The 57396-nt window shown below is 47.4% G+C and carries 61 protein-coding genes, 1 other RNA gene and 1 other annotated feature (1 of these 63 running past the window's edge); of the genes, 11 read left to right on the top strand and 51 right to left on the bottom strand.

Features of this window, described 5'->3' with window-relative positions; translation table 11 throughout:
• Positions 1–470: the 5' portion of a class I SAM-dependent methyltransferase gene (locus MHB78_RS08495; RefSeq protein WP_046131499.1), read on the bottom strand. It extends 133 nt beyond the left edge of the window; the window shows 470 of its 603 coding nt (coding positions 1–470); its start codon is at positions 468–470; the stop codon falls past the left edge of the window.
• Between the two features lie 325 nt (positions 471–795).
• Here MHB78_RS08495 and MHB78_RS08490 point away from each other — a divergent pair, with 325 nt between their 5' ends.
• Positions 796–978: a YjcZ family sporulation protein gene (locus MHB78_RS08490; RefSeq protein WP_099047066.1), complete on the top strand. Its 183-nt coding sequence runs from the start codon at positions 796–798 to the stop codon at positions 976–978.
• A gap of 91 nt (positions 979–1069) precedes the next feature.
• Here MHB78_RS08490 and MHB78_RS08485 read toward each other — a convergent pair whose 3' ends face one another.
• The 7 genes from MHB78_RS08485 to MHB78_RS08455 form a co-directional block, all read right to left on the bottom strand.
• On the bottom strand, positions 1070–1222 hold the full coding sequence (locus tag MHB78_RS08485; protein ID WP_164918165.1) for a hypothetical protein: 153 nt from the start codon (positions 1220–1222) through the stop codon (positions 1070–1072).
• Positions 1223–1386: 164 nt separating this feature from the next.
• Positions 1387–1536 carry a YrzI family small protein gene (locus MHB78_RS08480; RefSeq protein ID WP_065894598.1) on the bottom strand — a complete coding sequence of 50 codons (150 nt, stop codon included), beginning with the start codon at positions 1534–1536 and terminating at the stop codon, positions 1387–1389.
• Between the two features lie 396 nt (positions 1537–1932).
• A complete protein-coding gene (locus tag MHB78_RS08475) occupies positions 1933–2166 on the bottom strand; it encodes a YrhC family protein (RefSeq protein ID WP_046131498.1) in 234 nt (77 codons plus the stop codon).
• A gap of 88 nt (positions 2167–2254) precedes the next feature.
• The gene (locus MHB78_RS08470) at positions 2255–3397 is read right to left on the bottom strand and encodes a bifunctional cystathionine gamma-lyase/homocysteine desulfhydrase (RefSeq protein ID WP_340033859.1); all 1143 of its coding nucleotides are present in this window, start codon (positions 3395–3397) and stop codon (positions 2255–2257) included.
• Position 3398: 1 nt separating this feature from the next.
• Complete coding sequence (locus MHB78_RS08465; RefSeq protein ID WP_046131496.1) at positions 3399–4322, bottom strand: cysteine synthase family protein; 924 nt, start codon at positions 4320–4322, stop codon at positions 3399–3401.
• A 51-nt stretch (positions 4323–4373) separates the two neighbouring features.
• The gene (gene mtnN / locus MHB78_RS08460; RefSeq protein WP_046131495.1) at positions 4374–5069 is read right to left on the bottom strand and encodes a 5'-methylthioadenosine/S-adenosylhomocysteine nucleosidase; all 696 of its coding nucleotides are present in this window, start codon (positions 5067–5069) and stop codon (positions 4374–4376) included.
• A gap of 20 nt (positions 5070–5089) precedes the next feature.
• Positions 5090–5731 (bottom strand): class I SAM-dependent methyltransferase, encoded by a 642-nt coding sequence (locus MHB78_RS08455; RefSeq protein WP_046131494.1) that lies wholly within the window; start codon positions 5729–5731, stop codon positions 5090–5092.
• 188 nt (positions 5732–5919) lie between these two features.
• On the opposite strand from MHB78_RS08455, the gene MHB78_RS08450 reads away from it, so the two are divergent.
• Positions 5920–6120: a YrzA family protein gene (locus tag MHB78_RS08450; protein WP_046131493.1), complete on the top strand. Its 201-nt coding sequence runs from the start codon at positions 5920–5922 to the stop codon at positions 6118–6120.
• 41 nt (positions 6121–6161) lie between these two features.
• Here MHB78_RS08450 and MHB78_RS08445 read toward each other — a convergent pair whose 3' ends face one another.
• From MHB78_RS08445 to mltG, 8 genes are all read right to left on the bottom strand, one after another.
• Complete coding sequence (locus MHB78_RS08445) at positions 6162–6839, bottom strand: DUF1510 family protein (protein WP_046131492.1); 678 nt, start codon at positions 6837–6839, stop codon at positions 6162–6164.
• Between the two features lie 58 nt (positions 6840–6897).
• A complete protein-coding gene (locus MHB78_RS08440; RefSeq protein WP_046131491.1) occupies positions 6898–8652 on the bottom strand; it encodes a penicillin-binding protein 2 in 1755 nt (584 codons plus the stop codon).
• A 54-nt stretch (positions 8653–8706) separates the two neighbouring features.
• On the bottom strand, positions 8707–9183 hold the full coding sequence (gene greA / locus MHB78_RS08435) for a transcription elongation factor GreA (protein WP_046131490.1): 477 nt from the start codon (positions 9181–9183) through the stop codon (positions 8707–8709).
• 244 nt (positions 9184–9427) lie between these two features.
• The gene (udk, locus tag MHB78_RS08430; protein ID WP_046131489.1) at positions 9428–10063 is read right to left on the bottom strand and encodes a uridine kinase; all 636 of its coding nucleotides are present in this window, start codon (positions 10061–10063) and stop codon (positions 9428–9430) included.
• A gap of 5 nt (positions 10064–10068) precedes the next feature.
• A complete protein-coding gene (locus MHB78_RS08425) occupies positions 10069–11337 on the bottom strand; it encodes a U32 family peptidase (RefSeq protein WP_046131488.1) in 1269 nt (422 codons plus the stop codon).
• Between the two features lie 11 nt (positions 11338–11348).
• Positions 11349–12278 (bottom strand): peptidase U32 family protein, encoded by a 930-nt coding sequence (locus tag MHB78_RS08420; RefSeq protein ID WP_046131487.1) that lies wholly within the window; start codon positions 12276–12278, stop codon positions 11349–11351.
• Positions 12275–12937, bottom strand: coding sequence for an O-methyltransferase (locus MHB78_RS08415; RefSeq protein ID WP_046131486.1), 663 nt, complete (start codon positions 12935–12937; stop codon positions 12275–12277). The genes MHB78_RS08420 and MHB78_RS08415 overlap by 4 nt, the downstream gene beginning before the upstream one ends.
• A 160-nt stretch (positions 12938–13097) precedes the next feature.
• On the bottom strand, positions 13098–14195 hold the full coding sequence (mltG, locus tag MHB78_RS08410; RefSeq protein WP_046131485.1) for an endolytic transglycosylase MltG: 1098 nt from the start codon (positions 14193–14195) through the stop codon (positions 13098–13100).
• 149 nt (positions 14196–14344) lie between these two features.
• On the opposite strand from mltG, the gene MHB78_RS08405 reads away from it, so the two are divergent.
• Positions 14345–15705, top strand: a protein-coding gene (locus tag MHB78_RS08405) for an IS3 family transposase (RefSeq protein WP_099047013.1) whose coding sequence is annotated in 2 segments (ribosomal slippage) — positions 14345–14816 and positions 14816–15705 — 1362 coding nt in all. Because the reading frame shifts where the segments join, the coding sequence is not laid out codon by codon here.
• A 51-nt stretch (positions 15706–15756) separates the two neighbouring features.
• On the opposite strand, the gene MHB78_RS08400 is transcribed toward MHB78_RS08405, so the two are convergent.
• The 5 genes from MHB78_RS08400 to MHB78_RS08380 form a co-directional block, all read right to left on the bottom strand.
• Entirely contained in the window at positions 15757–16041 is a 285-nt protein-coding gene (locus tag MHB78_RS08400) for a DUF1292 domain-containing protein (RefSeq protein ID WP_065894599.1), read from the bottom strand.
• A gap of 9 nt (positions 16042–16050) precedes the next feature.
• A complete protein-coding gene (gene ruvX, locus MHB78_RS08395; protein WP_065894601.1) occupies positions 16051–16470 on the bottom strand; it encodes a Holliday junction resolvase RuvX in 420 nt (139 codons plus the stop codon).
• Between the two features lie 6 nt (positions 16471–16476).
• Positions 16477–16743: an IreB family regulatory phosphoprotein gene (locus MHB78_RS08390; RefSeq protein ID WP_046132126.1), complete on the bottom strand. Its 267-nt coding sequence runs from the start codon at positions 16741–16743 to the stop codon at positions 16477–16479.
• Between the two features lie 74 nt (positions 16744–16817).
• On the bottom strand, positions 16818–19454 hold the full coding sequence (gene alaS / locus MHB78_RS08385; RefSeq protein ID WP_046132125.1) for an alanine--tRNA ligase: 2637 nt from the start codon (positions 19452–19454) through the stop codon (positions 16818–16820).
• 341 nt (positions 19455–19795) lie between these two features.
• Positions 19796–20854, bottom strand: a complete 1059-nt coding sequence (locus MHB78_RS08380; protein WP_046132124.1) for an AI-2E family transporter — start codon at positions 20852–20854, stop codon at positions 19796–19798.
• Between the two features lie 237 nt (positions 20855–21091).
• Here MHB78_RS08380 and MHB78_RS08375 point away from each other — a divergent pair, with 237 nt between their 5' ends.
• From MHB78_RS08375 to MHB78_RS08360, 4 genes are read left to right on the top strand one after another with little or no spacing between them, the layout of a single operon-like run.
• Entirely contained in the window at positions 21092–21820 is a 729-nt protein-coding gene (locus MHB78_RS08375) for an amino acid ABC transporter ATP-binding protein (RefSeq protein ID WP_046132123.1), read from the top strand.
• 29 nt (positions 21821–21849) lie between these two features.
• The gene (locus MHB78_RS08370) at positions 21850–22656 is read left to right on the top strand and encodes a transporter substrate-binding domain-containing protein (protein ID WP_099047115.1); all 807 of its coding nucleotides are present in this window, start codon (positions 21850–21852) and stop codon (positions 22654–22656) included.
• Between the two features lie 39 nt (positions 22657–22695).
• The gene (locus tag MHB78_RS08365; RefSeq protein WP_046132121.1) at positions 22696–23346 is read left to right on the top strand and encodes an amino acid ABC transporter permease; all 651 of its coding nucleotides are present in this window, start codon (positions 22696–22698) and stop codon (positions 23344–23346) included.
• A 21-nt stretch (positions 23347–23367) separates the two neighbouring features.
• Positions 23368–24018 (top strand): amino acid ABC transporter permease, encoded by a 651-nt coding sequence (locus tag MHB78_RS08360; RefSeq protein WP_046132120.1) that lies wholly within the window; start codon positions 23368–23370, stop codon positions 24016–24018.
• Between the two features lie 33 nt (positions 24019–24051).
• Here the strand turns inward: MHB78_RS08360 and MHB78_RS08355 are convergent, their stop codons facing one another.
• The 8 genes from MHB78_RS08355 to MHB78_RS08320 form a co-directional block, all read right to left on the bottom strand.
• Positions 24052–24183 carry a YrzQ family protein gene (locus tag MHB78_RS08355; protein WP_065894754.1) on the bottom strand — a complete coding sequence of 44 codons (132 nt, stop codon included), beginning with the start codon at positions 24181–24183 and terminating at the stop codon, positions 24052–24054.
• A gap of 15 nt (positions 24184–24198) precedes the next feature.
• Positions 24199–24390, bottom strand: coding sequence for a hypothetical protein (locus MHB78_RS08350; RefSeq protein ID WP_046132119.1), 192 nt, complete (start codon positions 24388–24390; stop codon positions 24199–24201).
• A 19-nt stretch (positions 24391–24409) separates the two neighbouring features.
• Positions 24410–24871 carry a PRC-barrel domain-containing protein gene (locus MHB78_RS08345; RefSeq protein WP_046132118.1) on the bottom strand — a complete coding sequence of 154 codons (462 nt, stop codon included), beginning with the start codon at positions 24869–24871 and terminating at the stop codon, positions 24410–24412.
• Positions 24872–24959: 88 nt separating this feature from the next.
• On the bottom strand, positions 24960–27332 hold the full coding sequence (locus MHB78_RS08340; RefSeq protein ID WP_046132153.1) for an ATP-dependent RecD-like DNA helicase: 2373 nt from the start codon (positions 27330–27332) through the stop codon (positions 24960–24962).
• Positions 27333–27389: 57 nt separating this feature from the next.
• The gene (locus tag MHB78_RS08335) at positions 27390–28040 is read right to left on the bottom strand and encodes a tetratricopeptide repeat protein (RefSeq protein ID WP_046132117.1); all 651 of its coding nucleotides are present in this window, start codon (positions 28038–28040) and stop codon (positions 27390–27392) included.
• Between the two features lie 87 nt (positions 28041–28127).
• Positions 28128–29246 carry a tRNA 2-thiouridine(34) synthase MnmA gene (mnmA, locus tag MHB78_RS08330; protein WP_046132116.1) on the bottom strand — a complete coding sequence of 373 codons (1119 nt, stop codon included), beginning with the start codon at positions 29244–29246 and terminating at the stop codon, positions 28128–28130.
• Positions 29247–29330: 84 nt separating this feature from the next.
• On the bottom strand, positions 29331–30470 hold the full coding sequence (locus MHB78_RS08325) for a cysteine desulfurase family protein (protein ID WP_046132115.1): 1140 nt from the start codon (positions 30468–30470) through the stop codon (positions 29331–29333).
• A 19-nt stretch (positions 30471–30489) separates the two neighbouring features.
• Positions 30490–30906 (bottom strand): Rrf2 family transcriptional regulator, encoded by a 417-nt coding sequence (locus MHB78_RS08320; RefSeq protein ID WP_046132114.1) that lies wholly within the window; start codon positions 30904–30906, stop codon positions 30490–30492.
• Between the two features lie 407 nt (positions 30907–31313).
• Between MHB78_RS08320 and MHB78_RS08315 the strand changes: the two genes are divergently transcribed.
• A complete protein-coding gene (locus tag MHB78_RS08315) occupies positions 31314–32579 on the top strand; it encodes a replication-associated recombination protein A (protein WP_046132113.1) in 1266 nt (421 codons plus the stop codon).
• Positions 32580–32597: 18 nt separating this feature from the next.
• On the opposite strand, the gene MHB78_RS08310 is transcribed toward MHB78_RS08315, so the two are convergent.
• The 6 genes from MHB78_RS08310 to MHB78_RS08285 all read right to left on the bottom strand — a co-directional run bounded on the left by MHB78_RS08310 (position 32598) and on the right by MHB78_RS08285 (position 37956).
• The gene (locus MHB78_RS08310) at positions 32598–32990 is read right to left on the bottom strand and encodes a hypothetical protein (RefSeq protein ID WP_052948550.1); all 393 of its coding nucleotides are present in this window, start codon (positions 32988–32990) and stop codon (positions 32598–32600) included.
• Between the two features lie 189 nt (positions 32991–33179).
• The gene (locus MHB78_RS08305; RefSeq protein WP_046132112.1) at positions 33180–33944 is read right to left on the bottom strand and encodes a tRNA threonylcarbamoyladenosine dehydratase; all 765 of its coding nucleotides are present in this window, start codon (positions 33942–33944) and stop codon (positions 33180–33182) included.
• 146 nt (positions 33945–34090) lie between these two features.
• Positions 34091–34284, bottom strand: a non-coding RNA gene (ssrS, locus tag MHB78_RS08300) — 6S RNA.
• Positions 34285–34352: 68 nt separating this feature from the next.
• On the bottom strand, positions 34353–36131 hold the full coding sequence (aspS, locus tag MHB78_RS08295) for an aspartate--tRNA ligase (protein WP_046132111.1): 1779 nt from the start codon (positions 36129–36131) through the stop codon (positions 34353–34355).
• A gap of 14 nt (positions 36132–36145) precedes the next feature.
• Complete coding sequence (gene hisS / locus MHB78_RS08290) at positions 36146–37420, bottom strand: histidine--tRNA ligase (protein ID WP_046132110.1); 1275 nt, start codon at positions 37418–37420, stop codon at positions 36146–36148.
• Positions 37421–37499: 79 nt separating this feature from the next.
• Positions 37500–37736: a binding site (T-box leader), on the bottom strand.
• A 55-nt stretch (positions 37737–37791) separates the two neighbouring features.
• Complete coding sequence (locus MHB78_RS08285) at positions 37792–37956, bottom strand: YrzK family protein (RefSeq protein ID WP_340033847.1); 165 nt, start codon at positions 37954–37956, stop codon at positions 37792–37794.
• A 143-nt stretch (positions 37957–38099) separates the two neighbouring features.
• Here MHB78_RS08285 and MHB78_RS08280 point away from each other — a divergent pair, with 143 nt between their 5' ends.
• Positions 38100–39677 (top strand): SH3 domain-containing protein, encoded by a 1578-nt coding sequence (locus MHB78_RS08280; RefSeq protein ID WP_046132109.1) that lies wholly within the window; start codon positions 38100–38102, stop codon positions 39675–39677.
• 156 nt (positions 39678–39833) lie between these two features.
• Here the strand turns inward: MHB78_RS08280 and dtd are convergent, their stop codons facing one another.
• The 8 genes from dtd to MHB78_RS08240 form a co-directional block, all read right to left on the bottom strand.
• Positions 39834–40277, bottom strand: coding sequence for a D-aminoacyl-tRNA deacylase (gene dtd / locus MHB78_RS08275; protein WP_046132108.1), 444 nt, complete (start codon positions 40275–40277; stop codon positions 39834–39836).
• A 12-nt stretch (positions 40278–40289) separates the two neighbouring features.
• On the bottom strand, positions 40290–42491 hold the full coding sequence (locus MHB78_RS08270; RefSeq protein ID WP_046132107.1) for a bifunctional (p)ppGpp synthetase/guanosine-3',5'-bis(diphosphate) 3'-pyrophosphohydrolase: 2202 nt from the start codon (positions 42489–42491) through the stop codon (positions 40290–40292).
• 167 nt (positions 42492–42658) lie between these two features.
• Complete coding sequence (locus MHB78_RS08265; protein WP_046132106.1) at positions 42659–43171, bottom strand: adenine phosphoribosyltransferase; 513 nt, start codon at positions 43169–43171, stop codon at positions 42659–42661.
• A 17-nt stretch (positions 43172–43188) separates the two neighbouring features.
• Entirely contained in the window at positions 43189–45537 is a 2349-nt protein-coding gene (recJ, locus tag MHB78_RS08260; protein ID WP_046132105.1) for a single-stranded-DNA-specific exonuclease RecJ, read from the bottom strand.
• A 68-nt stretch (positions 45538–45605) separates the two neighbouring features.
• A complete protein-coding gene (locus MHB78_RS08255) occupies positions 45606–45899 on the bottom strand; it encodes a lipopolysaccharide assembly protein LapA domain-containing protein (protein ID WP_046132104.1) in 294 nt (97 codons plus the stop codon).
• Between the two features lie 86 nt (positions 45900–45985).
• Positions 45986–46480 carry a cation:proton antiporter regulatory subunit gene (locus MHB78_RS08250; RefSeq protein WP_046132103.1) on the bottom strand — a complete coding sequence of 165 codons (495 nt, stop codon included), beginning with the start codon at positions 46478–46480 and terminating at the stop codon, positions 45986–45988.
• A 140-nt stretch (positions 46481–46620) separates the two neighbouring features.
• Positions 46621–48846 carry a protein translocase subunit SecDF gene (gene secDF, locus MHB78_RS08245; RefSeq protein ID WP_046132102.1) on the bottom strand — a complete coding sequence of 742 codons (2226 nt, stop codon included), beginning with the start codon at positions 48844–48846 and terminating at the stop codon, positions 46621–46623.
• A 39-nt stretch (positions 48847–48885) separates the two neighbouring features.
• Entirely contained in the window at positions 48886–49182 is a 297-nt protein-coding gene (locus MHB78_RS08240; RefSeq protein WP_046132101.1) for a post-transcriptional regulator, read from the bottom strand.
• A 115-nt stretch (positions 49183–49297) separates the two neighbouring features.
• Here MHB78_RS08240 and spoVB point away from each other — a divergent pair, with 115 nt between their 5' ends.
• On the top strand, positions 49298–50851 hold the full coding sequence (gene spoVB / locus MHB78_RS08235) for a stage V sporulation protein B (protein ID WP_046132100.1): 1554 nt from the start codon (positions 49298–49300) through the stop codon (positions 50849–50851).
• A gap of 5 nt (positions 50852–50856) precedes the next feature.
• On the opposite strand, the gene MHB78_RS08230 is transcribed toward spoVB, so the two are convergent.
• A complete protein-coding gene (locus MHB78_RS08230; RefSeq protein ID WP_046132099.1) occupies positions 50857–51507 on the bottom strand; it encodes a DUF421 domain-containing protein in 651 nt (216 codons plus the stop codon).
• 155 nt (positions 51508–51662) lie between these two features.
• Between MHB78_RS08230 and MHB78_RS08225 the strand changes: the two genes are divergently transcribed.
• Positions 51663–52046, top strand: coding sequence for a TIGR04086 family membrane protein (locus MHB78_RS08225; protein ID WP_046132098.1), 384 nt, complete (start codon positions 51663–51665; stop codon positions 52044–52046).
• Between the two features lie 79 nt (positions 52047–52125).
• Here MHB78_RS08225 and yajC read toward each other — a convergent pair whose 3' ends face one another.
• The 7 genes from yajC to MHB78_RS08190 all read right to left on the bottom strand — a co-directional run bounded on the left by yajC (position 52126) and on the right by MHB78_RS08190 (position 57156).
• Positions 52126–52389 carry a preprotein translocase subunit YajC gene (gene yajC / locus MHB78_RS08220; RefSeq protein WP_099047116.1) on the bottom strand — a complete coding sequence of 88 codons (264 nt, stop codon included), beginning with the start codon at positions 52387–52389 and terminating at the stop codon, positions 52126–52128.
• A gap of 48 nt (positions 52390–52437) precedes the next feature.
• A complete protein-coding gene (gene tgt, locus MHB78_RS08215; protein WP_046132096.1) occupies positions 52438–53583 on the bottom strand; it encodes a tRNA guanosine(34) transglycosylase Tgt in 1146 nt (381 codons plus the stop codon).
• 27 nt (positions 53584–53610) lie between these two features.
• Positions 53611–54639: a tRNA preQ1(34) S-adenosylmethionine ribosyltransferase-isomerase QueA gene (queA, locus tag MHB78_RS08210; protein ID WP_046132095.1), complete on the bottom strand. Its 1029-nt coding sequence runs from the start codon at positions 54637–54639 to the stop codon at positions 53611–53613.
• 32 nt (positions 54640–54671) lie between these two features.
• Positions 54672–54872 (bottom strand): DUF2905 domain-containing protein, encoded by a 201-nt coding sequence (locus MHB78_RS08205; RefSeq protein ID WP_046132094.1) that lies wholly within the window; start codon positions 54870–54872, stop codon positions 54672–54674.
• Positions 54869–55870: a Holliday junction branch migration DNA helicase RuvB gene (gene ruvB, locus MHB78_RS08200; RefSeq protein ID WP_046132093.1), complete on the bottom strand. Its 1002-nt coding sequence runs from the start codon at positions 55868–55870 to the stop codon at positions 54869–54871. The genes MHB78_RS08205 and ruvB overlap by 4 nt, the downstream gene beginning before the upstream one ends.
• Positions 55871–55880: 10 nt before the next feature.
• Positions 55881–56486, bottom strand: coding sequence for a Holliday junction branch migration protein RuvA (gene ruvA / locus MHB78_RS08195; RefSeq protein ID WP_046132092.1), 606 nt, complete (start codon positions 56484–56486; stop codon positions 55881–55883).
• Positions 56487–56619: 133 nt separating this feature from the next.
• Entirely contained in the window at positions 56620–57156 is a 537-nt protein-coding gene (locus MHB78_RS08190; RefSeq protein ID WP_046132091.1) for a BofC C-terminal domain-containing protein, read from the bottom strand.
• Between the last annotated feature and the right edge of the window lie 240 nt (positions 57157–57396).

The following is a 57396-nucleotide window of genomic DNA, read 5'->3' as shown; positions in this document are numbered from 1 at the left end:
TTCATTTGTTCTTTGAGATGGACGGCGAGAAGCAGCGTCCCGTCGATTTGCAGCACGCGGTAAATTTCTTTTAGCGCCTGATCGGCATCCGTCCAATCATACAGCGAATGCACTGAAAATACTTTATGAAAGACGCGGTCTGCAAACGGAATGTTTTCGGCATATCCGTGCTTGATCTCCGCTTTCCCCTCTTCTTTTAAATACCTGGTCCGGCGCAGACTTCGCTTTACCATGCTTTTGGATGAATCGATTCCGCAAGCCTTTCCGGTTTCAAGCTTTTCCGCGATCCGGCTGAGAGCAGCTCCGCCTCCCGTTCCGATTTCAAGGATTCGGTCATAGGGCTGGACATCCAATAACTGAATCGACCATTCGTTTATATCATGATTTCCGGTTTCCATATAAGAAGCAATCCATTTTGATAAAATGCCTCTCGGACTCCGCAATTGTTTTCCAAGCCATTGTTCAAACACGTCAAAACACCTGCTTTAATTCTTATTTGGCCATTTTTTATTCCTGCATCAAAGGACAAAGCCGGAGACAAAACGGGCTCTTTCCCCAATCATATCGGCCGCCCAGAAATGAAAAGAAAACCCGCGAAAATGCTGAATCTTTTCCTTCATTCCATAACTAGACGGATTCATCTTTGAAAATGTTTCTCCTAAAACGCAGGAACAAATCGAATCAAAGAGGCATAATGTTTAAAAAGCTCTTGATGAAATGATCTATCCGCCCTTTCAATTTCTCATATAAATGCATAGGATGTATGGAACTTTCACTAAAAGGTGGTGCTAAATGATGGGCTTTGGATACGGTTTTGGCGGTTTTGGCGGTTTCGGCCGTTGTTGCGGGTCTTGCGGGTCTTGCGGCTCTTGCTACGGCGGCTACGGCTACGGCGGTTACGGATACGGTGCCGGCTTTGCGCTTATTGTCGTGCTTTTCATTCTCTTGATTATCGTAGGCACTAGCTTCATTTACTAGAACAGCTGGAGGGAGGGCATTTTAAGCCCTCCTTTCCTATTTTGGGTATCCATCTATTTAAAAAAAGCAGAAAACGAGCCGTTTTCTGCTTCTAATAATACCAGTAAGGCGGCCAATAGCCGAACCGGCGCGCTCTTTCTTCCATTCTTCGGCGCCGGTACGGATTGCCGTAGCCATGCTTAAAAGAATGAGGCATTGATGTATAGCCATGACCGATAAAAGGCATTCTTCCATCTTTGTGCATATTCATCACCTGCAATTACATTTGCTTTATTCTATGCAGGCAATCTGCGATGCGGACCCAAAAAAGTCCGGCTAAACCTGGTCCTTCTCCATTGTATAATGTGCCAACAATTCCCTTCTGTACATCATTATCATCTCCTCCTTTTATTTGATTGTCCGCTTTGATTAGCGCTGGCTGTTCGTATAGAGATACTTTAGCTGGCGGTCTCTCATTTCGTTGTACAGCTGTTCGATCTCGTATTCTCGTTCGTATTCTTCAGGCGTCTTAAATCGTTTTTGAATGGTCAATGTTAAGAAGAATAAATTAATCGTCATGTCGCTCACCTCCTTTCAAGTTCGCTTTTTTCAAAAATAAGCCCGCAGATCATTTGACAAACCTGCGGGCGCAAACAAAAACCGCCAGATAAAAACGAACGCGTCTTTATCTTGCGGGAGGAGCAGCGTATTGTTTTTCCTTCCTAACGTCAGTGTGCCGAAAAAGCATCGGTTAAGGAAGAGCACAATTTCTCCCACAGGTTGAATGAATCATGGTATTCACAGAGTCTAGTGTATGTAGTCATCGCGTTTTTCATGTTCATCAACCTCCTTTGCTTTTTGTTTACTTTGTAAGTATATCCATCAAATTCCTGTTTGTAAACTGTTTTTCGAAAAAATGGATGCCTTTTTTCGCTCCATGAAAAAAACAGAGAACCGTGCGTCCCGGTTCTCTGTTTACGATTCTTCCATTTCATCCAGTTGTTTTTTATATTTGAGCGAGCGCTTCACACAAAAGAAGGCTCCTGCTAAAAATGCGCCTGTCGCGAGCATCATCACCGTTTTTTGGCCCGTTCCGAGACCCGGATTCGGGATGACGGAGCCGATATATAAAAATGTGCTGACACTGAGCAGTGTAAAAGCAAATTGTTTATAGTCAACCATTAAAGATTTGACTTTTTTCTTATGCATGTTTTTTGGTCACCTGCCTAGATTCATAATCAATATGAATTAGAGTAACATAGATTGACAGTTGACCAGACATGTAAATTCAGCCAATTTAAGCGAGCGGTTCAAGCGCTTGTTTCAAATCATCCAATAGATCGTCAATATCCTCGATTCCGACGGAAATCCGGATCAATCCATCTGTAATGCCCAGCTCGAGTCTGCGGTCGCGCGGAATCGATGCGTGGGTCATCCGGGCAGGCACTGAAATGAGGCTTTCGACAGCCCCCAGGCTTTCAGCGATGGTAAACAGCTTCAGCCTTCCCAACACAAGGTCGACATTTTCCTCGTCTCCGATATCAAAGGAGATCATCCCGCCGAATCCCGTGCTTTGCCGCTTGGCAAGCTCATGGCCGGGGTGGGATGCAGAGCCCGGATAATACACTTTTTTAACGGCATGATGGTTTTCCAAAAACTGAGCGATTCTTCTGGCGTTTTGCTCATGGGCTTCCATTCTCAGGCCGAGCGTTTTCATGCCTCTCATCAATAGCCAGGAGTCCTGCGGACCGAGGATACCTCCTGTGGAATTTTGAATGAAGTGAAGCTCCTCACCGAGTTCTTTCGTCGCAGTCACGACAAGGCCGCCGACGACATCGCTGTGTCCTCCCAAATACTTTGTCGCGCTGTGGAGCACAATATCCGCTCCGAATGAAAGCGGATTTTGGAAATACGGCGTATAAAATGTGTTATCCACGATCAGTAACAGGCCGTGCTTTTTCGCAGTCTCAGCGACCTTTTTCAAATCGGTGATTTTTAAAAGCGGATTTGTCGGGGTTTCGACGTAAATCGCTTTCGTATTCGGCTTGATGGCTTTTTCAATGTTGTCCGTGCTGCTCGTATCGACGAAAGCGGCATCAATGCCGATGCGGTTCAGCACCTTTGTCATCACACGGTACGTGCCGCCGTACACATCATCCGTCAAAATGATATGGTCGCCGCTTTTAAACAGCATCATAACCGCGGTGATGGCCGCCATCCCTGAACCGAAGGCATAGCCTGCCGCTCCTCCTTCAAGATCGGCGATCAAGGCTTCAAGAGCCGTTCTCGTCGGGTTGGCCGTTCGTGAATATTCGTATCCCGTATGCTGTCCCGCCCGCGGCTGCTTGTACGTGCTCACCTGGTAAATCGGAACTGAGACTGCGCCTGTTTTTTCGTCACCTGTAATACCGCAGTGGATCATTTTCGTTTTTTGCTTCATATTATATTCCTCCTTCGTATATGTTTTTGCTGACATAACGGTCGCTCCCGTCAGGAAAAACGGTCACAATATTTGCGCCTTCCCCGGCTTTCTCAGCTTCTTTCAATGCGGCGAACAAAGCGGCCCCGGATGAGCTTCCGATCAAAAGGCCTTCCTTTTCCGCAGCTTCTTTTACGAGCCGGAATGCATCATCATCCAGCACGGTGTAGATCTCATCGAAATGGCTTTGGTCCATGTATTCGGGGATGAATTCCATTCCGATTCCCTCGGTTTTATGGGCGTGTGCTTCTCCCCCGTTTAAAATGGAGCCTTCCGGTTCAACAATGACCGTTTTGATAGACGGATTTTTTTCCTTCAAAAACCGGGCAGTCCCTGCAAAGGTGCCTCCTGATCCGGCCCCGGCGACAAACACGTCAACCTGTCCGTCAAGATCGCTCCAAATTTCCGGACCAAGCGTTTTGTAGTAAACCAATGGATTTACTCGGTTTTCAAACTGCAAAACGCAATAAGATCCGTCGATCTCCTTCTCCAGTTCACGCGCTTTTTGGATCGCACCTTTCATTCCCTTACTTCTCGGCGTGTGGACAATTTTTGCGCCAAGCGCCTTCATAATCGCCTGTTTTTCCATGCTGAAGTGCTCCGGCACGCAAAAAACAGCGGTGATGCCGTGTTTTCTCGCACTAAGCGCGAGGCCGATTCCCGTATTGCCTGCCGTCGCTTCGATCACCGTACCTCCGGGTTTCAGCTTTCCGGAGCTGAGCGCTTCGTCAATCAGCATTTCTCCAAGCCGGTCTTTAATGCTCCCGCCCGGATTCATCATTTCAAGCTTCGCGTATATGTTAACCCCTTTAGGCGTTTGAAACTTCTGCAGCTTCAAAAGAGGCGTTTTTCCGATTAACTGTGTGATATCCGTAATCACATTCACGTTTTCCTTCCTCCTTTAAGAGGTATAAAACAGAGGGGGCACCCCCCTGTTTTATTTGATTTGTTTGATCATGCGGAGGACAAGCTCTGTCGAATGTTTCGCAGCCTGCTCCAAAAACTTGTCAAAAGATACTTCAGATTCTTTTCCCGCGATATCCGAAAGCGCTCTGATGACAACGAAAGGAACATCAAACTGATAGCAAACCTGGGCGACGGCTGCCGCTTCCATTTCAACCGCATAAAGATCTTTAAATTTGCCGCGGATGAATGCCACCCGTTCAGGGTCGCTCATAAAGGAATCTCCGGTCGCTATCGTTCCTTTGACTACCTGAAAAGACCCGAGTTCAGACGCTTCATCTTCCGCCGTCTTCACCAATGCGCTGTCGGCAGGATAAGCGGCAGGAAGGTTTGGAACCTGTCCATACTCATAATCGAAAGCCGTGACATCGACATCATGGTGGCGGACTTCGGTGGAAATGACGATGTCGCCGACATTGAGGGAATGATGGAAGCCCCCGGCTGAACCGGTGTTGATCACCACATCAGGCTTAAAGCGGTCAAGCAGGATCGTCGTGCTCATGGCCGCATTCACTTTACCGATGCCGGATTTTAAAAGCACAACCTCTTTCCCTTCGTAGATTCCGCTTGTAAATTCACAGTTTGCGATGATTTCCTGTTTCGTCTGTTCCAATTTGCTGCGCAGGATTGTGACTTCTTCTTCCATTGCTCCGATAATTGCTATCTTCATATGATAACTTCCCTTCACATTTACAATTTTGCCGCTTCCATTACCCAGACAAAATCATTATGCTTTTGAAAGGCGATACTGAAATGTTCTGAGGTAAAGATCGTTTCCATCTCGGAAATCGTCGGATAATGTTCCGTTTCAAGATCTTCCGCCAACTGGTAAAATCCTCTGTTTTTTGCGTCTTGAATGGCGGAAATGTACGAATCGCGGTCCTTGAATACGGTGTCAGCAAACACTATTTTACCATGCTTCGCAAGCATTTTTCCATATCGCCTTACCGCCTCGCGTTTTTCATCGTTCGTCAAATGGTGAAAGGCATATGAGCTGACGATTGTATCTGGCGAAAACGGCGGAGCCGGAAAATCGAGAAAATCCCCGTCAGAGACCAAAGCCCCTTTAGGCAGCTTGCTTACGGCGATGTCTCTCATCGATTTTGAAGGCTCAATGCCGTACACGTTTTTTCCGGCGGCGATCAGTTTTGCGGTCAGGTTGCCCGTGCCGACGCCAAACTCGATCACCTTGCTACCTGAACGCTTCACAACATCCTCCAAAATGCCGTCATAGTTTCGGAATACTTCTTTATATTGAAGGTCATGCCCGACTACTGTATCATCATAAGAATTCGCCCAATTCTCAAATATCGAAATGAACTCTCTCCCCATTTATTGTCACACTCCATTTATTTTTACAATCCCTATCAGTATAGTATGATTTCAATACCTGATTAGTTCTTATCCTAACATAATTTCGCAGGTTTGGGTACAAAAACAGCTTGGTGATATTTCCCTTGTCATGATGCGGCTTCTCTGCTTTAATAATGATTGACTCTGAACGAATGGAGGATTTGTCTATGAAATTCGAGCTTGATCTTATCAAGGATAAAATCGAGTTTTTTGAAGCCCTGACCTTGGAGGAGCTTGAAAAGAAAATCAATCAGCAGATCGAAAACAATCAGGCTCTTATGCTCAGGGTCGGATCGGTGTCCCATCAGACTGCGGTTATCGACGGGCGGATCATGTACAGCGCCGTCGTTCATTTTAAAGCCGAATGATAAAAAAAGCGGCCGGTTTCATTCACCGCCGCTTTTTCTTTTTATTTTAGCTTTTCAACTTTTGTCGGTTTCCAGCCTTTTCCGTCCACCCACGTAATGGCGACCGAATATTTATCTCCGCTGTCCTTTGCCCGAATCGTTCCTTTTGCATCTTGAGGGCTGCCGTTGTTTCCGAGCCAGACGACCGTCATGTTGTCTTCGGAAACGCCTGTTGCGTAAGAGATGGCTTCAAGCATTTCCGCCCAGTCTTGGGATGAAGAGTCGTACGTTGCTGTATGCTCTCCGCTTTGCTTTGTGCCGACAGGCTTCCAATTCGGATTGACGATCGTTTTTTCGACGTTTGCGCTGGAGCCTCCTTCCGTTACTTTCGCTCCTTTAAACGGATCGTCTGTCGATTTCTCCTCGTCAGAAGCTGTATCTTTGTCTTTCTCCGAATCTGAATCGCTCGTATCTTTTTTGTCTGAATCGGCTTTTTCTTTGTCCTTTACATCCTCGTCAGACGTCTGCTTTTTATTATCGGAAGCAGGAGCTTCTGTCGTTTTATCGTTTTTGGAGACGTCCTGCTGTGTTTGCTCCTTCGGGCTGTTCATCATCAGACTGCTGGCAACCACAACGATTAAAACCAATACAATCCCTATTAAAATGTTAAGCACAAGATTCGCTTTCCTGCGCTTATCACGGTTTTCAAATCGAGATTCCCTTGTTTTGCTCAAATTCATTGCACTCCTTTTTCCCTCTTGCCTCGCATCCTATTTTATCATCACGTAAGGCATTCTTCTATGTCTGGTTCTTTTCAATTTCATATACTTTTTTAACAATATCATAAAATGCGGCATTTGTCGCAGCCTGATCTTCCGGTGTGTCCATATGAACGACGGCGAGCGCGTATTTTGGCTTGTCTGCCGGAAAATAGCCGGCAAACCATTTATGATAGAGGGTTTTTTTGTCTTTTGTCAGCCGGCCCGTCTGCGCCGTTCCCGATTTCCCCGATACGTCGTACGGAAGGTCGCGGAAGCGCCTGCCTGTCCCTTTTTCAGATGTGACGACGTTTCTGAGCAGTTTTTGCAGCTTTTGCGCGGTATAATGATCGATCGTATCCCCCGACAGCTCATGGTCTTTAAACGAAGCCATCAATGTGCCGTTTTTGTATTCGATCCCGCTTGCGATTTTGACTTGCTTTTTCTCGCCGCCTCTCGCTATGGTCGCCATCATATTGGCGATTTCAAGCGGAGTCAGCTTGACGTTTTTTTGGCCTATCGCGGTTTGTGCAACCGCTTTTTTCACTTTTTTATCCCGCTCGTCCCCCCAGACCGAACCCGAACCCTCATGGTAAAACTGCCTGAAATCCCGCTCGCGGTATAGGCGGCCTTCCCAGCCGACCCGTCCGGTAAGCCCGAGCTTTTTCGCAGTATCTTCGATGACCGAGCCGTTTTTTTTGATCAGCTCATCCGCGAGGCTCGTAAATGTATAATTGCAGCTTTGGGCAAAGCCTTCTTCCATGTTCAGCCTCCCCTTGTCATCGCCCGGTTTTCCGTAAAGATTCAAGTTGCAGTTGAACGTTTTCGTCGGATGATCCAAGCCGTTTTCTATCGCCGCCGCCGCGATCACCGTTTTAAAAACAGAGCCCGGATACATGGGGGTGAGCATATAGTTTTGCCTCGTTTTTTGGGAAGCCGTGTTTACGTCAGGCTTGCTGGCAATCGCAAGCACACTGCTGTTTTCGATGTCGAGGAGAACCGCCCCGCCTTTTTTCACATGATGGTCATCCAAAATGTCTTCAAGCTTCTGCTGCATCGTCTTATCGATCGTTGTTTTGACCTGCAGCGGATAGAACGGGTTCGCATCTGCCGTATACTTGACGTCAATGCCGAACAAAGGGTTTCCCAGTCCGTCCACATGGTATAACAATTTTGTATCTTGTTCGGGAAGCAGGAATTCGTCAAATGTCCGCTCCAGGCCGAAGGTGCCGATTTTCATGCTGATCGACAGGCCGTCTTTGTGCGGGTATTTTTTGCGAAGCAGCTCCGGGTCCTGATTTGTCATGCCGATGGTGTGTGAGGCCAGCCTGTTTTTTTCTGTTTCTTCTATGTATACGCCGTATATTCCCGGATATTTCAGTTTGTTGATTTTTTCGAGTGCCGTTTTCGAAATTGAGCCCTCTTCATTTTTGGTGAGAATGACGGGTTTTTTCGCTTTATCAAGCTTCCCGTCCAGCTCTTCTTCCGATATGTTTAAAATAGCGGCCGCTTCGCCAATCGGCCATGATTGTGACTTCAAAAACGGAAACAGCACAATTGCCGGCTTTCTGCTGACGGTGAGCGGCTTACCGCTGCGATCTAAAAAAGATCCTCTTCCATCTGAAATCTGAACCTCTTCCGTGCGCTGTTTCACGCTTTCCTGGATTAAGTTCACATTCCATTTGGAAAAGGATTCGGTGAAAAACAGTTGGATTTCCGCCAGTCTCACCAGCAAAAACAAAAGCGCCGCCGACATCAACATCGCAATCCATTTCATGCGCTTGCGTAATTTCATAATAAAAACACCTCATCCACATTGTGGACGAGGCGTTCGTCTGCTAAACAAACTTTATGAAATTTTCACAATTTTTACAAGCATTTCTCCACCCGGCGTCTGCACGGTCACTTCATCTCCGACCTGCTTGCCGAGAAGGCTTTTGGCGATTGGCGAATCGTTGGAGATTTTTCCTTCAAACGGATCAGCTTCAGCGCTTCCCACGATCGTATAAGATTCTTCTTCTCCGTCCGGAAGCTCTGTAAATGTGACCGTTTTTCCCAGACTGACGATGTTTGAATTTTCACCATCATCCTCGATGATTTTCGCATTTCGAATCATATTGTCAAGCGTTGTGATGCGCCCCTCTACAAAGGCCTGCTCTTCTTTGGCTGAATCATACTCAGAGTTTTCCGAGAGATCGCCGAAGCTTCTGGCGACTTTGATGCGCTCAACAACCTCTTTGCGTTTAACCGTTTTCAAATACTCAAGTTCTTCTTCTAATTTTTTCTTTCCTGTTTCTGTCATAGGAAAAACTTTCTCTTGTGCCATTGTTCCTTCACTCCTTCTAGTTGGTCCCTCATCACTTGTATGTGAGAGTATAGACTTGAATATACAAGAATGAGGACAACCCTTGTCCCCTTCTTCTCTCCCATATTTGTAAAGTATGATGTCAACCGGATGGAAGGCTCCGGTAAATCGTGCTTATACAGTTAAAGAAGGGCTCATATCTAAAGAGGTCCCTTCAATTTCTATACATAATATGGTCAGAGTAGTCTTTGTCTATGCTATGTTATTATAAAATCGCGTTTTGTTCAAGAATAGTTTGTATTTTGGTAACCATCAAATCAATTGCAACGCGATTTTGGCCGCCTTCCGGAATAATGATGTCAGCATAGCGTTTTGTCGGTTCGACAAATTGATTGTGCATCGGTCTGACGACGGAAATGTACTGCTCGATAACGGAATCGATCGAGCGGCCTCTTTCCTTAATGTCACGGAGCATTCTTCTGATGATGCGAAGATCTGCATCCGTATCGACGTACAGTTTGATGTCCATCAAATCGCGGAGCCTTTCATCCTCGAGAACAAGGATTCCTTCCAAAATAATAACATCTTTCGGCTCGACATGCACGACTTCTTCCGAACGTGTATGCATCTTGTAATCGTAAATCGGTTTTTTAATCGGACGGTATTTCAGCAATTCTTGTAGATGCTCAATCAAATAGTCATTGTCAAATGCAAGCGGATGGTCGTAGTTCGTGTTCAGCCTTTCTTCAAAGGGCAGATGGCTTTGATCTTTGTAATACAAATCCTGTTCAAGCATTAAAATAGAGTGGCCCTTGAACTGTTCATAAATCGACCTGGTCACGCTTGTCTTGCCTGACCCGGAGCCCCCCGCTATTCCAATGACTACCGGTTTCTTTCCCATGCCTTTTACTGCCCCTTTCTCATCATGTTGCTAGGATAAATCTTCTTGTCCACTTTAAATTTGACGATTTGCAGGGGATGGCGGGCTGCATCAAGCACATTGCCTTTTTCGTCCCAAATCGTATCAATCTTGTATGTGAAATTATCAATTTCCGGGCCGAAAAATTCGACTTCGTCTCCTGTTTTGAAAAAGTTGCGCTGCTGGAGCGTAACGATTTGCGTCTCTTCATCATAATCGAGCACAAGCCCGACAAAATCGTATGTCGTCTTTTTCCCGTGCTCGCCGAACATTTGCTCTTCGTATCCCGGCGTTCCTTCAAAGAATGCAGGAGCCGTATCCCTGTTTGCACATTTGTCAAGCTCCTTCAGCCATTCTTCTTTAATGGTAAATCCGTCGGGATCTGCACAATAGGCGTCAATCACTTTTCGGTAAACGCTGACGACCGTTGCGATATAGTGGATCGATTTCATCCGTCCTTCGATTTTCAAGCTGTCGATTCCCATTTCAATCATTTGCGGAATCGATTCGATCAGCTTCAGGTCTTTCGGGCTCATTGCAAACGGAGCGTCGCTTTCTTCATAAAGCGGCAGCGCGTTCGCACCGTCTGTCTGATACAAGTCATAATCCCAGCGGCATGACTGGCAGCAGCCGCCGCGGTTTGAATCCCTTGCCGTCATGTGATTGCTCAGCACGCAGCGTCCGGAGTATGCGATGCACATCGCACCGTGGATAAAGGTTTCGATTTCGATATCTACTTTTTCTTTCATTTCCCTGATTTCAAGGGCGCTCGTTTCGCGCGCGAGCACGACCCGTTCCAAACCTTCTTCCTTCCAGAATTGAACGGCTTTCCAGTTTGACAATGATTGCTGTGTGCTCAAGTGCACTTCCAGCTTTGGAGCGACCCTCCGGCACGTTTCGATGATCAGCGGGTCGGCGACGATGATTCCGGATACGCCCGCATCCTGCAGATCCCTTAAGTATTCATCAAGGCCGTCGATATTTTCTTCGTGTGCGAAAATATTGGTTGTGACGTAGATTTTCGCTCCGTATCGTTTGGCAAATTCAACGCCTTCGGCCATTTCTTCGATTGAAAAATTATCCGCATTGGAGCGGAGTCCATATTCGCGCCCGCCGATAAATACAGCGTCTGCCCCGTAGTGGACGGCGATTTTCAGTTTTTCCAAATTTCCCGCCGGGGCGAGAAGTTCCGGTTTTTTCGTAATGACGCGTTTTCCATTGACGATTGTGGAAATTTTATCTTGAACTGCAGACATGGTTTCCCTCCTTAATATACTGTCTCTTTGAAGAAGAATCCGGTATCGATGCTGCGGTTTACAGGCTGCAGGTCTTCGATCCGCTCAATCCATTGTTCTTTTTTATTTTCGTATGCTTCTCTGTCCGTCATGCAAAGATCGATGGCCTCGCGGTACATCGCCGTCACCTGCGCAAGATAGTCCGCCGATTTTAAGATCCCGTCGATTTTGAATGAATCGATTCCGGCGTCTATTAAATCCTCGAGCTCGTCAATGATGCATACATCGTTCGGGCTCATAATGTGCGTGCCGTTTTCGTCTTCGAAAATCGGATATTTGTTGCCGCGCTCTTTGTCATGAAGATACATGCCTTTTTCTTTTTTCTTGCCCTCGATATCCATGACTTTGCCCTGGTATTCAAAATAGTTGCCGATCAATGATCGCTTGGACTGGAACATGCATGTCATCCCGTGAACCTGAATTTCGATCTCGACTTCGGCTTTTTCTTTAATCTCGATAATGCTGTCCATGTTCAGCTCTCTCGCCAATACCGCGCGCTTCGCTCCCTTGCGTCCCCAGTAATTGCACGAATGGTGATTGGTTGCGGTTGTTTCCGTACTCCAGTGAAGCGGCATGTTCGGCGCGGATTCTCTCGCAGCCATCAACACCGCCGGGTCGCCGAATACGACGGCATCAGCCCCGGCCTCTTCCAAAAAGGAAAGATAATCGTTCAATTCTGGCACTTTATCGTTATGAAAAATCGCATTCATCGCGACATACACTTTTGCGCCGGCTTCATGAGCCTGAAGAATCGCCTCTTGAATATCAGATCTTGAAAATTCCCCGGCCAGGCGCAGTCCGTATCTTTGTTCACCGATGATAAACGCGTCAGCCCCGGCACTGGCCAAAGGCTTAATATCGCCAACCGATGTCGGTGTCACTAGCAGTTCAGGTTTTTTCATATGCGTTTCACCTCTTTTTGGCTAACGGCCAAGCCGTCTCCGACCGGCAAAATCGTTGTACGATAATCCGGGTGCTCCATTAGCCAATGATTAAAATGATCTATTTTTGATACAAGCTTTTTGATCCGTTTGTTTTCGATTTGATCGTAATCTCCCGCGACAAGCCCTTTGAACAGGACGTTGTCCGTAAAAATGATGCCGTCGTCTGCCAGCATCTGTTCGTACAAGCTGAAAAATTTTTGATATTGTCCTTTTGCGGCATCGATAAACAGCGCGTCATAAGGCGCCATCGACTGAACGGCGGCCGACTCGCTGAGCGCATCGCCGAAGAACACGTGAATTCTGTTTTCCAGTTGGAAGGATTGAATGTTTTGAATGGCTTCGTGATACCTTTGTTCGTCGCGCTCGATTGTAAATATTTCGGCTTCAGGAAGTTCAAGCGCCATCCGAATCGCCGAGTATCCGATAGCAGTGCCGATTTCAAGTATTTTTTTCGGATTTTTGAGCGACAGAAGCCGAAGCAGCGCGTCGATTCCGGTCGGTTCCATAATGGGTACGCCGTGCTCCTCGGCATAAGCCTCAAGCTTCATAATGTCTGCCGGCCGAGGCTTTTGCAGCCTTTCCAGATAGCCGGTCAGTTCCTGGTGTCCGATCTTCACGGGAAGAGCCTCCCTTTCATAAAAAGAGCTTTAGGTCAGATGTAAGAACTCTCCTAAAGCAGTGAATGTCTTTTCTCTAATAAACAACCCGATATATTTTACCATAAAACATTTTCTTTTGCGAATAAAAGGAGAGTCATTTTTTACTCTCCTTTAAGGTTTACTCGCTTTGATTTGTGATATATTTCGATTTTGCTTTATTATGCTCTTTTAGCGTTTTTGTAAAAACGACTTCTCCGTTTTTCTTGGCAAGGAAATAGACATAATCCGTTTTATCCGGGTTTAATGCCGCTTCCCAAGACGATTCCCCTGCATTTGCAATCGGCCCCGGCGGAAGTCCGGTATGCTTGTACGTATTGTAAGGGGATTTGACCCCGAGATCCTTGTAAACGACCCGGTTTTTATGCTTTCCGAGTGCATAGAGTACGGTCGGATCCGTCTGCAGCGGCATCTTCTTGTCAAGACGATTATAGAATACGCTCGATATTTTATGTCGGTCTGCTTTTTCAGTCGCTTCTTCTTCTATTAATGATGCCATTGTGAGCGTTTTGTGAACGGACATTTTTTTGTCCTTCATCTGCGTCCGGTATTTTTCGGCCGTTTTATCGGTTTCTTTGATCATCGCTTCGATAATGGCTTCCAGCTTTGTTTCCGGATCGTAAAACGGGTATGTCGCAGGGTAGAGATACCCCTCCAGCGGATGCTTGATGTTTTTGTTCAAGACATCATCTTTGATTACATTCGGATATTTCTTTTTCAATTTGTTAATAAAGTTTTTGTCATCAAGCTTATTCATAATGTCTTTTTCTGAATAATTGGTTTGGCCTGCGATCATGGCGGCGATTTCAGTGAGCTGCCGGCCCTCCGGAACGACGATCTTAAAGGCTGGAACGTGAGATGTGCTTGTCAGCTTATCGATCAATTCAGCGGGGCTCATCGACTGGCTGAGCTGAAAGTTTCCGGCTTGAAATCCTGATGCATGCTTGAATTTGACATAGGCGATAAACACTTTTTCATTTTTAATTAACTCTTGTTTTTTCAGCTTTGCGGCGATCGTTGAAACGGTCGAGCCTTTCGGGATGTATACGTTGACCGCTTTTTCGCTGTTTTTATCGACCGGCTCAAGAGCGGATTTCACGTAGAGCGATGCACCGCCTGCAATGAGAATAATCAGCACTGCCGCCGCGGTCAGCCAAAATTTAATTTTATGATCAAGGAGTTTTTTTATGAACGGTTTCTTAGTCTGGTCTTCAAACATTTATGTCCTCCTCTCCTCCCATGGTATATACTACATGATTCGTTGATATTCGGCAATTTATTACAATACTTTTGTCATAAAAAAAAGCCGCCTTGTGAACTGCACCCCAATTGTTAGACACCATCTAACAATCGGAGGTGCAGTTTTTTATGGCTAAATTTACAGCTGAGGAAAAAATACAAGCGGTCAAAAGGTATCTTGCGGGTAGGGAAGGGCATAAAACAATCGCCAGAGAGATCGGTGTTTCGTCAGGTGTGTTTCAGGTATGGATTCGCAAATACCATTACCATGGAGAAAGTGCGTTTCAAAAACTCTATACAACCTATTCTGTAGAAGATAAACTGAAGGTACTTCACTATATGATCGAAAATGGGACGTCGATCCGTGAAACAGCCGCCATCTTCAATATTCAAGCACCTTCTACGGTGGCTCAATGGCAGAAACTGTTCGAAACCGGAGGAATCGATGCCCTAAAACCGATGAAAAAGGGGCGGCCGTCAATGACAAAGAAAAATCAAAAAAGAACGAAGAAACAAACACCGCAAGAAGGATCAGTGGAAGCCATGCAGGCTGAAATTGAACGTCTGCGAATGGAGAATGCCTACTTAAAAAAGTTGAATACCTTAGTTCAAAACAAGGAAAAATTACAAAACAAGAAAAGGCCCAAGTAGTATTTGAACTAAGGACTGAATTTCCGGTAAAAGCCCTGCTTAAACTGGCTGGAATTCCGCGCAGTACGTATTATTACTGGGTCAAAACCTTCGGTCTTCCAGACAAAGATGCCAAATTAAAAACACTGATTCAATCGATTTATCATGAACATAAAGGCCGTTACGGGTACCGCCGGATACGCGACGAGCTTAAAAACCGGGGATATCAAATGAATCATAAAAAAATATATCGCCTCATGAAGGAACTGGGGTTGAAATGTCTCGTACGGATGAAAAAATACCGTTCGTATAAAGGAGAAACCGGCACGGTGGCACCAAACAGGCTAGAGCGGAATTTCAAGGCGGAAAAGCCGAAGATGAAATGGGTAACAGATATCACGGAATTTAAATTATTTGGGGAGAAGCTCTATTTATCGCCAATGCTTGATTTATTTAATGGCGAAATCATTGCTTATACAATTGGATCCAGGCCAACGTATTCATTGGTATCCGAGATGTTGGAAAAATCATTTGAACAGCTGACAGATAAAGAAAATCTGTTGATTCACTCCGATCAGGGCTGGCACTATCAAATGAAACAGTATCGCCACGCCCTAAAGGAACGAAATATTATTCAAAGTATGTCTCGTAAGGGAAACTGTTACGATAACGCGGTCATTGAAAGTTTCTTTGGTATTTTAAAATCAGAGTTTATCCATTTCAACGAATTTCAAAGCATCGAGCATTTTAAACAAGAGCTCGTAACATATATCGATTACTATAATCACAAACGGATCAAGGCAAAATTAAAAGGCATGAGCCCAGTACAATACCGGATTCATGCCAGTCATGTTACTTGAGAAAATAAGCTGTCTAACTTTTGGGGGTCACTTCACTTGCGGCAGCTTTTTTTATTCTTCTTCCTCTTCGTCGGCTAAAAACGTGTTCAGCGTCTCTTCGATCATATCCCATTCTTCCTCAGTTTCGATCGGCATCAGCTCGCCGTCTTCGCCGTTTTCGTTCGGAATGAAGCTTGAAGCATGGATTTCGATTTCCTCATCATCCTGCGCTTCAATCGGATAATACAGGACGTACGATTTATCAAATTTATCGCTTTCAAATGTGAATAACACTTCACAAAGCTGTTCATTTCCTTTATCGTCTACGATCGTAATGTTTTTTTCACCGTGTTCCATTTGATCACCTCATGTATTTAGGCTGTCGAGATACCCTTGAAGGATCATCACCGCCGCCATTTTATCGATTACTTTTTTTCGTTTTTGCCTGCTGACATCAGCTGAAATCAGCATCTTTTCAGCCGCCATCGTCGAGAGCCGCTCGTCCCAGAGCACGACGGGGACATGAAACGCGTCTTCCAGGACTTCCGCAAATTTCTGGCTGGCTTCTCCCCTTGGCCCGACGGTACCGTTCATATTTTTGGGAAATCCGAGGACAATTTTGTCTATTGTATAGTCTTTCGTTAACTCAGCCAAGCGGTCAAGTCCAAAATCGCCGCCCGCTTCGTCGATTTTGATCGTTTCTATTCCCTGAGCCGTCCAGCCCATTTCATCGCTCAGCGCGACGCCGAGCGTTTTTGAACCTAAATCAAGACCTAATATTCGCATTCTTTTTTACGCCTCTTTATGCTTTTCTATATACGATTTAACCAATTCCTCGATTATCTCGTCTCTTTCGATTTTCCGAATCAAATTGCGTGCATCGCGATGCCTTGGAATATAAGCGGGATCACCTGATAGCAAATATCCGACAATTTGGTTGATCGGGTTGTAGCCTTTTTCCTGAAGCGCATCATGGACGGTTATCAGCACTTCATTCACATTGGTTTCCATTGAATCGTCGGAAAAGTTAAATTTCATCGTCTTATCAAATGAGCTCACCGTTTTGCACCTCTTTCCCAAATTCGAAAGGCCAAAGTGTACCTTATATCACCATTCTACACTACATCGGCTTTTTATAAAACGGATTTCACCCATTCTTCTGCAGAAGATAAAGCTTCTTCCAATTTTTCAGGCTGTTTCCCCCCGGCCTGGGCCATGTCTGGACGGCCGCCACCGCCGCCTCCGCACGCTTCAGCGACTTGTTTGACGAGTTTGCCAGCGTGAAAACCACGCTCTATTAAATCTTTTGTAACTCCCGCAGAAATATTCACTTTTTCGTTTTGCACTGCGCCAAGCACGATGACACCTGAGCCTAATTTCGCTTTCAGTTCGTCGACCATCGTCCTGAGGTGATTCATGTCTTTCGCGTTTACTTTTTCGGCGAGCAGTTTGATTCCGCCGATTTCTTTCACTCTTTCCAAAATCTCTCCCGCTTCTTTGTTGCCGAGCTTGGCGAGCAGGGATTCATTTTCCCTCTGAACCGCTTTTAAATCGGCTTGGAGCGATTCGATCCGTTTCGGCACTTCTTTTACGTTTGTTTTTAGCGCATCTGCCGCATGCTCGAGCAATTCAAGCTTAACATTCATTTCCTGGTATGCGCCCTTGCCTGTTACCGCTTCGATCCGGCGCGTTCCGGCGCCGATTCCGGATTCGGAAACGATTTTAAAGAGGCCGATTTCGGCGGTGTTTTTCACGTGGCAGCCTCCGCACAGCTCGATGCTGTAATCGCCGACTTTGACAACGCGGACGATGTCGCCGTATTTTTCTCCAAACAATGCCATAGCGCCCATTGCCTTTGCTTCATCAATCGGTTTCAGATCGATTTCAACAGGAATCGAATCCCAAATTTTCTCGTTCACTTTTGCCTCGATTTGCGCCAGTTCTTCTTTTGTAACCTGTCCGAAATGGGAGAAGTCAAAGCGCAGACGGCTGCCGGTCACAAGCGATCCGGCCTGGTTGACATGCGTTCCGAGCACGTCTTTTAAAGCCTGATGGAGCAGGTGTGTCGCCGTGTGGTTTTTGACGATGTCTTTTCTGAAGCGCTCCGTCACTTCTGCGGAGACGCTCATGCCTTTTTGAACCGTTCCGCTTTCAACGATTCCTTCGTGCAGGTGCTGACCGTTCGGCGCTTTTTTGACATCCGTGATGCGGACTGCCGCTTCTTCGCTTCTCAGCCAGCCTTTGTCGCCGATTTGTCCGCCGCTTTCTGCATAGAACGGCGTCTCTTCCAGCATGATTTGAACTTTGCTTCCTTCATGAACAAGATCGGCAAGCTCGCCTTCCTGAAGAAGTTCTGTGATTTTCGTGTCGTTTTTCAGCACAGAATAGCCGACGAACTTGCTTTCTGTCATGATATCGCGGAGCGCGCCGCCTTGAACCTGCATGCTGCCGACATCCTGCCGGGCCTGGCGCGCGCGTTCGCGCTGCTTGTTCATTTCGCGTTCAAAGCCTTCATGATCGACCTTCATGCCTTCGTCTTCAGCGTACTCTTCAGTCAGTTCGACAGGGAATCCGTACGTATCGTAAAGCTTGAAGACATCTTCGCCTGAAATGACGCCGTTTCCTTTTTTCTTCTCTTTTCCGATGACCTCCGAGAGGATCGCGAGCCCTTCGTTCAGCGTTTCATGGAAGCGTTCTTCCTCCGTTTTGATCACTTTGGCGATAAATTCGGCTTTTTCTTTTACTTCTGAGTAGAAAGCAGCCATGATGTCAGCTACGACAGGCACAAGCTCATACATAAACGGCCGGTTGATATTGATTGCTTTTGCATAGCGCACGGCGCGGCGAAGCAGCCTTCTGATGACATAGCCGCGGCCTTCGTTTGACGGAAGAGCTCCGTCGCCTACCGCAAATGCAACCGTCCGGATATGGTCGGCGATCACCTTAAAGGCGGTATCCTTTTCTTTCGATGTTCCGTATGCTTCGCCTGAAATGGCTTCGGTTGCTTTGATGATCGGCATAAACAGGTCTGTATCATAGTTTGTTTTGGCGTCCTGAATAACGGATACCATCCGCTCAAGCCCCATTCCCGTATCAATGTTTTTCTTCGGAAGCGGCGTGTACGTTCCGTCCGGATTGTGGTTGAATTCGGAAAACACGAGGTTCCAGATTTCAAGATAGCGCTCGTTTTCTCCGCCGGGATACAGTTCCGGATCTTCAGGATCGTTGCCGTATGCTTCGCCGCGGTCGTAGAAAATTTCTGTATTCGGGCCGCTCGGTCCTTCGCCGATGTCCCAGAAGTTCCCTTCCAGTCTGATGATCCGCTCTTCCGGAATGCCGATTTTTTTTGCCCACAATTCGTACGCTTCATCATCTTCCGGGTGAACGGTAACAGACAAGCGTTCAGGGTCAAAGCCGATCCATTTTTTGTCGGTTAAAAATTCCCATGCCCATTCGATCGCTTCTTCTTTAAAGTAATCGCCGATCGAAAAGTTTCCGAGCATTTCAAAGAACGTGTGATGCCGGGCCGTTTTTCCGACGTTTTCAATGTCGTTCGTCCGGATCGATTTTTGGGCGTTGCAAATGCGCGGATTTTCAGGTACCACCCGTCCGTCAAAGTATTTTTTCAGCGTCGCGACTCCGCTGTTGATCCAGAGCAAGGATGGATCCTCGTGCGGAATGAGAGAGGCGCTCGGTTCAACGGTATGGCCTTTTTCTTTAAAAAAATCTAAAAACATTTGACGCACTTCTGCGGATGTTAATGTCTTCACTGTGTTTCCTCCTTTAATTGATGCATGCAATATAAAAAGCCCCCGTCCCATGCAAACCTTGCAGCTGCACAGGGACGAGAGCTCCTCTCGCGGTACCACCCTGATTATGGACAGATTCGTCCATCACCTTGATATCCGTATAACGCCGGATAAAGACGGCAGGTTTTCGCCTGCACTCAGGATTAGCTTCTACTGATCTTCTGCTAAAGCTCTTTCAGCCTAAAGGAGCTTTTCTCTGTAAACAGGGCTTCAGTATACTCGGATCCGTCAGTCGAGATTCGTATGTATGTCTATCTCGAAATTATAGACAACGATGCAGTGAATGTCAATTCTCCCTGCGGTCAGGCTTTCCTCGCCGCCAAAAAATGGGCGAACATGACCTTTAATACGGCCATCACCGGAACCGCGAGAATCATCCCGATGATGCCGGCCAATTCGTCGCCGGCAAGGAGGCCGAGCATGATGACAACGGGATGCATGTGCAGGCTTTTTCCGACAACGAGCGGTCCGAGAATATTGCTTTCAATAAACTGCAGAGTCAAAATCGTCGCAATCACAACGATGATAAGCTTTGTCGACAAAGCAGCTGCAACCATAAGAGCCGGGACTGCCCCGATGATGGGCCCGAAATAGGGAATGACGTTTGTCGCCCCGATCATGAGGCCGAGTATCAGCGGATACGGCAGGCCGAAAAGCCAAAATGACAGGCCGGCCCCCAGCCCGATGACAAGACATACGAACAATTGCCCCCTGATGTAATCCCCGAGCGAATCGTCGACATCCCGGATGAACGCGCTGCCTCTTTTTCTCCATGAAGCCGGCGTTATGTACCAGACCGCTTTTTTCATCGTGTCGATATCTTTCACCATATAAAACACAAGGAAAGGAATAATCGCTGCAACAAGCATGTAGTCAAAAACAAAACGGATGCTCGTAATCGTCCGTTCCGCCCAGCTTCCTACAAACGCTTCAGCCCGATTGACAAACTTGTCGATTCTGTCATGCATACCGTCTGGCCAGGCGTTTGTATGATCATGCAGCTTATCGAGCATGCTTTCGTATGACGCAGCCAGAACCGGAATGCCCTCAGACAGCTCCGTCAGCTGCTTGATAAAGATCGGAACGCCTTTGTAAAATCCGTAGCCGAGCCCTCCGAAGAAGAGGAGATAAATGATCAGAATGCTCAAGGTTCTCGGTACGCCAGCCTGATGAATCTTTTCAACGATGGGCAGAAGCAGATAAGTGATAAAAACCGCGATCGCCAAAGGGATCAAAATCGACTTCAAGAGGAGAGAAACCGGCTCCCATATCATCCGGAGCTGCAAAAAGATATAAACGGTCAGGAGGAAGAGCATGAAAATCGAGATCCACATTAAAAGCTGCAGCGGTTTTTTCAGCATGTTTTTCACCTCTTTTGTTATCCTTTCGATGATATTGAAAAATTATTCTTTTCTCCGAATTAAAGGATTTTTATAAGAATAAAATGGACTAAACCCGAAAAACCAACCAGCCGGATAGACCGCTTGATTTTTCTGAATTAACAAAACTATTTGACTATTTTAATGGTAAAAATGTATAATATCCCTTCTGATGGAATTACTTGTTATATGATATGACACACATAAAGGGGGAATAAAATGATTGTATTTGACCAGGTAAATAAGCACTATGGAAACTTTCATGTTTTGAAAGACATCAACTTACATATCAAAAAAGGCGAAGTCGTCGTCATCATCGGCCCCTCCGGCTCGGGAAAAAGCACGCTGCTCCGCTGCATCAACCGGCTGGAAACGATTGACCAAGGCACATTAACGGTAAACGGCACGGTGATGAACGATAAAAAAACAGACATCAATAAAATCCGCCAAAATATCGGAATGGTATTCCAGCACTTTCATCTCTACCCGCACAAAACAGTTCTGCAAAACATCATGCTAGCCCCTATAAAAGTATTAAAAAAACCCGTAAAAGAAGCACAGGAAACAGCCGAATATTACCTGCAGAAAGTCGGCATTCCCGACAAAGCCGATTCCTACCCGTCCCAGCTTTCCGGCGGCCAGCAGCAAAGGGTCGCAATCGCGAGAGGCCTGGCCATGAAGCCTGACATCATGCTGTTTGACGAACCGACGTCCGCTCTCGATCCCGAAATGATCGGAGAGGTATTGGACGTGATGAAAACCCTTGCCAAAGAAGGCATGACAATGGTCGTCGTAACCCATGAAATGGGGTTTGCCAAAGAGGTAGCCGACCGCATCGTATTTATCGACCAAGGAAAAGTTTTGGAGGAAGCAATACCGGCTGAGTTCTATGCGAATCCCCGCGAAGAAAGGGCGCGTCTGTTCTTAAGCCGTATCTTAAACCATTAAACAGAATTGGAGGAATAGGTATGTCACTTATAAAAAAAATCCCGGCATTCGGATTTACTGCTCTCTTAGCGATCATGCTTCTTGCCGCCTGCGGAGGAAAGGAAACCGGAGGATCTGACAGCGGGAATACGAATACGTTTGAAACGATTAAAAAGCGGGACAAAATCGTATTCGGTGTGAAAAATGACACGCGGCTGTTCGGCTTGAAAGATCCGAAGTCAGGCGAAATCGAAGGCTTTGATATCGATATCGCCAAACAGCTTGCCAAACAAATTCTCGGCGACGAAAACAAAGCCGAGTTTAAAGAAGTCACATCCAAAACAAGGATTCCTATGCTGCAAAATAACGAAATTGACGCCATTATCGCCACCATGACCATTACGGAAGAACGCAAAAAAGAAGTCGATTTCTCAGATGTGTACTTTGAAGCAGGCCAGTCGCTCCTCGTCAAAAAAGACAGCCCGATCAAAAGCACGGCCGACCTTGGCAAAGGAACAAAAGTTTTGGCGGTAAAAGGGTCGACATCGTCACAAAACATCCGCAAAGAAGCTCCTGAAGCCTCCGTTCTTGAATTCGAAAATTACGCAGAAGCCTTTACCGCTTTAAAATCAGGACAGGGCGACGCTTTAACGACAGATAATGCGATCCTGTACGGAATGGCTGATGAGGATTCTTCCTTCCACTTAGTCGGCGGTACGTTTACCGAAGAGCCGTACGGAATTGCCGTGAAAAAAGGACAAAAAGAGCTGGTAAAGGAAATCAACAAAGCGTTAAAAGAGCTGAAATCAAGCGGCGAATACGACAAGGTCTACAAAAAATGGATCAAGGAAGGATGACGACAATAGCCGGCTTTCGTTAAAGGAGTGTGAAGCGTATTGAACTTCTCGATACTCACCGAAAATTGGGAAATGTATTTGGAAGGCTTTAAAACGACCATTTTAGCAAGCGTCATCGGTTTAATCTGCAGCTTTTTGCTGGGGACAATCATTGCCGTCATGAGAATTGCGCCGCTGAAACCTTTACATTGGCTGGGTACCGCCTATGTTGAATTCGTCCGCAATATCCCGCTTTTATTGATTACGTTCGTTTTCTTCTATGGCCTTCCGTCTAGCGGAATGGTCATAGACGGCTTTACCGCCGGAACGATCGCGTTAACGATTTATACGGCGGCATTTATCGCCGAAGCGATACGCGCCGGAATCCAATCGGTGCCAAAAGGACAAATGGAAGCGGCAAGGTCGTCCGGTTTAACCTACAACCAAACGATGAGATACATTATATTGCCGCAGGCGATTAAAATCGTGATTCCTCCGCTGGGAAATCAGTTTATTAATTTAGTCAAAAATTCTTCTATTCTCGGCGTTGTCGCAGGAATGGATTTAATGTATCAAGGGGATCTGATTTCTTCCAGCACCCTGGTCACCTTTGACGTCTATATTTTTGTGGGGCTGTTCTATCTGCTGTTAACGATACCGCTCAGCATTGGAGTCGGACAATTGGAAAAAAAGCTGGCCAAAAGCAATTAACAGGCAGGAGGGTGACATGTTATGGATTTTTCCGGCGCTTATACACCAGACCATCTTTTATTTTTGTTAAACGGTTTTTATGTCACGTTGAAGGTTGCGTTTATTTCCATTATTCTCAGCTTTATCATCGGCGGCGTCATCGGGACGCTGCGTTTTGCAAATATTCCCGTCGTCTCAACCATGCTGGCCGTTGTCGTGGAGACGATTCGAAATCTGCCGCTGTTGTTAATTATCTTCTTTACTTATTTTGCTTTGCCTGAAGTCGGCATCAAACTGGGCATCACAGCTTCAGCGATTGCAGCATTAACCGTGTTTGAGTCGGCGATGCTTTCAGAAATCATCAGAAGCGGATTGCAATCGATCGATAAAGGCCAGATTGAAGCGGCCCGTTCTTCCGGCTTGACGTATATTCAGACATTAATGTCGATCATCATGCCGCAGGCGCTCAGAAGAATGGTCCCGCCGATCGTCAGCCAATTCATCTCGCTTTTGAAGGATACATCGCTGGCCGTGGTGATCGCCCTGCCGGAACTGACCCATAATGCACAGGTGATCAACGGACAAAAAGGCAACTGTCTCATCCCTATCTTCCTGTTGGTTGCCCTGATGTATTTTACGGTGAATTACTGTCTTTCGCTTGCAGCGAGACGTTTGGAAGCAAGGGAAACGTAAGAGAGGATACCCGAAGAACGGGTACCCCTCTCTTTAAAACATTCTCATAACGCGCCTTCTAAGCTTTCTCATGTTCCGTTTATTCATCATGTCGCTTTGAGACGCCATGTAATACATCAACGCCCCGGCACCTAACGAAATGAGAGAAGTCATTGTCCGATTCAACATTCTAACCTCCATTCAAAGGTTAATCGTACGTTCGTCATCCGTAAACAGATCGTCAAGACTGCTCAATGTTCCGTCTTCTTCCACCTGATGGGTTGAAATTTTTCCTTTCGAAAGGGTCAGCTCTATGAAGCATCCCCAGCAATAGTATTGATTCACACCGATTTTTCCGATGTCTTTGCCTTTGCAGTTCGGGCAGATCAGCATTCGTATACACACCTCTTATTTAATTCAGGACGATTGTGCTTCTGCCTACTTGAAGCGGTTCGCCTGATGGCTGGATGTGCTTTTTGTCGCCTGACAAGTCGGCAAAAAAACCGTCTGAAAGTTCGTATGATACGATTATGCCCGAGTCGGAAGAAAAGTATACATCTTCCAGTATTCCCAGCGTATCGCCGCTCCCGTTTTTGACCATTTTTTGTTTAAGCTGGTCATAGGAAATGCTCTGCTTTGGGATTTGCATCGGCTTAAATACGGTGAAATCAACGAATATCCCGTCACGATTAATCTCAGTGACGGAGGGAAGCGGAAGGAGCGAGCGATGGTTGTAAAAGCGCCGCTTCTCTTCCATGACAAATCCGAGGCATGTCCCTTCCTGGGAAAAACAAATATCTGTCACCGCTCCAAGCAAAAGAGACGACTGCCTGTCGTAGACATTGAGCCCTTCCAGCTCATTGCATGTTCTCAAAGTGTGATCAACCACCTTTTTCAGAACAGTCTTAGGTTCTGCCGTTGGAACGGGACTCATACGATGAAATGGATTCCATGAAAAAGCTTTATTCCGCCTCTTTTTCCATAAAGTCAAACGGTGTAATGCCCTCCATGCCGATATTGGCGTCATATATGCTAAACGGCAGCTCCTTTTGGAGCGCGGCGAGCTCTTCGTCTTCTTCATGCGCTGCCTGCTGAAGCCTTCTCTTGAGCGAAGTCTGCCTTTCAGAGGAATCTTTGTTTTTGATGCCCCATTCGAGCGCTTCCTCTTCGCCGCACAAAATGAGAAATTTTTTGCTTCTTGTAATTGCCGTATAAAGCAGATTTCTTCTCAGCATCCGGTAATAGCTTTTGACGACGGGAAGGATGACGATCGGAAATTCGCTGCCCTGCGATTTATGAATCGAACAGCAGTAAGCATGCGTAAACTGATTAAAATCCTTTTTGGTGAATGTGATCTCGTTGCCGTCGAAAGAGACGACGGCCATGTCTTCTTTTTCCGTATTTTCCTTCGCATAAAAGATGGAGACGATTTCTCCCATATCTCCGTTAAACACATTGTGCTCCGGCTGGTTGACGAGCTGAAGAACTTTATCTCCCGTCCTGTAGACGACATCCCCGTACTTCAATTCCCTGCCTTTTTGCTTCGGCGGATTGAGGATGTTTTGCAAAAGCACGTTTAATTCATTGATTCCCGCCGGTCCTCTGTACATCGGAGCGAGCACTTGGATGTCCCGTGCGGAATACCCTTTTTGCAATGCGTTTTGGACGACTTTTTCCACGACCTCTTTCATTTGCTGCTGACGGCACCTGATAAATGACCGGTCCTTTGTCGGCGCTGTCAAATTTTGCGGCAGCCGGCCCTTTTTCATATCATGCGCAAGTTCCACGATTGATGAACCTTCAGCCTGCCGGTAGATATCGGTTAATCTGACGGAAGGAATGACGTTCGAGGCTAAAAGATCCCTGAGCACCTGTCCCGGTCCGACGGACGGAAGCTGATCTTCGTCTCCGACCATGATGACCTGTATCCGGTTGGGTATCGCTTTGAACAATTGATTGGCAAGCCATATATCGAGCATGCTCGTCTCGTCGATAATTACCAGCCGGCCTTCGATCGGGTTGTCCTCGTCATGTGTAAACCCTTCAGAACCGTTCCAGCCGAGGAGCCTGTGAATCGTCACGGCCGGAAGCCCCGTCGACTCGCTCATCCGTTTGGCCGCTCTGCCTGTCGGCGCAGCCAGGACAAACGGAAACGCCTCGTCTTTTTTATAATCAGCCGGATTCAAGCTCAAACCGTGAAGCTCGCTGTACAATTCGACAATTCCCCTGATGACCGTCGTTTTCCCAGTCCCCGGTCCTCCGGTTAAAAGGAGCATCGGAGACATCAGCGCTTTTTGAATCGCTTCTTTTTGGCTTGGCGCGTACTGAACCTGCATCCGTTCCTCAAGCTCCCCTAAAGCAAGCAAAAATTCCGATTCGGGGAACTGATCGTCATATTCGGTTTGTTCCGCGATCGTCAGCACCCTTTTGGCAAAGCTTTGTTCAGCATAGTAAAGCGAAGGATAGTAGCACCTGTCATCTTCTATGAACAATTCCTTTTGTTCGCCGAGCGAAATGATCGAATCCGCCACATCCATTTCGGTCACCTTTTCTTCGCCTGGCGACTGGTTCAGCAGCTTTTGCGTCTCGATGATGAGCTGTTTTGTCTCGATGTAAGTATGCCCTTCCTGCAGGCATGCCGCTTCGATCGTAAATAAAATCGCCGCTTTGACCCGTTCTGGATGCCTGCCCGAAATCCCCATTCGGCCGCCCAGTTCATCCGCTTTCACAAAGCCGATCCCTTCGACGTCCTTCACGAGCTGGTACGGATTTTCGCGGATTTTATCAAGCGTTTCCGATTCATATGCCTGATAAATTTTCATCGAAAGCTGGGGTCCAAAACCGAACTCGCTTAACGAAATCATGATCTGCTCGAGCCCCTGGTGCTGCTGAAGCGCGGCGGCAAGCTTATCCGCTTTTTTCTTTGACAGCTTCGGGACGTCGTAAAGCACTGAAGCGTCGCCCAGAATTTTGTTGATCGCGCCTTCCCCGAGCTTATTGACGATTTCTTCTGCCGTTTTTTTGCCGATGCCTTCAAACAAGTCGCTCGACAAATATTGAATGACGCCCTCTTTTGTCGTGGGGACTTCTTTTTTAAAATGATCCGTCTGAAATTGGAGGCCGAACTTCGGATGGGAGGCGGTTTTTCCGTAAAACGTATACGTTTCATCTTCAAAGATCGCCGGAAAATAACCTGTGACGGAAACGGTTTTCTCATCAAACGATTCAGATGTTTCCTGGACTTTTACTTTCAGCACGGTATAGAGATTTGTTTCGTTGTGATAGATGACAGTTGTTACCGTTCCCTTCAGAAAGGACGCCTCATCCATTCGCATTTGGTCCGGATTTTGGTGTTTCACTGTGCTCCTCCCTCCTTTACAGCGCTCTCGGCATCATGCTTCTTCGAGCAATTGCTTGGCCTGGATGCTCAAGAAATGGTCAGGCTGTATGTCGATCGCTTTGTTCAGCATCGCAAGCGCTTTTTCCCGGTTTTCCTGATAGGCGTATGCAACGCCTAAATTATAATAAGCATCGGCATGCCCCGGATTGAGCTCCGTTACTGTGGAAAACTGGGTGATCGCTTCGTCCAGCAGGCCTTCGTTGGCAAGGCACAGCCCGTATTGAAAGCGGGCTTCGTGATCCGCTTCATTCAATTCGGCCGCCCTCTGCAAATACGGCAAAGCGAGCTTCGGCTGCTCAAGTTTTACGAGCACGGTTCCGAGCATATAAAACAAGTCGCTGTTTTCCATGCCCGTCCGGTATGCTTTTTCAAACATATCCTTTGCCTCTTGGTAGCGCTCTTTCATGACATAGACATTTCCGGCTCCATAATAAGCCGCTCCGGCTTTTTCATCAAGGCTTACCGCCCTTTCATAAAAGGCGAGCGCCCTGTCCAATTCGCCGAGTGCCGACAGCAGGTTTGCAAAGTTGATGTATGGAACGGCATCGCCGCTGTTTTTATCGATTGCTTTTGTAAATGCTTCGGCCGCTTTTTCAAAGTCTCCCTTTTGCATGGCATCAATTCCGATTTGGTTGTAGTCCAAAAGCCTTCTCCCTTTCGTGCTCGATTTTAAAAAGGCCGTCGACAAAGTCGACAGCCGTCAAGCCCCAGGCTTCCGGGGCTTTGTTTATTATACATACCAGAGCTTTTGCCCGTCTTTGTATACGTCATCGATCGTTCCGCCGCCAAGGCATTCTTCGCCTCTGTAAAAGACGACTGCTTGTCCAGGCGTCACGGCGCGGACAGGCTCTTTAAAGATGACTTCCGCTTCATCGGTTCCGGTCATTTTGACGGTGACCTCATGATCAGCTTGGCGATAGCGGAACTTAGCCGTGCAGGAAAGTTCAGACTCATCGCTGAAGGCGCCGCTGTGCACAAAGCTCACGTTTGTCGCCGTGATCTTGTCTGAATACAAGAGCGGGTTGTCAAAGCCTTGATCAACATACAAAATATTTTTTTCGAGATCTTTTCCGACGACAAACCACGGCTCTCCGCTTCCGCCGATGCCAAGGCCGTGCCTTTGCCCGATCGTGTAATACATCAAACCGTCGTGGCTGCCTTTGACTTCGCCTTCCATCGTCCGCATCTCTCCCGGCTGTGCCGGCAGATATTGGCTGAGGAATGTTTTGAAATTCCGTTCGCCGATAAAGCAGATGCCCGTGCTGTCTTTTTTCGCCGCCGTCGCAAGTCCCGCTTCTTTTGCGATTTCGCGGACGCGGCTTTTTTGCAGCTCGCCGATCGGGAACAGCACTTTATCAAGCTGTTCTTCTGTCAGCTGGTTCAGGAAATACGTCTGGTCTTTATTTTCGTCAAGTCCCCTCAGCATTTTAACCCTGCCTTCCGTACGGTCGACCCTCGCATAATGGCCTGTGGCAAGATAGTCTGCGCCAAGCGACAAAGCGTGCTCCAAAAAGGCTTTAAATTTAATTTCTTTATTGCACATGACATCGGGATTCGGCGTTCTGCCCGCTTTATATTCATCAAGAAAATATTGGAATACCTTTTCCCAATATTGCTTTTCAAAATTAACCGCATAATACGGGATGCCGATTTGGTTACAGACTTTAATGACATCTTCATAATCTTCCGTAGCGGTGCAAAACCCGTTTTCATCGGTGTCATCCCAGTTTTTCATAAAAATCCCGATGACATCGTAGCCTTGCTCTTTCAAAAGCAGGGCTGCGACAGAAGAATCAACGCCACCGGACATTCCGACGACTACCCGTGTATCTTCAGGCCGCTTCGTCATTTTCATCAACTCCAATAAATCAATTCATTAACTTATCCTTCACAGATCATATCACCATTATCAAGCGCGATGCGAATCTTTAGCTCACGCCAGACGATCTACGGCCTTTGCGAGCTCTTCTGCCGCGCGCTTTATTTGCTCTTCGGTATTGCCAAAGCCGAAGCTGATCCGTATTGATGAAGTGAGCTGATCTGCATGTTCTCCGAACATCGCGGAGAGAACATGGGAAGGAAGAACCGATCCGGCGGTGCAGGCCGATCCGCTCGATACCGCGATGCCGGCCATATCCAAGTTAACGAGCAGCGCCTCGACCGAAACCCCAGGGAAGTACAAGTTCAAAATATGGGGAAGACTGTCCTCAAGACTTCCGTTCACTTCAAATCGGACGCCTTCACGTTCAAGCGTTTTGGTGATGATGTTTTTGAAGCGGCGGTAAAGAGCCGTTTTTTCTTCTCTTTCCTGTTTTGTGAGAATAACGGCTTCGCTCAACCCCACGATCCCTGGCACGTTTTCCGTTCCGGCCCGGCGTTTGCGTTCCTGTTCGCCTCCGAAAACAATCTGCGTGAGCTTCGCTTTTTCATTGACATACAAAAAGCCTGTCCCCTTCGGTCCATTCAGTTTGTGCCCGGAAACAGACATCATGTCGATATGGCTGCCTTTTACATCGATCGGCAAGAAACCGAACGCCTGAACGGCATCTGTGTGGAACAATGCCTGATGGTCTTTTACAAGCGCTCCGATTTCGTCAATCGGCTGAAGCGTCCCCACTTCATTATTTCCGTACATTACCGTGACAAGGATGGTATCATCGCGCAGCGCATCCTCGACTTGCCGGGCGGAAACCCGGCCGCTTTTGTCAACGTCAAGGTATGTCACATCAAAGCCCATTTCCTCCAGCCTGTTGCATGTATGCAGTACTGCGTGATGCTCTATCTTGGTCGTGATGATGTGCTTTCCTTTATCCTTATTCGCCTGCGCGCTTCCTAAAATCGCCATATTGTCGGCTTCCGTGCCGCCGCTCGTAAAAACGATTTCATTCTCACGCGCTCCGATTTCCCCGGCGATCATCGCCCTTGCATCATCAATCCATTTCCGGCCTTCTCTGCCGAAGGAATGAATGCTTGAAGGATTGCCGAAGTTTTCCGTAAAATAAGGCAGCATTTTTTCTACTACGCGCGGATCGGTCGGAGAAGTTGCTGCATGATCTAAATAAATCCGTTCCATCCTCTTTACACCTCAAGTCTTAAATGTAAAACATATAGGCTTCCTGATCGCCTTCCGTATAGCTTGCCAAGTCTTCGAGCGTCGTGGAGTCAAGCACTTCCTTGACGGCGTCGCGGATCTTGATCCACAGCTCGCGTTTGGCAGGCTCCTCGTTTTCAAGCACTTCAACGGGGCTGATCGGGCCTTCCAGCACGCGGATAATGTCGCCCGCCGTAATGGAAGCTGGGTCATCGCCAAGAATATAGCCGCCGTATGCGCCGCGGATGCTTTTGACAAGCCCGGCATTCCGCAACGGGGATACAAGCTGTTCCAAATAATGCTCGGATAAATCGTTTGTCTGGGCAATGCTTTTCAAAGAAGTCGGGCCTTCGCCATGCTTCTTGGCAAGCTCAATCATAATCGTCAGCCCGTATCTGCCTTTAGTTGATATTTTCAAATTAAACACCTCTAACCTATAACAAAATCATGCCTTCAGGACGAAGTTACTCAGGCCGTTTCACAGGACGTGAAAGTCTTTAGCCGAGTTTCGCTCCGGACGAAGGTACTCTGGGCCCTCTCACAGGATGCGGAAGCCGTGAACCGCATTTCGTTACGGAGATTTCCGCCGAAAAAAAAGATATCCCCGCCCTGCTGTCGGCCGTCCGGATATTTCTTCTGCGTGTACAAGCCGCTATATGCCGGCAAGCATTTTGCTTGTCCGTCTGATAGATTACAGGTAATTATAGCACACTTTATATAAACTTTCATTTTCCGCTATATAATCAGTGTTGCCATATTGATTTCTTTTCTAATCGTCTTTTTTCCGTTACTCTATAAAAAGAATATATTCAGGAGAGATTGATCATGAAACCATTAGCATTTCGAATGCGTCCGACAAAAATTGAAGAGGTTCTCGGCCAAGATCATCTCGTAGGAGAAGGCAAGATCATTCAGCGGATGGTGCAGGCAAAGCACCTTTCGTCTATGATCCTGTACGGGCCGCCCGGCATCGGAAAAACATCGATCGCAACGGCCATTGCCGGGAGCACAAGCATCGCCTTCCGGAAGCTGAACGCGGTGATCAACAACAAAAAGGACATGGAAGCAGTTGCCGCTGAAGCGAAAATGTCCGGTCAGGTGATATTAATATTGGACGAGGTGCACCGGCTCGACAAAGGCAAACAGGATTTCCTTCTGCCGTATTTGGAAAACGGAATGATCATCATGATCGGGGCGACGACGGCCAATCCTTATCATGCGATTAATCCGGCGATCAGAAGCAGAACGCAAATTTTCGAGCTGCACCCTTTGAGCCCGGACCAAATCAAAACAGCCATCGAACGGGCTCTGCATGACGAGCACAGAGGCTTAGGTTCATATCAGGTTGAGATTGACGAGAAAGCGCTCGACCATTTCGCGGCAGGCTGCGGCGGAGACGTCCGTTCGGCACTAAATGCAGTGGAGCTTGCCGTTCTGTCGACAAAAGAAAATGAAGAAGGAATCATTCATATTACGACGGAAACGGCGGAAGAATGCCTCCAGAAAAAAAGCTTCGCACATGACAAAGACGGTGACGCTCATTATGACGTGATCTCCGCCTTTCAAAAATCGATCAGGGGATCTGACGTGAATGCTGCTCTCCATTATTTGGCGCGGCTGATGGAAGGCGGTGATTTGGAAAGCCTTGCCCGGAGGCTTCTCGTCATCGCTTATGAGGATATCGGACTTGCAAACCCGCAGGCCGGCGGGAGAACGCTCCAAGCGATTCAAACAGCGGAACGGATCGGGTTCCCCGAAGCGCGCATTCCTCTGGCAAACGCCGTAATCGAGCTTTGCCTGTCGCCTAAATCAAACTCGGCCATCCTCGCAGTTGACAAGGCTTTGGCAGACGTCCGGTCAGGAAAAATCGGCGATGTGCCGAAACACTTAAAAGACGCCCATTATAAAGGGGCTGCCGAGCTTGGCAGGGGCGTTGATTACAAATACCCGCACGACTACGAAAACGGCTGGGTCAAGCAGCAATACCTGCCTGATCCATTGAAAAACAAAGTGTATTACGAACCGAAGCAGACGGGAAAATTTGAACTCGCGCTTAAACAGGTATATGACAAGCTGATGAAGACAAAATGAAAAACGGCCCATCCCCCTTTATCCGGGGAGACGGGCCATTTTTCGTTCCGCTTCCGTTCTGAGCTTGTAAAAATACTTGACGATTTCGTGTTCGCGGTCAATGACCGGTACCATTTTTAAGAGCCGGCGTCTGCCCGTCCTTCTATCTATCATTCCGAGCATTCTGACAAGAACTTGTTCAGACGACAATGTTTGATTAATACTGTTTGTGAAATACTCGTCAAGCGCAGCAAAAAATTGGTATCGATAAAAATGTCCGTCTTCATTTGCCTGATGCAGGGCTTCGTCATAAATCCGCTCGTTTTCCGTTACATCATCAACATTTCTTACGCTATTGGATCGGGACTCTATTTCGGTCGTTTTGTTTATCGCTGTAAGCGTGCACATGCTGAATATATCTTTCCCGTCCACATTAATGAAAGCCCTCCCCATTTAATCATGGGCTTTTCGATATGCCGTAACGTGAAAGTTCACCCGATTTTTTAGACTTTCGCATATCAAATCGTCCAATCGCCTTTTATCTTTGCTCCATCTTCTCATGAACTTCCTCCAAAACGGCAAAAAGGATAGCCGGCGGCATTCCCTTGCTATCCTTTTGCATTATTTATCTTTCACCCTTTTGATCGGAATATCTTTCAATAGCTCCATGACCACATGGCCGCCCATGATTAAGCCGGCGACTGACGGAACAAAGGCGTTTGATGACGGCGGCATCTGCGCTTTGCGGATTTTCGCCTCATCATTTCCGACGACTTTGCGGACGTCTTCGCGGATCACGATTGGGCTTTCATCGGAAAAGACGACTTTAATGCCTTTTGTAATGCCTTCTTTGCGCAGTCTCGTCCGAATCACTTTTGCAATCGGATCTGTGTGCGTTTTTGAAATATCGGCGACTTGAAACCTCGTCGGATCCGTCTTATTGGCCGCGCCCATGCTTGAAATGATCTTGATGTTCCGCTTGAGGCACTCCTTCATTAAATGGATCTTATAATGAATCGTATCCGAGGCGTCGATCACATAGTCAGGTTCATAGGCAAAAAACTGCTCATACGTTTCTTCCGTATAAAACATCTTTAAGGCGATGCAATCGCATTCCGGGTTGATATCGGCGATCCTTGCCTTCATCAAGTCAACCTTGGGCTGGCCGACCGTCGAAAGCAGCGCGGGAAGCTGACGGTTGACGTTTGTGATGTCAACGTCGTCTTTATCGACCATTACGATTCTGCCGACTCCGGAGCGGGCGAGCGCTTCTGCCGCGAACGAACCGACGCCGCCGATTCCCAAAACGGCAACCGTGCTGTTTTTTAAAATTTTCAATCCTTCTTTGCCAATCGCTAATTCATTGCGTGAAAACTGATGTAACAAGAATCTCACTCCATCTTTATATACAGTTACCGATAGTATCTTATCATAATCGGGTCATTAAACAAGCTGTCTGTTCAATTTTCATTCATATTTTTGCTTTTGTCTCATACACTTTTCTAAGTATGGCCAAAATTTTCAAACTACAAAAAAGTCCCGATTGTGCCGTTGCCGCATTCCTTCGTTTTGATCCCGCTCTCGGCAGGTGGGTGTTCTGTTCCAAACTTTGCAAGTCCTCCGGTTTCGAGTGAAAAGAGGCATTTACTCCGTTTGAAAACAATGAACTCCCAAGTAAAGAAATGTTCGGTCAAAACTAGGTGTACAACAAACACATCAGGACTTTATTTGTTAAAAATGATATCATACGTCCCCTTGATTTTCAATGGGATGAACAGCCGTATATTTTACAATTTACTGTCGAACTTTGCGGTTGATTGACAGGTGCAGCTCATCGAGCTGGGCGCTGTCAACTTCGCTAGGAGCTTCCATCAACAGACAGCTTGCGCTTGCTGTTTTCGGGAAGGCGATCGTATCTCTCAAATTGGTTCGGCCGCTGAGCAGCATCACAAGCCGGTCAAGGCCGAGCGCGATTCCGCCGTGCGGGGGAGCCCCGTATTCAAACGCCTCAAGCAGGAAGCCGAACTGTTCTTTCGCCTCTTCCTCAGATAAACCGAGAAGCGCAAACATTTTCTCCTGAACGTCTTTTTCAAAAATACGGATCGATCCGCCGCCCAGCTCATAGCCGTTTAAGACGAGGTCATAGGCTTGAGCTTTCATGTCTTCCGGATTCGTGTCGACCAGTTCCAGGTCTTCCCGGACAGGCATCGTGAACGGGTGGTGCGCCGCATAGAAGCGTCCTTCTTCTGAGTCATACTCAAGAAGCGGCCAATCCACAACCCATAAAAAGTTGAACAAGCTTTCATCGATCAGTTTCAAATCTTTTCCGAGCTTTAAGCGCAGTGCGCCGAGAGCGTCATTGGCGACTTCCAGCCGGTCTGCGACAAAGAGGATGAGGTCCCCTTCCGCCGCGTTTAGCGCTTCAGCGAGCGCCTGTCCTTTTTCATCCTGGAAGAACTTCGCAATCGGCCCTTTTAAACCGTCCGCTTCGGCTTTCAGCCATGCCAGTCCTTTCGCCCCGTAGTTTGCGGCGAATTCGCCGAGCGCATCGATGTCTTTCCGCGAATATTTGGATGCTGCCCCTTTTACGTTTATTGCTTTGACTGCGCCTCCATCTGCCACGGCTGACGCAAATACTTTAAAATCAGAGTCCTTTACGGTTTCTGACACATCGGTCAACAGCATGCCGAACCGTGTATCAGGTTTGTCTGAACCATAAAGGTTCATCGCATCTTGATAAGACATTCTCGGCAGCGGCAGCGGGATTTCAATGCCCCGTGTTTCCAGCAGCACCCTGGCGATCATCTCTTCAGCAAGCTTCATGATGTCTTCCTGGCTCATAAACGACATTTCGATATCGATCTGCGTAAACTCCGGCTGGCGGTCGGCGCGCAAATCTTCATCCCTGAAGCAGCGAGCGATTTGATAGTAGCGGTCAAAACCGGACACCATCAATAGCTGCTTGAAAAGCTGCGGGGACTGCGGCAGTGCGTAAAATTCGCCTTCATGAACGCGGCTCGGTACGAGATAATCGCGCGCTCCTTCAGGCGTTTTTCTTGTCAATACCGGTGTTTCTATATCGATAAAGCCGTTATCGTCAAGGAAGCTGCGGACGGCTTTCGTAACGTTATGCCGCATTTTTAACGTGTTGTACATCTCCGGCCGCCGCAAGTCGAGATACCTGTGCTTCAATCTGACGTCTTCAGACACTTCGGAGGCCTGGTCACTGATCGCGAAAGGAGGCGTTTTTGCCGCGCTCAGCACGGTGACCGATTCAGCCTGGATTTCAATTTTGCCTGTTTTCAGGTTGGGATTGACCGTGGCTTCTTCGCGTGCGACGACTTTGCCCGTGATGTCAAGCACGTATTCACTGCGGATCGTTTCCGCCGTTTTGAGCGCATCTGCGGAAAGATCGGGATTAAAGACAACCTGAACGATGCCGGATCGGTCTCTTAAATCGATGAAAATCAGACCTCCGAGATCGCGTCTTTTTTGAACCCATCCTTTTAGTACAACGGTTTCTCCAATCGCCTTCTCCGTGATTTCGCCACAATAATACGTTCGTCCAAACAAAGCGTTCCTCTCCTTTACCTTTCAGTGTTTGCTTTCATAAAACGGATGAATTTGTCAAGTTTGATTTCCTGTTGTTCTCCCGTTTTTGCATCTTTGACATTGATTTTGTTGTCCTTGAGTTCATCTTCGCCTAAAATCGCGATATATTTTGCGTTGAGGCGGTCGGCCGCTTTAAACTGGCCTTTCATTTTTTTAAATTCGTAATCGATGTCGCCGGAGATTCCTTCCTCCCTCAGCTTGTAGAGAAGGGATACGGAATAGTCCTTCGCCTTTTCCCCCAGCGTCACGATATAGCAGTCGAGTCCTTCATCGACAGCAAGCTTCACATTTTCGGCGTCAATTGCGGCAAGCAGGCGCTCGATGCTCATCGCAAAGCCGATGCCCGGCGCTTTCGGTCCGCCGATTTCCTCGGTAAGGCCGTCATAGCGGCCCCCTCCAGCGAGCGTCGTGATGGCGCCGAAGCCTTCTGCATCACTCATGATTTCAAAAGCCGTATGGTTATAGTAGTCAAGCCCCCTGACGAGGTTCGGATCCACTTCAAACGAAATCCCGATATCTGTTAAATATTGCTGAACCTTTTCAAAGTATGCTTTCGATTCGTCATTTAAATAATCAAGAATCGAAGGAGCCGTTTTCAAAAGCTCATGCTCTCTGTCCTTTTTGCAATCCAAAATCCTGAGCGGGTTTTGCTTGAGGCGTTTTTGGCAGTCTCCGCAAAACTCATCAATGCGCGGCTCAAAGTGGCGGATCAGCGCTTCCCTGTGCGCAATGCGGCTCGTTTTGTCGCCAAGGCTGTTAATGACGAGCTTCACATTTTGCAGACCGGCTTTTCGGTATACGCTCATCGCCAGGGCAATGACTTCCGCATCGATCGCCGGATCGCTCGAACCGATCGCTTCGACGCCGAATTGATAGAATTGACGGTAGCGCCCGGTTTGAGGCCGTTCATAGCGGAACATCGGTCCGATATAATACAGCTTTGTCGGCTGCGTCGGATTCGCAAATAGTTTATTTTCAACAAACGAGCGTACCGCAGAAGCCGTACCTTCAGGACGAAGCGTGAGGCTTCTCCCTTTTTTATCTGCGAATGTATACATCTCTTTTTGAACGATATCCGTCGATTCTCCTACACCCCGTGAGAATAATTCTGTATGTTCAAAAATCGGCGTCCTGATTTCTTTATAGTGATATGCATGACAAGTCTCTCTCGCAATGTTCTCGACATATTGCCAGCGCTCTGATTCTCCGGGGAGGATGTCCTGTGTTCCCCTTGGAATGTTAAATGCCATTTGTAAAGCCTCCTCTTTTTCATACCTGTTTTCTCTTCTGAAAAATAGAAAAAACCCCCGAGCCTACTATAAAACCAATAGTAGGGACGAGAGTTATACCCGTGGTGCCACCCTAGTTGGAACTGCCTGGCAGTTCCCGCTTTCATTCCTTTAACGCAGGTTCACGTCCGCCGCCTAATTGCTCCGAAAATAAGCTTTCAGCGGGAAACCTTCGGAGTGTTCATTCGGATAAGATACCGTGCAGACCGCTTTCAGCCCAGGGCGGTTCCTCTCTTTTCACGTACTCTTACCTACTATTCTCCATCTTCAGTTCTAACTTATATGTACACTAATTTATATTATAATACGAGTGTTACGATTGTGTGTCAACCCTAAATGCGGTTCTTTTTATTCTTGATCGATTCTTTTGACGTCAGGCCGAGCTCTGTTGCCGTTTCTTCCAAATAACCGATATGCTCAGGATCAACATGATCCTTAAGATGCAAATTCGCTTCTTGTTCATGAATCGCTTTTCCCATACAATGATCATACCTCATCTCGCAACATCCTTTAGATCGCTTTTTTCTATAGTATAAACAAATCATTTTCATTTTATTAAAAAAACAGCAAGGAATATACGATATAAAGGAAGAAGTACTGTTTTCAAGTTTTCTAAGAAAGGAGGAGATGAAGAATTATTATGCGAAAGAGTGCAATCTTGATCCTCTCGATGATCCTGATCGCTCAAGCGGCCTTATATACATCATCCAATACAGCTTCTGCGGCCATAGGAGAAGCCGTGGTCGCCACTGATAAGATCAACGTCAGAAGCGGACCCGGATTGAGCCATGACATCGTCAGCGTCGTCAAGCGGGATGAAACATATCCGATTCTGGAGGAAAAAGGAGACTGGATTCAAATCCGGCTTTCCGGCGGACAAAAGGGCTGGGTCGTCTCTTGGCTCATTAAGAAAAAAGGACAGGCATCAGGCGGATCTGTATCCTCCGAAGCAAAAAGCGGACAAGTAACATCCACCGCTACTGACTTAAGAATCAGAAAAGGGCCCGGCACTTCATACGAAGTCAGCGGAACGTTCCCTAAAGGGGAAAAGGCCGCTCTCCTAAAAACGGACGGAAGCTGGGTCAAGATCTCCTATCAAAATGTAACGGGCTGGGTTCACTCCGACTATGTCTCCGGCGGTACTTCTGCAAATGAATCGTCCTCAAGCGGCGCTTCTCAAAAATCAGGAACTGTCGGCGTCTCGTCCCTGAATGTCAGAAGCTCGGCTTCCCATCAGGCTGGAATCATCGCCTCGCTGAAACGAAATACGGCAGTGACGATTTTGAATGAACAGCACGGGTGGTATGAAATCGAGTTCAACGGACAAAAAGGCTGGGTCGCAAGCCATTATATTTTGACGGACGATGGAAAGAATTCCGGTTCCGAAAACGCCGGCAGCGCATCCAGCTCAGGCTCAGGCGAGAATGCGACCATCGTGTACGACGGTACGAATATCAGAAGCGAGCCGTCGACTTCATCATCTGTCGTTAAACGCGCCAGAAAAGGCGAAGCTTACCCCATTACCGGGAAAAAGAGCGACTGGTATGAAATTGCCCTGCCGAACGGAAATTCGGCATATATAGCAAACTGGGTCGTTCAGACGTCTGATCAATCAGGATCTTCCGGAGACTCAGGCGATACAGAGCCTCCTTTATCAAAGCCGTCCGGCTCAAGCGATTCGATCAAAAACAAAACGATTGTCATTGATGCGGGTCATGGCGGACATGACAGCGGGACAATCGGTACGCGGGGAACGCTCGAGAAAAGGCTGACCATCAAAACGGCGAAGCTTCTTGCAGCAAAGCTGAGGGCAGACGGAGTCAATGTCTACATGACACGCAATGACGATTCTTTCGTCAGTCTGCAGTCGCGTGTTGCGACCTCTCATTACCGCAATGCCGACGCATTTATCAGCATTCACTTCGACAGTTTTGCAAATGCCTCTGTAAGGGGAAATACGGCCTATTATTACAGCCCGTCTAAAGACAAGGGGCTGGCCGCAGATGTTCAGTCCGAAATCGAAAAACAGTCGCCTCTGCCAAGCCGCGGCGTCTTATTCGGGGATTATTTCGTACTAAGGGAAAACAACCGCCCTGCCGCTCTGTTTGAGCTCGGCTACTTAAGCCATCCCCAGGATGAAGCGATCGTGAGCACAAACGGTTATCGCGAAAGAGTGACGGACGGAATCAGGAACGGTCTTGAAAATTATTTTAATTAAGAAAGCAGGCGGCTCCGCCTGCTTTTTTCGTTATAGTTCTATGTAATTCCCTATATCAAAAAACCTGTTAGAACAGATTTACTGCCTGAAATTCGCGAACGGACAGCTTCTTTCCTGCAAATTTCGACATAAAAAAGCCGCCATAAGGCGGCTTTTTTACGCTTTTGAATCCATAATAAAGGTTACTGGTCCGGAATTTGTCAACTTGACATCCATCATCTCGCCGAACCTGCCCGTTTCGACAGGCACCCCTTTTTCCCGAAGAAGGGTGTTCCATTCCTCGTAAAGCTTACGAGCTGCATCCGGTCTGGCCGCTTTTGTAAAATTCGGCCGGCGCCCCTTTTTCGTATCTCCGTACAATGTAAATTGAGATACCGACAGAACAGAACCTCCTACATCCAACAGGGAAAGGTTCATTTTTTCGGCTTCGTCTTCAAAAATTCTGAGGTTGACGAGCTTTTCAGCTAAATATTCGGCATCCTCCCTCGTATCATCGTGAGTCACGCCGACAAGCACGAGCAATCCGAGTCCGATCTTGCCGACAATCTCGCCGCCGACTGTGACGCTCGCATCTGTGACGCGCTGAACAACTAATTTCATGACGATTCCCCCCTAATTCATCACCCGGCGCACTGAATAAATATCCTTAATCTGCTTAATCCGTTCGACCACTTTGTGCAAATGGTTGATATTTTGGATAAAAATGGCCATATGGATCGTGGCCACTTTGTTGCGGTCCGATTTTCCGGAGACGGATGAAATATTCGTTTTCGTTTCATTGACGGCTTGAAGTACTTCGTTCAGCAAGCCGCGGCGATCATAACCCAAAATTTCAATTTCGACATTGTATTCTTTTCTCCGCTGCGTTTGCGGCTCATGCTCCCACTCGACCTGAATGAGCCGGTCAAGCGCTTCATTTGTCAAAACATTCGGGCAGTCTTCACGATGCACGGACACGCCCCGCCCCTTTGTAATGAATCCGACGATCGGATCGCCCGGAACGGGATTGCAGCATTTGGAAAGGCGGATGAGAAGGTTGTCGACGCCTTTTACGCGAACGCCGGCTTCGCGCTTTTTCCCTTGATAAGGCTTCGTTTCAGCCGTCACTTCCTGAACGGTTTTCACCTGCTCTTCCTGGTCGCGCATTTTCCGTTCTTTCTCCGTCAGGCGGTTGGCGACCTGAGCTGCCGTAATGCCGTTATAGCCGACAGCCGCATACATATCCTCTTCATTAGAGAAGTTAAACTTATCGGCCACTTTTTGCAGGTTCTCGGGAGTCAGCACGTCTTTTACATCAAAATCGAGGTTTTTAATCTCTTTTTCAACGAGCTCCCGCCCTTTTTCAACGTTTTCTTCCCTGCGCTGCTTCTTGAAGAACTGGCGGATCTTATGCTTCGCCTGGGACGTCTGGGCAAGGTTGATCCAGTCTTGGCTCGGACCGTAGGAATGCTTGGACGTCAAAATTTCAACGATGTCCCCGGTACGCAGCTTGTAATCCAGCGTGACCATTTTGCCGTTCACCTTGGCACCGATCGTTTTATTGCCGATTTCCGAATGAATTCTGTATGAAAAATCGATCGGCACGGAGCCTGACGGAAGCTCGATGACGTCGCCTTTCGGCGTAAATACGAACACCATATCGGAAAACAAATCGATTTTAAGTGATTCCATAAACTCTTCGGCATCGCTTGACTCGTTTTGAAATTCCAAAATCTCGCGGAACCAGGACAATTTTTTCTCAAAGCTTGCATCATCATTGACGCTCTTGCCTTCTTTATACGCCCAGTGCGCGGCAATTCCGTACTCGGCGATTTCGTGCATTTCGAACGTCCTGATCTGCACTTCGAGGGGATCGCCTTTCGGACCGATGACTGTCGTATGCAGCGACTGATACATGTTCGGCTTCGGCATTGCGATGTAATCCTTGAACCGTCCCGGCATCGGCTTCCAGCACGTATGAATAATGCCTAGAACAGCGTAGCAGTCTTTGATGCTGTTGACCAAAATTCGCACTGCGAGCAAGTCATAGATTTCGTTGAATTGCTTATTCTGCATGGCCATTTTTCTGTAGATGCTATATATATGCTTTGGACGGCCTGAGAACTCCGCTTTAATGTTGACTTCTTCGACGCGTTTTTTTACCTCGTTTACGACTTCTTCGACGTACAATTCTCTCTCGGCCCGCTTTTTCTTCATTAAATTGACAATCCGATAGTACTGCTGCGGGTTTAAATACCGCAAAGCGGTGTCCTCAAGCTCCCATTTTATTTTTGAAATCCCAAGGCGATGCGCCAGCGGAGCAAAAATTTCCAGCGTCTCATTCGAGATTCTCCGCTGTTTTTCCTGCGGCAGGTGCTTCAGCGTTCTCATGTTGTGAAGGCGGTCAGCCAGCTTAATCAAAATAACGCGGATATCCTGAGCCATAGCCACAAACATTTTCCGGTGATTTTCCGCCTGCTGTTCTTCCTGTGATTTATATTTAATTTTCCCCAGCTTTGTGACGCCGTCGACGAGCATTGCGACTTCTTCGTTAAACGCTTCTTTTAAATCTTCGAGCGTGACGCTCGTATCTTCAACGACATCGTGGAGAAGTCCGCCCGCTATCGTTGCAGGGTCCATTTCCAAATCGACCAGAATGCCCGCCACCTGGATCGGATGGATAATGTACGGCTCACCCGATTTGCGGTACTGTTCGCGATGTGCGTCTTCCGCATACTGATAAGCCTTTTTTATAAAAGCAACATGTTCATCGGAAAGGTAAGATTTCGCCTTTTCGATGACTTGCTCAGCAGTTAATACTTGTTCGTTCGCCATGGAATCACCTTTTTTATAATTGAAAAACTGTATTGTAATTATTATCAAGAAAAATGTCACAGATGTAAAGAGAAGAAATAAAAAAGAACACACCGGCGTGCAACATTTTTTGGAATAGGAAAAAAGCACCCGCTTTTTATGAGTGCTTTTTATAGTATAAAATTTGTTTAGTATTGCATCAAGGTTAAAATATCATATCCGTCAAGTTTGCTTCTTCCTTCCAGATACGTCAGCTCGATCAAAAATGCGATTCCTGCCACAATGCCGCCGAGCTCTTCGACAAGCTTGATCGTTGCATCGATCGTTCCCCCTGTCGCGAGAAGGTCGTCCGTGATTAAAACGCGCTGTCCCGGTTTAATGGCATCTTTATGGATGGTCAGTACATCTTTTCCATATTCCAGGCCGTAGTCGACTTTGATCACTTCACGGGGCAGTTTTCCTTCTTTGCGGACGGGCGCAAAACCTACTCCGAGAGCGTACGCGACCGGGCAGCCGATGATAAAGCCCCTCGCCTCAGGACCGACGACAAGATCAATTTGTTTTTCTTTCGCATAGGTGACAATTTGATCAGTCGCGTAGCGATAGACTTCTCCTTTATCCATCAATGTTGTAATATCTTTAAATTGTACGCCTTCCTTCGGGTAATCCGGTACAATTGTTACATATTTCTTCAAATCCATCTGTTTTCATGTCCTCCTCATACTTTCAAAGCTTCAGAACTCTCATTCATCCGCTTATTCAGCCACTGTTTAAGCTCATCCGCCGAAGAATAGACGAGCTTTTGCTCCAATTCAATCAGGCGCTGTTTTTTCCGGTACGTTTCAGAATCTGTTAAATCCCGTTTTGCCGCACCATGTACAACAGATAAAACACCATTCTCTATTGTAACAAAACCGAGCTCAAAAAACACCTTTGTCATAAAATCGATTGTATCTTTTGTCCACCCTTTATGCCTGGCCAGCTCTCCGCCGTATTTCGCCAGGTCAAAAGAGCCTCTTTTCAGAAGAAAAGCATAATACCATTTAAAATAATCCCTTGTCGGAAATGTGGAAAAAAAGTGATCATCAGATTGGTTGAAAATTAAATACATCCGCTCCAGCCGTTTTTCTTTTACAGCATGGTCAAATATATCAATCGATTGCGGCGTATCGATAAAAACGGCATAGCGATTATGTAGATCGAGCTTCATTGCCTCTTCTTCGCTTCTGATCACGATCAGCTCATCACGCAGGCCGGTATCCGCCAGTTTTGTTTTTGTTTCCTCCCGAAAACAAATGAATGAACGCTTTTCAGGGTCCAATTTCAGAATTTTTTCTTCCCATGACCGCTTTCCTCTTAAATCAAAGAGCTGCCATTCTTTTACGGCTGCATCTTTTATCATCAATTGCGGTTTTTTTCTATTGTTCCATTCGTTGATCGACAGTTCGCCGACGAGAGAAATCTTCGCTCCGGGAACGACGTTTTCTTCGATTTCCCCTTTATAAAAACCGACGCAGTCCAGCTTTGCCTGTCCATCGGCAAGCATGAGCTTCAAGTGATTTTGATTGGCGCCGATTTTTCTCGCTTCTTCGATTTCGGCCTCTTCCACGAGTACGAAAGGCTTCGGGTTTCCCGTGCCGAATGGAGCGAGCATATTCATTTCAGCGATGCTGTCAACCGTAATATCCTCCAAGCGGCAGCAAAGGTCGACTTCCTGCACGGGAATGAAATCTTCCTCCGTCAAGACGGCTTCGGCCTGACGATTGATCCTTTCCCTCAGTACCTCGACGTCTTCCTGATCGAGCGTCATCCCGGCCGCCATCGGATGGCCGCCGAAATGCGGAAGGATGTCCCGGCATTCCGAGAGGTTTTGAAACAGGTCAAAACCTTTGATGCTGCGCGCAGATCCTTTGGCGATGCCTTTTTCTTCATCGATTCCGAGCACGATGGCCGGCCGGTAAAACCGTTCGACAAGCTTTGAAGCGACGATCCCGACCACTCCGGGATTCCAGCCGGGCTGCGCAGCTACGATAACTGATTGGTCAAGACCTTGCTCCTCTATCATTTGAACAGCTTCATCGGTGATCTGATTGACGATTTTTTGCCGCTCTTTATTTAAGCTGTCAATTTCTGCGGCAAGCTCTTCCGCTTCTGTTTCATCCTCTGTGTTCAAAAGGTGAACGGCCGGATCAGCCTGCTCAATTCTGCCGACGGCATTGATGCGGGGCGCGATTTGAAAACCGATCGTTTCTTCATTCGCCTGCTGAATCTCCGCTCCCGCGATCTTCGCCAGCGCTTTTAAGCCGGGCCGCTTCGTTTTCTTAAACTGTGCGATGCCAAGCTTGGCGATGTGCCTGTTCTCATCATGAAGCGGCACAAGGTCGGCAATCGTCCCGATGGCGCACAAGTCGAGCAGCTCTTCGGGAACCTCTCCGAGAAGCGCGTGGGCAAGCTTGAATGCCACCCCGACGCCGGCAAGCTCTTTAAACGGATAGCTGCAGCCGGGCTGCTTCGGATGGACGATCGCATACGCATCAGGTAAAACCGATCCCGGTTCGTGGTGGTCGGTGATAATCAGGTCGATACCGAGTTCTTTGGCGACATCCGCTTCATGAACGCCGGCAATCCCTGTGTCCACCGTGATGATCAAAGAACAGCCCTGTTCTTTGAACTGGCGGAAAGCGGCTTCATTGGGACCGTAGCCTTCTTTAAAACGGTCCGGTATATAAAAATCGACGTTTGCTCCAAATGTTTTTAAAGCCTGCAAAAGGACGGTCGTACTTGTCACACCGTCCGCATCGTAATCTCCATAAATCATCATCTGTTCGTGTTCCGAAATTGCCTGTTTGATTCGCCGTACAGCTTTTTCCATATCTTTTAGCAGATAGGGATCATGAAAGACAGCATCTTTGCCATATAAAAACGAAGCTGCTTTATCGGCTGTATCATAGCCTCTCATGACAAGCAATGAGGCGGCAAGGGGAGTGATGCCCAATTCTCCGGAAAGCGACTCCACCTTTTCTTTGTCGGGCGTTTGCATGTCCCAACGCATTTTTGACGCTAACATAAATTCACCCCTCAACCACCCTATTATACTAGAGTCGGCTGAGGGGATTCAATTTTTTCGTACATTCTTCAGTCGTTCGAATCAGCGGATGCGCGCGGCTCTGCCTCAGCTTCCGATTTTTTTGCCTGTTCTTCTTTTCTGAGCGCCCTGAGCTCCCTCTTCAGTCTCATCAACTGAAAAGCGCCGGCAGAGCCGATGATGAGCGCACCCATCAGCACCGAAACCAAAATAACTAGAATCAAAGGCCATTCGGCTGTTGCGAACAGAAAATCGACCTTTACAGGCTCTACATTGATAACCGCAAAAATCGCGACGACCAGCGTAAATATAAGTGCAGCAATTAACGTCCATTGTTTGTTCATCATAAATCACCCCATTCACGTAGCAATGCTCCATTTGTAAACAAGAAAACAAGGCGCACCTTTATAAGAACACGCTTACATATAAATTACCCTGACGCGGTCAGCTTTTCCTGAATGAGGCGTCTTAATTCTTTTTTTTCTCCGGAAATCACCAGCGTATCACCTTCATTCATCATCGTCTCTGAAACCGGGTTTAGAATTTTGTCACCGCCTTTTTTGACGACGCCGATCACGGTGACGCCGTAGTGTTTGCCGATTCCGAGGGAACTGATCGTTTGCTGTGCGGCCTCTGATCCAGCTTCTATTTTAAACCATTCGATTGCCAGCTCATCAATGGCAGCTTCGACTGTTTCGATTGCCCTTGGCTTGTACGCGACGCCTCCGAGGATCGCCGATATTTGCCTTGCCTCATCATCATCAAAGCACATGGATGACACGCATTCTTCATCATCATGTTCATGGAAGTGATACAGCTCTCTCATTCCGTTTTCATGAAGAATAATCGTTATCTTTTCCGCGTCGCGCGTAAACATTTCTACTTTTCTGCCGATGCCGGGCAGATCAAATTCGCGCATTCTCATAAACGTCCACCTCTTCTGTGTTATGTCCTTAAATACGTGCGTGTTCGGAGTCTAGTCATTATAGCAAAAGTCATTTTTAAGATCAATCAGGCCGATAAACAGCTAAAAAGGACTGTCCAGAGCATGGACAGTCCTGATGTTTAGTCTTCTTTCGTCTTTTGTTTCGGTTTCTTTAATTCCCGGCCTTTCCATACAAGCCAGATTTGGGCTGCGATGTACAGTGATGAATATACGCCGCTTAAAAGACCGACCAAGAGCGCGATCGAGAAGTTTCGAATCGACGGAGCGCCAAAAATGAGAAGCGTGATGACAACGATGACGACGGTCAGCACCGTATTCACCGAACGGGTGAAAGTTTGCTGCAAGCTTAAGTTTACGATATGCGACAGATCGCTGAACGTTTTCGGCTTGCGCTTTTTCACATGCTCTCTGATTCTGTCAAATGTAACGATCGTATCGTTGATCGAATAACCGATAATGGTCAGTACCGCGGCAATGAACGTAACATCAACCTCGAGCCTTGTGAGGCTGAAGACGGCGATGATGAAAAATGCGTCATAAAGCAATGAAGCAATCGCCGCAATCGCCATCTTGTATTCGAAGCGGATCGATACGTACAAAATGATCCCGATCGAGGCGATGATCACCGCATAAAGCGCGTTTCTTGCCAGCTCCTTGCCGACGGTCGGCGATACGGTGCTTACGTTCGGCTCGCTGCCGTATTTGTCTTTAAAATAGTCTTTCACTTCGGCAATTTTCTTTTGGTTCGGTACGCCTACAAACCTAGCGACACCATGATTCTCTTTTTCTCCTGAGAGGACGATCGAATCGGGTTTGAGCCCGAGATGTTCAAAATCGCTTTCGAGCTGTTCGGCTGACAGCTTATGGCCGCTTTGAACTTCGATTCTTGCCCCGCTGGAGAAATCGATGCCGAGGTTCAGCCTGAATATAAGCAGAACGACGATTCCCGCGGCAAGGAGTATGCCGGAAAACGCGAAGAACCATTTGCGCTTGCTGACAAAATCCCATTTGTCAAACGGCGTCGGCGGCTCCGTATGTTCATCCGTTTTTGTGATATCCAAGATGTCTTTTTTCCGGACGCCGAACCAGCCTTTTTTCCTGTCGAGCCAGCGGCTTTCAACGAGCAGGCCGAGCAAAAATCTCGATAGGAAAACGGCCGTGATAAAGCTTGTCAAAATCGACAGAACGAGCATCGTCGCAAACCCTTTGACAGAGCTTGTCCCGAAGGCGAATAAAACGGCTCCGGCCAGTATCGTCGTAATATTCGCGTCAAAAATCGTCGCGAACGACCGCCTGTTACCTGCCCTGAAAGCGGAGCGAACCGATTTTCCGAGCTTGATCTCCTCTTTGATCCGCTCATAGGTAATAATGTTGGCGTCAACAGCCATACCGACCCCGAGGATAAGCGCCGCGATCCCCGGAAGTGTGAGGACGGCGTTCATCCAGTCAAAGATCTGCAGGGTGATATAGATGTAGACTGACAGCGTAATGACTGCAATCAATCCAGGCAGACGGTAATAAAAAAGCATGAATAAGAAAATAATAGCGATACCTACAGCTCCGGCAAACACAGTATCGTGGAGAGCCTGTTCCCCAAACTGCGCACCGACTGATGTCGAGTATTTCTCAGTCAATTTGACGGGAAGGGCTCCGGCGTTCAAAATGCTCGCCATGTCTTTGGCTTCCTGAATCGTGAACTTCCCTTCGATCATAACGTCTGAGGTATTCAGCACCTGGCTTACGTTTGGTGCAGAAATATATTTGTGATCCGCCTTTTGCGATTCCTTCTTAAATGAATCGCCTTTTTTGTAGTCAAGCCAGATGACAAGCTGGTTATTCGGCTGCATGGCCAGGACTTTCTTCGTCACTTCGCCGAACTTGTCCGCATCCTTCAGCTTGATCGTAACGATCGGTTCATTCGTATCCGGCTTAAACGACTGCTTTGCGCCGTTTTCGACGAGATCCGAACCGTTCAGAAGCTCCTTGTCATTCGTATCCCTGAAGGTAAGCTCGGCCTGTGTTGATAAAATTTCCCGCGCTCTGTTCTGATTGTGGACGCCTGCAAGCTGAACCCTGATCCGGTTGTTTCCTTCAATTTGGATGTTCGGTTCGCTTACGCCCAGCACGTTCGCCCTTCTGTTCAGCGCCTCAACCGTGCTGACGAGGACGTCTTTGTTGATCTTATCGCCTTTTTTGGCAGGGTGAACTTCATACAAAACCTCAAAGCCGCCTTGAAGATCAAGGCCGAGACTGATGTTTTCGGCAGCCGGCTTCGTTAAAATTCCAAGTCCAGTACCGATCAATAGAACGGTAAGGAAAAACGCAATCAAGCGTCCTTTTTTCATTATGTATTTCCTCCTTAAATCAACCCAAAAAATCGACGTTCACTTCAGCAGCTCGTCGAGCATGTCCTGCCCTTCTTTGCTGTCGAGTAAATTAGACGTTTTAAACGATTCTACGGTTGCATAGTTCATAAATTCGCCAATTTTCACTGATAAAATATCGTCAGCCAGCTGATGAATTTGGACATCCTTATGATTCTTCCATTTCTTATTCAATAAGTATGACCATAATTCCTTTATTTCAATATCATCATAACCCAGGATCATAAATTCTTCCAGCTTGCTGAGAAGAAAAGGCTTTAAATGGTCTTTATACATATCAGCCGGATGTTTGTCCATGCAAAGCCACGCTCCTTTCACATTTTTTCAGAGAGACTTGTCATGCTTGGACGATGTATGCGCATATCTTATTGTATATGATTAAAGGTTGTTTGAGAAGGCAGGGGACTAAGAAATGACCAAGCAAACGTTTTTAAAAGGCACGCTCATTTTAATAGCAGCAGGTTTGATTACGAGAATGCTCGGCTTTATCAACCGGATCGTGATCGCAAGATTCATCGGCGAGGAAGGCGTAGGCCTTTACATGATGGCGGCACCGACGTTTTTCCTCGCGGTGACCCTTACCCAATTCGGCCTCCCCGTCGCCATCAGCAAGCTCGTGGCGGAAGCTGAGGCCAGGGGCGACCGCAGGAAAACGAAGCAGATTTTAGTCATGTCGCTGGCGATTACGGGCGCGCTCAGCGCGCTCATTACCCCGGTGTTCCTTATTTATGCGCCGCTGATGGCCGAAACGCTTTTTACGGATGAAAGAACGCTTTATCCGCTTTTGGCTGTCACGCCGGTCGTCCCCATTATCGCGGTTTCCAGCGTGCTGAGAGGCTATTTTCAAGGAAAACAGAATATGAGGCCGCTTGCCGTTTCCCAAGTTCTTGAACAGATTGTCCGCATCTCGCTTGTGGCCGTCTGCACAACGGCATTTCTGCCGTTCGGCATCGAGTTTGCGGCAGCCGGGGCGATGCTGTCTTCTGTCTTCGGAGAACTCGCTTCCCTGCTTTATTTGTTTATCGCTTTTAAATATAAAAAGAAAATCAGAATTCGAAAACGGTTTTTTCAGTCATTGAAATCGGGGCGGAGCACGTTTTTTGAGCTGATGAGCGTCTCGCTTCCGACGACCGGCAGCCGGTTTATCGGGAACTTGTCCTGGTTCTTTGAACCGATCGTTGTCGCTCAGAGCCTTGCGATCGCAGGCATTGCCGCTTCAGCGGCAACCAGCCAGTACGGGGAGCTGACGGGATTCGCCTTGACGCTGCTCACCCTTCCGAGCTTTATCACGTATTCGTTGTCAACGGCGCTCGTTCCCGCCATCAGCGAAGGGATTGAACAGAAAAAAATGCACATCGTCGAATACCGGCTCGAACAGGCGATGAGGCTTTGTCTGTTAAGCGGGGGAATTTCGGTCGTGATCTTGTTTTCATATGCGGATGAGCTTGTCAGCGTCATGTATGGATCGGCAAACGCATCCATCTATGTCAAAGTCATGGCTCCGTTCTTTTTATTTTATTACTTCCAAGGGCCTCTCCAGGCCGTTTTGCAGGCGTTAAATTTGGCCGGTGCGGCGATGATGAACAGCCTGGTCGGGGCGGTCGTCAAAACGGGGCTGATTTTCGTGCTTGCTTCACGGCCTTCGCTCGGCATCATGGGGGCTGCACTGGCAATCGTCACCGGCATGATCCTCGTTACGCTTCTGCATGCGGCGACGGTCAGCAAAGTCCTCCCCATCAGCATCAATCTGAAGGAATACATGATGTCGTTTGCCGTCATTTTCCTATCCGGATGGTTGAGCTTGTGGATGAAACAGCACCTTTTCCTTGAGCAGTCCGAACCGGTGCGTCTTCTCTTTTGTGTCATGCTTTCGAGCTTTCTGTATATGTTCCTATTGATCGCGTTCAGGCTTATCAAAAAAGAGGAAATCCAGCGGTTTCCTCCGTTCGGCCGCTGGATTTCGTAGCTTGTTTACGGTTTGTGTTCATCTTTAAGGTCAATAAAAAAAGTGCCGTTGTGATACGTGCAGAAAGAAATGCCGGAAAGGCTGCGGTACCCCTTTTTTTCGAGCATTCGCTCAAGCCATCTGCGATCTTTCCCGATCTGTTCCAAATGTTCATGTTGAACGATTCCGTCAACAATAAGCGGCAGTTCAATCCGGCTGTCTGTACTGTCTTTTGTAAACACCGAAAGCTCGCCGGTCGGCTCCAATATCGCATATGCTACATCCGCAATCCGCTCGATGTTCTTTTCTCTCAGCTGTGTCAAGAGGTCGTCGAAGTTATAGCGCTGGCTTCTCATCGCCCGTTCGTCAATTTTTCCGCGGTCGATGATAATCGTCGGTTTTCCATCGAGAAGATGGCGGATTTTTTGGCTTTTCAGCGACAAGTATGAAAAAAATACTTGAATCAGTGTCAATACAAGGATCGGCACAATCGTATGAAAAATGTTGTCGTCGATTTTTTCAATGGCCAAAACGGCAATTTCGGCCATCATGATGAACACGACGAGATCCAGTATGCTCAGCTCTCCTATTTCTCTTTTTCCCATTAAGCGGAACAGGACGAGAATGAGGACATACAAAAAGATCGTCCGAAATACAAGAGTGATGACCTCTTCCAAGACGGCCGCCTCCTTTTTCTGAATCTTTTTGTCATAGCGTTTGTTAAAAACGTGCTTTTATGTACAAAAAGCAGGGAAGGGCTTAGTCTATTTCGGGACCGGCCGGAATACATTTAAAAAGACGAGCCCATCCATTTCCAGAAAGGAGGTATGTGATGAACGAGCCAAAACAAGTAGGCAAAGGGATTCTGTACAGCTTAGTCGTGATGTTTGCCCTCATGTTTGCGGGAAGCCTTGTAGTATCTCTTTTACTAACATTAACATCATTAACGGAAAGCTCATTCAGCTGGTTCATTACCGCCATATCTTTTATTACGTTGTTCATCGGCGGCTTTATTTCGGGAGGGAAAGCAAAGGAAAAAGGATGGCTGATCGGGGCGTTGACAGCCCTTTGTTTCTCGCTTACGGTGCTTTTGTTTCAATATTTAGGCTTCGGCGAGGCTTTCAATGTCAAGCAGGTGCTGTACCATGCCGGATTCATGGGCGTCAGCGCGCTGGGCGGGATATTCGGGGTCAATCTTCACGGGAGCCGCGCCTAGGGAGGCTGAGAAAAAGCGAGGGAGCGGATGAATTTCCGCTCCCTCGCTTTTGCTTATGTATAAGCAGGCTCATCGTTCCCTATTCGGCTGCCGCCTCTCTGATTGCGCGGCGGTCGAATGTCAGGCGGGTACCATCGCCGGTTTTGATCACAACTTTGTCTTCGTCAAGCGAATCGACGATACCGTGCAGGCCGCCGATCGTTACGACCTTATCCCCTTTTTTCAGCTCCTCCTGCATTTGACGGACAGCTTTCTGCTGCTTTTGCTGAGGGCGGATCAACAGGAAATAAAGAACCGCAAACATTAAAATAATCGGAAGTAATGTCCCAAGCATCTCCATTATTTTTTTCACCCCTTTCAATTGGTTTGATCGCTTACCTCGTTTATGTGGCTAGAAACTTTTAGCATTCGGTTTATTAAATCCGTACCGCTCAAAGAACTCTTCGCGGAAATCACCTAAACGATCTTCACGAATGGCATCTCTCACTTGCCCCATTAATTTTAACAGAAAATAAAGATTATGATAAGAAGTTAAACGAATTCCAAACGTTTCATTGCAGCGGATCAAATGCCTGATGTACGCCCGCGAATAATTGCGGCACGTATAGCAGTCGCAATGTTCGTCAATCGGTCTGAAATCCCTTTCATACTTGGCATTTTTGACGACGAGCCGCCCTTCGCTCGTCATGAGCGTTCCGTTTCGCGCGATTCTCGTCGGCAGCACACAGTCAAACATATCAACGCCGCGTATCGCGCCGTCAATAAGAGAATCAGGCGAGCCTACTCCCATCAAATACCTCGGTTTGTCCGCAGGAAGCAGAGGCGTCGTAAACTCCAATACGCGGTTCATGACATCCTTTGGTTCGCCGACGGATAGTCCACCTATAGCATAGCCCGGGAAATCAAGGGAAATCAAGTCTTTTGCACTTTGTTTTCTTAAATTTTCATATTCGCCGCCCTGAACGATTCCGAACAGCCCTTGGTCGCCAGGCCGTTTATGAGCGGCAAGGCACCGTTCCGCCCAGCGGCTCGTCCGTTCAACCGACTTTTTCATATAATCGTATTCTGCCGGATAAGGCGGGCATTCGTCAAAAGCCATCATGATATCGGAGCCGAGGGCGTTCTGAATCTCCATCGCTTTCTCCGGAGATAAAAACAGCTTATCCCCGTTTAAATGATTGCGGAAATGAACGCCTTCCTCTTCAATTTTGCGGAATTCGCTCAATGAAAACACCTGGAAGCCCCCGGAATCGGTCAGAATGGCGCGGTCCCAATTCATAAATTTGTGAAGGCCGCCCGCTTCTTTGACGATCTCATGTCCCGGCCTCAGCCACAGGTGGTACGTGTTGCTTAAAATAATGCCGGCGCCCATTTCTTTCAGTTCTTCGGGCGACATCGTTTTCACGGTGGCAAGCGTTCCTACCGGCATGAATGCCGGCGTTTCGAATGAGCCGTGGGGGGTATGCACTTTCCCCAGCCTGGCTCCTGTTTGTTTGCATGCTTTTATGAACTCATAGCGTATCGGTTGCTGCGACAAAATATGAGCCCTCCAATCTTTTGAAATTTATTGAATCAACATGGCATCTCCAAAGCTGAAGAAGCGGTATTCGTGTTCAACGGCCGTTCTGTAAGCGGAAAGGATGTGCTCCCTGCCCGCAAGCGCGCTGACAAGCATGATAAGGGACGATTTTGGAAGGTGGAAGTTCGTAATCATCCCGTCTATTGCCTTAAACGTATATCCCGGATAAATAAAGATGGACGTCCAGCCTCTTGCTTCCTTGAAGCGCCCGTCATTCTCAGATGCGATCGTTTCAAGGGTTCTCGTCGATGTCGTACCGACGGAAATAATCCGTCCCCCGTCCTCTTTGACACGGTTTAAGATCGCGGCCGTTTCTTCCGTCATTTCATAAAACTCCGCATGCATGTCATGCTCTTCCACATTTTCCGCACTGACGGGCCTGAATGTCCCGAGTCCGACGTGAAGCGTGATAAACGCAATCTGCACGCCTTTTTCCTCGAGCGCTTTTAAAATCTCTTCCGTAAAATGCAGACCGGCCGTCGGCGCAGCAGCAGAACCTTGTTTCTTGGAGTACACCGTTTGGTAGCGCTCCTTATCATCGAGCTGTTCTTTAATGTAAGGAGGTAGCGGCATTTCCCCGAGCGAATCAAGCACTTCGTAAAAAATCCCTTCATAGCGGAACTCGATTTTTCTTCCTCCGTGATCGAGCTCTTCCTTGCAGACCGCCGTCAGACGGCCGTCGCCGAACGTCAGGACTGTGCCCTTTTTTACCCGCTTGGCGGGTTTGACAAGCGTCTCCCACACGTCGCCTTCCTCCTGCTTTAGCAGCAGGACTTCAACCTTGGCACCCGTTTCTTCTTTGATGCCGAACAGGCGCGCAGGCAGAACCCTCGTATCGTTCAGCACGAGTAAATCGCCCGGGTTCAAAAAATCGATGATGTGCTTAAAAGTACTGTGGGTAATGTCCCCCGTTTTTTTGTCAAGGACCATCAGCCGCGAAGCGTCCCGCTCTTTTAGTGGAACCTGGGCGATGAGACGCTCCGGCAGGTCAAAATCAAACAAATCTACTTTCATTTTTTTCACCTTATTCTATCTGTACTTATGCCTCACTTCATCCGTCCGAAGATCGAGAACAATACGGACAGGATGATGCTGATGACAATACATGTGACAACTGGAAAGAAAAATGTCACATTCCCTTTTTTTACAAAAATATCCCCCGGCAGTTTGCCGATGACTTGCATGAATAAACCGACGGCAAAAATGGCAGCGCCAAGCAGCATCAGCATTTTTGGAAAGTCAGTCATGTCTTTGGAACCTCCATTTTAAAATGGGTGTAAACGTCAGGCGTCACGATGCGTCCCCGCGGAGTCCTTTGGATGAAACCGATTTGAAGAAGATACGGCTCATACACATCTTCAATCGTATGGGATTCCTCCCCGATCGTGGCTGAGATCGTATCGATGCCTACAGGACCGCCGCCAAATTTTTCGATCATGCCCATTAAAAGCTTGCGGTCGATGTGGTCGAGTCCGAGCCTGTCAACTTGAAGGCGCTCAAGCGCGTCAACCGCCACCTCTTCCGTTATGGAGCTGTTGCCGAGGACCTGGGCAAAATCCCTGACCCTTCTTAAGAGCCTGTTGGCAATCCGCGGCGTCCCCCTTGACCGCCTTGCGATCTCCCGGGCGGATAGGGGGTCGATGTCGACTCCGAACAGTTCCGCCGTTCTCTCGACGATGTCTGACAGCTCGTCTTGCGTATAATACTCAAGCCTTGACAAAACGCCGAACCTGTCTCTGAGAGGCGCTGTCAATAGCCCCACCCTTGTGGTCGCGCCGACGAGCGTAAAAGGCGGAAGGTCGAGCCTGACAGAACGGGCGGACGGCCCTTTTCCGATGACGATATCAAGACAGAAATCTTCCATTGCCGGATACAGAACTTCTTCTATCGAACGATGCAGCCGGTGGATTTCGTCAATGAATAAGACATCGCCAGGTTCAAGCGCCGTCAGGATCGCCGCCAAATCGCCGGGGCGTTCGATCGCAGGTCCCGATGTCGTGCGGATGTTCACTCCCATTTCGTTTGCGATGATTGCGGCAAGCGTCGTTTTCCCCAGTCCGGGTGGTCCGTACAGCAGGACATGGTCCAGCGTCTCCTCCCTCATTTTCGCAGCTTCGATGAAGATTCTGAGGTTATCTTTGACCTTTTCCTGGCCGATGTACTGAGCCAGTTTTTGCGGCCGCAAACTTTGCTCAATCGCTGATTCATGGTTGTCTAGTTCACTTGATACGAGCCGCTCATCCATGAACATCACCTTACTTTAATAGTTTTTGCAGTGCTTTTTTGACATATTGATCTGTCGAAAGCGCCTCTTCTTTTTTCAGGTGAGGCTGCACTTTTTTAATCTCTCGGTCGGAGTAGCCGAGCGCGCTTAACGCTTCGAGCGCTTCCTCAAGGGCGGTTGCCGCTTCATGCGCCTGTTCCCGCTCCACATGATTGAACAGGCTTGCCGCCATCGCCGGGGCGACGTCCGCCAATTTCCCTTTTAGATCGAGAATGATCTGTCTCGCTGTTTTCTTTCCGACACCGGGGAATTTGACGAGAAAGGCTTCGTCCTCATTTTCAATCGCTTCAATGACTGCCCCGGGATCGCCGGAAGCAAGGATAGCAAGCGCTCCTTTAGGGCCGATTCCCGTGACATCAAGCAGCTTTGCAAACAGCATTCTTTCTTCCCTTGTTGAAAACCCGTACAGAGAAGACGCGTCTTCCCTGATGTAATGATATGTATAAATCGTTTCTTCGTTGTTTTCTTTATAAATAAACGGATTCGGCGCAAAGATCTGGTATCCGATTCCGCCGTTTTCAATAACGATATATTGGGGAGATACGTACGCAACGGTCCCCTTGACAAATTCGATCAACGTTCATTCACCTCTTTGACTGCTCTTCATTGTAACATAAAACAGGCAAAGCTAGAATGAAAAAGTTAACATATGTTCGCTAAGACGGAAGAAGTTCGGTTATTCTAATCACTTAAAAAAAGACATAACGGTGTCATGTCTTCATATCCTTTACATGATGCTCGCTCCCGGACGATTTCACAGCCTCAATGACGTGCTCGAATTCCTTTTTCGTCCGATATGGAATGCCTTTTTGAAGATCCTCAGCCATGCGGCTTTCAAGCCGTTTTATATCAATCTGAAAAAAGGATTGTATCGGCTCTGATAAAACGTCAGGACGTCCGTGAAACGTCGAAATGACGCCTTCTTCTGTCACGCCGATGTAACCGTTCGTTTTGCTGAGCGGGGAGATGTCATCGACTTGCTTGCGAAGCAGGATAAAGCCCTTTTTTTGGTCAACAAGCCGCCATCCTTTGTATGCGGCTTTCACATCCTCCGCTTTGCCGATGGTTTCTTCTCGATTTTCGATGCCTACATCGCCGTCCAAATACACTTTTTCAAACTGGATATGAACTTTTTGATCCGCGGCCGGATCGTTTGCCGAAGCCTTATGCTGAAAGGTAAAAACGACAGCAAGAGACAAACCGCCAAGAATAAAACCGATTTTCTTCCTCGTTTTCCGGCTGTTCATTACATCACCTTCTTTTTGCCTTCACGAATTTACCCATAGTTTGACCAACGCGTTTGGAATTTAACCGCTTTCTGCAGTTTATAATAAAATGCGCATGAAGCAGCGGAGAATTATTTTACAGGCTGTTTACAATTGTTACTTTTCCAGTGAATCATCTTGATTTCAAGCATTTAGGATGCAAAGTCGCCCATTCTCATGTATAAACAACAATATAGAGTTTTCTTTTTTGAGCCCCTAAAA

The sequence above is a fragment of the Bacillus sp. FSL K6-0138 genome (assembly GCF_037982765.1).
In the GTDB taxonomy this organism is placed as follows: domain Bacteria; phylum Bacillota; class Bacilli; order Bacillales; family Bacillaceae; genus Bacillus; species Bacillus glycinifermentans.
This window is presented reverse-complemented; position numbering and strand designations above follow the sequence as displayed.

Bases quoted from the DNA above. Each gene is read 5' to 3' on its own strand.
- MHB78_RS08240 (WP_046132101.1), bottom strand. From the start codon at position 49,182: ATGGACAAACATCCGGCTGATATGTATAAAGACCATTTAAAGCCTTTT.
- spoVB (WP_046132100.1), top strand. From the start codon at position 49,298: ATGACCAAGCAAACGTTTTTAAAAGGCACGCTCATTTTAATAGCAGCA.
- dtd (WP_046132108.1), bottom strand. From the start codon at position 40,277: ATGAAATTAGTTGTTCAGCGCGTCACAGATGCGAGCGTCACAGTCGGC.
- MHB78_RS08480 (WP_065894598.1), bottom strand. From the start codon at position 1,536: ATGACGATTAATTTATTCTTCTTAACATTGACCATTCAAAAACGATTT.
- MHB78_RS08350 (WP_046132119.1), bottom strand. From the start codon at position 24,390: ATGCTGATCTGCCCGAACTGCAAAGGCAAAGACATCGGAAAAATCGGT.
- MHB78_RS08470 (WP_340033859.1), bottom strand. From the start codon at position 3,397: ATGAAGCAAAAAACGAAAATGATCCACTGCGGTATTACAGGTGACGAA.
- MHB78_RS08360 (WP_046132120.1), top strand. From the start codon at position 23,368: ATGGATTTTTCCGGCGCTTATACACCAGACCATCTTTTATTTTTGTTA.
- queA (WP_046132095.1), bottom strand. From the start codon at position 54,639: ATGAAAGTAGATTTGTTTGATTTTGACCTGCCGGAGCGTCTCATCGCC.
- MHB78_RS08270 (WP_046132107.1), bottom strand. From the start codon at position 42,491: ATGGCGAACGAACAAGTATTAACTGCTGAGCAAGTCATCGAAAAGGCG.
- MHB78_RS08265 (WP_046132106.1), bottom strand. From the start codon at position 43,171: ATGGATTTGAAGAAATATGTAACAATTGTACCGGATTACCCGAAGGAA.
- mtnN (WP_046131495.1), bottom strand. From the start codon at position 5,069: ATGAAGATAGCAATTATCGGAGCAATGGAAGAAGAAGTCACAATCCTG.
- ruvX (WP_065894601.1), bottom strand. From the start codon at position 16,470: ATGCGAATATTAGGTCTTGATTTAGGTTCAAAAACGCTCGGCGTCGCG.
- MHB78_RS08440 (WP_046131491.1), bottom strand. From the start codon at position 8,652: ATGAAATTACGCAAGCGCATGAAATGGATTGCGATGTTGATGTCGGCG.
- ruvB (WP_046132093.1), bottom strand. From the start codon at position 55,870: ATGGATGAGCGGCTCGTATCAAGTGAACTAGACAACCATGAATCAGCG.
- MHB78_RS08225 (WP_046132098.1), top strand. From the start codon at position 51,663: ATGAACGAGCCAAAACAAGTAGGCAAAGGGATTCTGTACAGCTTAGTC.
- MHB78_RS08205 (WP_046132094.1), bottom strand. From the start codon at position 54,872: ATGACTGACTTTCCAAAAATGCTGATGCTGCTTGGCGCTGCCATTTTT.
- mltG (WP_046131485.1), bottom strand. From the start codon at position 14,195: ATGTTTGAAGACCAGACTAAGAAACCGTTCATAAAAAAACTCCTTGAT.
- MHB78_RS08475 (WP_046131498.1), bottom strand. From the start codon at position 2,166: ATGCATAAGAAAAAAGTCAAATCTTTAATGGTTGACTATAAACAATTT.
- MHB78_RS08420 (WP_046131487.1), bottom strand. From the start codon at position 12,278: ATGAAAAAACCTGAACTGCTAGTGACACCGACATCGGTTGGCGATATT.
- udk (WP_046131489.1), bottom strand. From the start codon at position 10,063: ATGGGAAAGAAACCGGTAGTCATTGGAATAGCGGGGGGCTCCGGGTCA.
- mnmA (WP_046132116.1), bottom strand. From the start codon at position 29,246: ATGACGAAGCGGCCTGAAGATACACGGGTAGTCGTCGGAATGTCCGGT.
- recJ (WP_046132105.1), bottom strand. From the start codon at position 45,537: ATGTTAGCGTCAAAAATGCGTTGGGACATGCAAACGCCCGACAAAGAA.
- greA (WP_046131490.1), bottom strand. From the start codon at position 9,183: ATGGCACAAGAGAAAGTTTTTCCTATGACAGAAACAGGAAAGAAAAAA.
- MHB78_RS08250 (WP_046132103.1), bottom strand. From the start codon at position 46,480: ATGAGAATGCGCGAATTTGATCTGCCCGGCATCGGCAGAAAAGTAGAA.
- MHB78_RS08485 (WP_164918165.1), bottom strand. From the start codon at position 1,222: ATGCACAAAGATGGAAGAATGCCTTTTATCGGTCATGGCTATACATCA.
- MHB78_RS08450 (WP_046131493.1), top strand. From the start codon at position 5,920: ATGAAATTCGAGCTTGATCTTATCAAGGATAAAATCGAGTTTTTTGAA.
- MHB78_RS08425 (WP_046131488.1), bottom strand. From the start codon at position 11,337: ATGTCTGCAGTTCAAGATAAAATTTCCACAATCGTCAATGGAAAACGC.
- MHB78_RS08340 (WP_046132153.1), bottom strand. From the start codon at position 27,332: ATGCGAATGGATGAGGCGTCCTTTCTGAAGGGAACGGTAACAACTGTC.
- MHB78_RS08325 (WP_046132115.1), bottom strand. From the start codon at position 30,470: ATGGAACGGATTTATTTAGATCATGCAGCAACTTCTCCGACCGATCCG.
- MHB78_RS08490 (WP_099047066.1), top strand. From the start codon at position 796: ATGGGCTTTGGATACGGTTTTGGCGGTTTTGGCGGTTTCGGCCGTTGT.
- MHB78_RS08315 (WP_046132113.1), top strand. From the start codon at position 31,314: ATGAAACCATTAGCATTTCGAATGCGTCCGACAAAAATTGAAGAGGTT.
- hisS (WP_046132110.1), bottom strand. From the start codon at position 37,420: ATGGCATTTAACATTCCAAGGGGAACACAGGACATCCTCCCCGGAGAA.
- MHB78_RS08190 (WP_046132091.1), bottom strand. From the start codon at position 57,156: ATGAACAGCCGGAAAACGAGGAAGAAAATCGGTTTTATTCTTGGCGGT.
- MHB78_RS08280 (WP_046132109.1), top strand. From the start codon at position 38,100: ATGCGAAAGAGTGCAATCTTGATCCTCTCGATGATCCTGATCGCTCAA.
- MHB78_RS08400 (WP_065894599.1), bottom strand. From the start codon at position 16,041: ATGGAACACGGTGAAAAAAACATTACGATCGTAGACGATAAAGGAAAT.
- MHB78_RS08285 (WP_340033847.1), bottom strand. From the start codon at position 37,956: ATGAGGTATGATCATTGTATGGGAAAAGCGATTCATGAACAAGAAGCG.
- MHB78_RS08380 (WP_046132124.1), bottom strand. From the start codon at position 20,854: ATGCTGAAAAAACCGCTGCAGCTTTTAATGTGGATCTCGATTTTCATG.
- secDF (WP_046132102.1), bottom strand. From the start codon at position 48,846: ATGAAAAAAGGACGCTTGATTGCGTTTTTCCTTACCGTTCTATTGATC.
- MHB78_RS08445 (WP_046131492.1), bottom strand. From the start codon at position 6,839: ATGAATTTGAGCAAAACAAGGGAATCTCGATTTGAAAACCGTGATAAG.
- MHB78_RS08255 (WP_046132104.1), bottom strand. From the start codon at position 45,899: ATGAACAAACAATGGACGTTAATTGCTGCACTTATATTTACGCTGGTC.
- MHB78_RS08455 (WP_046131494.1), bottom strand. From the start codon at position 5,731: ATGGGGAGAGAGTTCATTTCGATATTTGAGAATTGGGCGAATTCTTAT.
- MHB78_RS08375 (WP_046132123.1), top strand. From the start codon at position 21,092: ATGATTGTATTTGACCAGGTAAATAAGCACTATGGAAACTTTCATGTT.